Source organism: Streptomyces tamarix (genome assembly GCF_032423885.1).
Taxonomy (GTDB): Bacteria; Actinomycetota; Actinomycetes; order Streptomycetales; family Streptomycetaceae; genus Streptomyces; species Streptomyces tamarix.
The window spans coordinates 57672-112219 of sequence record NZ_JAWCTQ010000021.1 but is presented as its reverse complement, the minus strand read 5'-3'; the positions used below and the strand labels follow the sequence as shown (position 1 = coordinate 112219).

At 76.1% G+C, this 54548-nt stretch carries 58 protein-coding genes and 1 pseudogene (2 of these 59 cut by a window edge); 33 read left to right on the top strand and 26 right to left on the bottom strand.

Annotation, left to right across the window (positions count from 1 at the left end; all coding sequences use genetic code 11):
- On the top strand, positions 1-370 hold the final stretch of the coding sequence (locus tag RND61_RS18315) for an NAD(P)/FAD-dependent oxidoreductase (protein WP_315879057.1). It extends 1046 nt beyond the left edge of the window; the window shows 370 of its 1416 coding nt (coding positions 1047-1416); its start codon lies off the left edge, out of view; its stop codon occupies positions 368-370.
- A gap of 12 nt (positions 371-382) precedes the next feature.
- Here RND61_RS18315 and RND61_RS18310 read toward each other — a convergent pair whose 3' ends face one another.
- Positions 383-1573, bottom strand: a complete 1191-nt coding sequence (locus RND61_RS18310; RefSeq protein WP_315879056.1) for a zinc-dependent alcohol dehydrogenase — start codon at positions 1571-1573, stop codon at positions 383-385.
- Positions 1574-1772: 199 nt separating this feature from the next.
- On the opposite strand from RND61_RS18310, the gene RND61_RS18305 reads away from it, so the two are divergent.
- A complete protein-coding gene (locus RND61_RS18305; protein ID WP_315879055.1) occupies positions 1773-2510 on the top strand; it encodes a GntR family transcriptional regulator in 738 nt (245 codons plus the stop codon).
- Here RND61_RS18305 and RND61_RS18300 read toward each other — a convergent pair.
- Positions 2500-3387, bottom strand: coding sequence for a uracil-DNA glycosylase (locus tag RND61_RS18300; protein ID WP_315879054.1), 888 nt, complete (start codon positions 3385-3387; stop codon positions 2500-2502). The genes RND61_RS18305 and RND61_RS18300 overlap by 11 nt on opposite strands.
- 52 nt (positions 3388-3439) lie before the next feature.
- Here RND61_RS18300 and RND61_RS18295 point away from each other — a divergent pair, with 52 nt between their 5' ends.
- Together RND61_RS18295 and RND61_RS18290 are read left to right on the top strand one after the other, a co-directional pair.
- Positions 3440-3919, top strand: coding sequence for an NUDIX domain-containing protein (locus tag RND61_RS18295; protein WP_315879053.1), 480 nt, complete (start codon positions 3440-3442; stop codon positions 3917-3919).
- A 55-nt stretch (positions 3920-3974) separates the two neighbouring features.
- Positions 3975-4214 carry a hypothetical protein gene (locus tag RND61_RS18290; protein ID WP_315879052.1) on the top strand — a complete coding sequence of 80 codons (240 nt, stop codon included), beginning with the start codon at positions 3975-3977 and terminating at the stop codon, positions 4212-4214.
- 32 nt (positions 4215-4246) lie between these two features.
- Here RND61_RS18290 and RND61_RS18285 read toward each other — a convergent pair whose 3' ends face one another.
- The 3 genes from RND61_RS18285 to RND61_RS18275 all read right to left on the bottom strand — a co-directional run bounded on the left by RND61_RS18285 (position 4247) and on the right by RND61_RS18275 (position 8598).
- On the bottom strand, positions 4247-5920 hold the full coding sequence (locus tag RND61_RS18285; protein ID WP_315879051.1) for a carboxylesterase/lipase family protein: 1674 nt from the start codon (positions 5918-5920) through the stop codon (positions 4247-4249).
- 166 nt (positions 5921-6086) lie between these two features.
- Positions 6087-6518: a cold shock domain-containing protein gene (locus tag RND61_RS18280; protein WP_315879050.1), complete on the bottom strand. Its 432-nt coding sequence runs from the start codon at positions 6516-6518 to the stop codon at positions 6087-6089.
- Positions 6519-6615: 97 nt separating this feature from the next.
- Positions 6616-8598, bottom strand: a complete 1983-nt coding sequence (locus RND61_RS18275) for an NAD-binding protein (RefSeq protein WP_315879063.1) — start codon at positions 8596-8598, stop codon at positions 6616-6618.
- Positions 8599-8835: 237 nt separating this feature from the next.
- On the opposite strand from RND61_RS18275, the gene RND61_RS18270 reads away from it, so the two are divergent.
- The 7 genes from RND61_RS18270 to RND61_RS18240 all read left to right on the top strand — a co-directional run bounded on the left by RND61_RS18270 (position 8836) and on the right by RND61_RS18240 (position 14784).
- A complete protein-coding gene (locus RND61_RS18270; RefSeq protein WP_315879049.1) occupies positions 8836-9669 on the top strand; it encodes an ABC transporter substrate-binding protein in 834 nt (277 codons plus the stop codon).
- Positions 9636-10466, top strand: coding sequence for an amino acid ABC transporter permease (locus RND61_RS18265; protein ID WP_391653679.1), 831 nt, complete (start codon positions 9636-9638; stop codon positions 10464-10466). Before RND61_RS18270 ends, RND61_RS18265 begins: the two co-directional genes overlap by 34 nt.
- 2 nt (positions 10467-10468) lie before the next feature.
- Positions 10469-11275, top strand: a complete 807-nt coding sequence (locus tag RND61_RS18260) for an amino acid ABC transporter ATP-binding protein (RefSeq protein WP_315879062.1) — start codon at positions 10469-10471, stop codon at positions 11273-11275.
- Positions 11276-11379: 104 nt separating this feature from the next.
- Positions 11380-12027, top strand: a complete 648-nt coding sequence (locus RND61_RS18255; protein ID WP_315879047.1) for a nucleotidyltransferase family protein — start codon at positions 11380-11382, stop codon at positions 12025-12027.
- A complete protein-coding gene (locus tag RND61_RS18250) occupies positions 12024-12278 on the top strand; it encodes a hypothetical protein (RefSeq protein ID WP_315879046.1) in 255 nt (84 codons plus the stop codon). The genes RND61_RS18255 and RND61_RS18250 overlap by 4 nt, the downstream gene beginning before the upstream one ends.
- Complete coding sequence (locus tag RND61_RS18245) at positions 12275-13048, top strand: metallophosphoesterase family protein (RefSeq protein WP_315879045.1); 774 nt, start codon at positions 12275-12277, stop codon at positions 13046-13048. Before RND61_RS18250 ends, RND61_RS18245 begins: the two co-directional genes overlap by 4 nt.
- Before the next feature lie 104 nt (positions 13049-13152).
- Positions 13153-14784, top strand: coding sequence for a catalase (locus RND61_RS18240; protein WP_315879044.1), 1632 nt, complete (start codon positions 13153-13155; stop codon positions 14782-14784).
- Between the two features lie 97 nt (positions 14785-14881).
- On the opposite strand, the gene RND61_RS18235 is transcribed toward RND61_RS18240, so the two are convergent.
- The gene (locus RND61_RS18235; protein WP_315879043.1) at positions 14882-15679 is read right to left on the bottom strand and encodes an SDR family oxidoreductase; all 798 of its coding nucleotides are present in this window, start codon (positions 15677-15679) and stop codon (positions 14882-14884) included.
- An 86-nt stretch (positions 15680-15765) separates the two neighbouring features.
- Between RND61_RS18235 and RND61_RS18230 the strand changes: the two genes are divergently transcribed.
- Positions 15766-17010, top strand: a complete 1245-nt coding sequence (locus RND61_RS18230) for an aromatic acid exporter family protein (protein ID WP_315879042.1) — start codon at positions 15766-15768, stop codon at positions 17008-17010.
- Between the two features lie 21 nt (positions 17011-17031).
- On the opposite strand, the gene RND61_RS18225 is transcribed toward RND61_RS18230, so the two are convergent.
- Positions 17032-17445, bottom strand: a complete 414-nt coding sequence (locus RND61_RS18225) for an SRPBCC family protein (protein WP_315879041.1) — start codon at positions 17443-17445, stop codon at positions 17032-17034.
- A gap of 405 nt (positions 17446-17850) precedes the next feature.
- Here RND61_RS18225 and RND61_RS18220 point away from each other — a divergent pair, with 405 nt between their 5' ends.
- From RND61_RS18220 to rfaE2, 12 genes are all read left to right on the top strand, one after another.
- A complete protein-coding gene (locus RND61_RS18220; RefSeq protein WP_315879040.1) occupies positions 17851-18870 on the top strand; it encodes a glycosyltransferase family 2 protein in 1020 nt (339 codons plus the stop codon).
- Positions 18867-19565: a D-glycero-alpha-D-manno-heptose-1,7-bisphosphate 7-phosphatase gene (locus RND61_RS18215; RefSeq protein ID WP_315879039.1), complete on the top strand. Its 699-nt coding sequence runs from the start codon at positions 18867-18869 to the stop codon at positions 19563-19565. Before RND61_RS18220 ends, RND61_RS18215 begins: the two co-directional genes overlap by 4 nt.
- Positions 19562-20569, top strand: coding sequence for a glycosyltransferase family 9 protein (locus tag RND61_RS18210; RefSeq protein ID WP_315879038.1), 1008 nt, complete (start codon positions 19562-19564; stop codon positions 20567-20569). Before RND61_RS18215 ends, RND61_RS18210 begins: the two co-directional genes overlap by 4 nt.
- Positions 20566-21519 (top strand): glycosyltransferase family 9 protein, encoded by a 954-nt coding sequence (locus RND61_RS18205; RefSeq protein ID WP_315879037.1) that lies wholly within the window; start codon positions 20566-20568, stop codon positions 21517-21519. Before RND61_RS18210 ends, RND61_RS18205 begins: the two co-directional genes overlap by 4 nt.
- Positions 21516-22433, top strand: coding sequence for a glycosyltransferase family 2 protein (locus tag RND61_RS18200; protein WP_315879036.1), 918 nt, complete (start codon positions 21516-21518; stop codon positions 22431-22433). The genes RND61_RS18205 and RND61_RS18200 overlap by 4 nt, the downstream gene beginning before the upstream one ends.
- Before the next feature lie 132 nt (positions 22434-22565).
- A complete protein-coding gene (locus tag RND61_RS18195) occupies positions 22566-23660 on the top strand; it encodes a carboxylate-amine ligase (RefSeq protein WP_315879035.1) in 1095 nt (364 codons plus the stop codon).
- A 20-nt stretch (positions 23661-23680) separates the two neighbouring features.
- Entirely contained in the window at positions 23681-24691 is a 1011-nt protein-coding gene (locus RND61_RS18190; protein ID WP_315879034.1) for a UDP-glucuronic acid decarboxylase family protein, read from the top strand.
- 88 nt (positions 24692-24779) lie between these two features.
- On the top strand, positions 24780-26468 hold the full coding sequence (locus RND61_RS18185; protein WP_315879033.1) for a carbamoyltransferase family protein: 1689 nt from the start codon (positions 24780-24782) through the stop codon (positions 26466-26468).
- Complete coding sequence (locus RND61_RS18180) at positions 26465-27430, top strand: glycosyltransferase (protein WP_315879032.1); 966 nt, start codon at positions 26465-26467, stop codon at positions 27428-27430. The genes RND61_RS18185 and RND61_RS18180 overlap by 4 nt, the downstream gene beginning before the upstream one ends.
- Entirely contained in the window at positions 27427-28665 is a 1239-nt protein-coding gene (locus RND61_RS18175; RefSeq protein ID WP_315879031.1) for a glycosyltransferase, read from the top strand. The genes RND61_RS18180 and RND61_RS18175 overlap by 4 nt, the downstream gene beginning before the upstream one ends.
- 83 nt (positions 28666-28748) lie before the next feature.
- A complete protein-coding gene (locus RND61_RS18170) occupies positions 28749-29426 on the top strand; it encodes a D-sedoheptulose-7-phosphate isomerase (protein ID WP_315879030.1) in 678 nt (225 codons plus the stop codon).
- The gene (gene rfaE2 / locus RND61_RS18165; RefSeq protein WP_315879029.1) at positions 29423-30829 is read left to right on the top strand and encodes a D-glycero-beta-D-manno-heptose 1-phosphate adenylyltransferase; all 1407 of its coding nucleotides are present in this window, start codon (positions 29423-29425) and stop codon (positions 30827-30829) included. The genes RND61_RS18170 and rfaE2 overlap by 4 nt, the downstream gene beginning before the upstream one ends.
- Before the next feature lie 20 nt (positions 30830-30849).
- On the opposite strand, the gene RND61_RS18160 is transcribed toward rfaE2, so the two are convergent.
- Entirely contained in the window at positions 30850-32112 is a 1263-nt protein-coding gene (locus RND61_RS18160; protein WP_315879061.1) for an MFS transporter, read from the bottom strand.
- A 373-nt stretch (positions 32113-32485) separates the two neighbouring features.
- Here RND61_RS18160 and RND61_RS18155 point away from each other — a divergent pair, with 373 nt between their 5' ends.
- The gene (locus RND61_RS18155) at positions 32486-33235 is read left to right on the top strand and encodes an SDR family oxidoreductase (RefSeq protein ID WP_315879028.1); all 750 of its coding nucleotides are present in this window, start codon (positions 32486-32488) and stop codon (positions 33233-33235) included.
- A gap of 16 nt (positions 33236-33251) precedes the next feature.
- Here RND61_RS18155 and RND61_RS18150 read toward each other — a convergent pair whose 3' ends face one another.
- The 3 genes from RND61_RS18150 to RND61_RS18140 form a co-directional block, all read right to left on the bottom strand.
- Entirely contained in the window at positions 33252-34283 is a 1032-nt protein-coding gene (locus RND61_RS18150) for a DNA topoisomerase IB (RefSeq protein ID WP_315879027.1), read from the bottom strand.
- Between the two features lie 13 nt (positions 34284-34296).
- Entirely contained in the window at positions 34297-34635 is a 339-nt protein-coding gene (locus tag RND61_RS18145; RefSeq protein ID WP_315879026.1) for a DUF3140 domain-containing protein, read from the bottom strand.
- A 99-nt stretch (positions 34636-34734) separates the two neighbouring features.
- On the bottom strand, positions 34735-37194 hold the full coding sequence (locus RND61_RS18140) for a SpoIIE family protein phosphatase (RefSeq protein ID WP_315879025.1): 2460 nt from the start codon (positions 37192-37194) through the stop codon (positions 34735-34737).
- Positions 37195-37794: 600 nt separating this feature from the next.
- Here RND61_RS18140 and RND61_RS18135 point away from each other — a divergent pair.
- Positions 37795-38718 (top strand): MurR/RpiR family transcriptional regulator, encoded by a 924-nt coding sequence (locus tag RND61_RS18135; protein ID WP_315879024.1) that lies wholly within the window; start codon positions 37795-37797, stop codon positions 38716-38718.
- A 330-nt stretch (positions 38719-39048) separates the two neighbouring features.
- Here RND61_RS18135 and RND61_RS18130 read toward each other — a convergent pair whose 3' ends face one another.
- Positions 39049-39258, bottom strand: a complete 210-nt coding sequence (locus tag RND61_RS18130) for a DUF5133 domain-containing protein (RefSeq protein ID WP_315879023.1) — start codon at positions 39256-39258, stop codon at positions 39049-39051.
- Positions 39259-39497: 239 nt separating this feature from the next.
- Here RND61_RS18130 and RND61_RS18125 point away from each other — a divergent pair, with 239 nt between their 5' ends.
- Positions 39498-39689, top strand: coding sequence for a DUF2795 domain-containing protein (locus RND61_RS18125; protein ID WP_315879022.1), 192 nt, complete (start codon positions 39498-39500; stop codon positions 39687-39689).
- Positions 39690-39725: 36 nt separating this feature from the next.
- Here the strand turns inward: RND61_RS18125 and RND61_RS18120 are convergent, their stop codons facing one another.
- Positions 39726-40466: a class I SAM-dependent methyltransferase gene (locus RND61_RS18120; RefSeq protein ID WP_315879021.1), complete on the bottom strand. Its 741-nt coding sequence runs from the start codon at positions 40464-40466 to the stop codon at positions 39726-39728.
- A 378-nt stretch (positions 40467-40844) separates the two neighbouring features.
- Positions 40845-42008: a DUF5954 family protein gene (locus RND61_RS18115; protein ID WP_315879020.1), complete on the bottom strand. Its 1164-nt coding sequence runs from the start codon at positions 42006-42008 to the stop codon at positions 40845-40847.
- A gap of 259 nt (positions 42009-42267) precedes the next feature.
- Between RND61_RS18115 and RND61_RS18110 the strand changes: the two genes are divergently transcribed.
- Positions 42268-42522 (top strand): hypothetical protein, encoded by a 255-nt coding sequence (locus tag RND61_RS18110; RefSeq protein ID WP_315879019.1) that lies wholly within the window; start codon positions 42268-42270, stop codon positions 42520-42522.
- Between the two features lie 34 nt (positions 42523-42556).
- On the opposite strand, the gene RND61_RS18105 is transcribed toward RND61_RS18110, so the two are convergent.
- Both RND61_RS18105 and RND61_RS18100 read right to left on the bottom strand, forming a co-directional pair.
- Positions 42557-42796 carry a hypothetical protein gene (locus RND61_RS18105; RefSeq protein ID WP_315879018.1) on the bottom strand — a complete coding sequence of 80 codons (240 nt, stop codon included), beginning with the start codon at positions 42794-42796 and terminating at the stop codon, positions 42557-42559.
- Between the two features lie 50 nt (positions 42797-42846).
- Positions 42847-43053: a hypothetical protein gene (locus RND61_RS18100; protein ID WP_315879017.1), complete on the bottom strand. Its 207-nt coding sequence runs from the start codon at positions 43051-43053 to the stop codon at positions 42847-42849.
- A 336-nt stretch (positions 43054-43389) separates the two neighbouring features.
- Here RND61_RS18100 and RND61_RS18095 point away from each other — a divergent pair, with 336 nt between their 5' ends.
- Positions 43390-43683, top strand: a complete 294-nt coding sequence (locus RND61_RS18095) for a hypothetical protein (protein WP_315879016.1) — start codon at positions 43390-43392, stop codon at positions 43681-43683.
- 18 nt (positions 43684-43701) lie between these two features.
- Here the strand turns inward: RND61_RS18095 and RND61_RS18090 are convergent, their stop codons facing one another.
- From RND61_RS18090 to RND61_RS18080, 3 genes are all read right to left on the bottom strand, one after another.
- Positions 43702-44094: a DUF3040 domain-containing protein gene (locus RND61_RS18090; protein ID WP_315879015.1), complete on the bottom strand. Its 393-nt coding sequence runs from the start codon at positions 44092-44094 to the stop codon at positions 43702-43704.
- 68 nt (positions 44095-44162) lie between these two features.
- A complete protein-coding gene (locus RND61_RS18085; RefSeq protein ID WP_315879014.1) occupies positions 44163-45044 on the bottom strand; it encodes a universal stress protein in 882 nt (293 codons plus the stop codon).
- Positions 45045-45165: 121 nt separating this feature from the next.
- Positions 45166-45852: a helix-turn-helix domain-containing protein gene (locus tag RND61_RS18080; protein WP_315879013.1), complete on the bottom strand. Its 687-nt coding sequence runs from the start codon at positions 45850-45852 to the stop codon at positions 45166-45168.
- A 197-nt stretch (positions 45853-46049) separates the two neighbouring features.
- Here RND61_RS18080 and RND61_RS18075 point away from each other — a divergent pair, with 197 nt between their 5' ends.
- Together RND61_RS18075 and RND61_RS18070 are read left to right on the top strand one after the other, a co-directional pair.
- Positions 46050-46505 carry a Crp/Fnr family transcriptional regulator gene (locus RND61_RS18075; protein ID WP_315879012.1) on the top strand — a complete coding sequence of 152 codons (456 nt, stop codon included), beginning with the start codon at positions 46050-46052 and terminating at the stop codon, positions 46503-46505.
- Between the two features lie 163 nt (positions 46506-46668).
- Complete coding sequence (locus RND61_RS18070) at positions 46669-47283, top strand: CBS domain-containing protein (protein WP_315879011.1); 615 nt, start codon at positions 46669-46671, stop codon at positions 47281-47283.
- A gap of 253 nt (positions 47284-47536) precedes the next feature.
- On the opposite strand, the gene RND61_RS18065 is transcribed toward RND61_RS18070, so the two are convergent.
- Entirely contained in the window at positions 47537-47839 is a 303-nt protein-coding gene (locus tag RND61_RS18065) for a DUF1876 domain-containing protein (protein ID WP_315879010.1), read from the bottom strand.
- 253 nt (positions 47840-48092) lie between these two features.
- On the opposite strand from RND61_RS18065, the gene RND61_RS18060 reads away from it, so the two are divergent.
- On the top strand, positions 48093-48977 hold the full coding sequence (locus tag RND61_RS18060; protein ID WP_315879060.1) for a universal stress protein: 885 nt from the start codon (positions 48093-48095) through the stop codon (positions 48975-48977).
- 89 nt (positions 48978-49066) lie between these two features.
- Positions 49067-50089, top strand: a pseudogene (locus RND61_RS18055) (PEP/pyruvate-binding domain-containing protein); the annotation flags it as partial.
- 214 nt (positions 50090-50303) lie between these two features.
- Here RND61_RS18055 and RND61_RS18050 read toward each other — a convergent pair.
- From RND61_RS18050 to RND61_RS18025, 6 genes are all read right to left on the bottom strand, one after another.
- The gene (locus RND61_RS18050) at positions 50304-50945 is read right to left on the bottom strand and encodes a cytochrome P450 (RefSeq protein WP_315879009.1); all 642 of its coding nucleotides are present in this window, start codon (positions 50943-50945) and stop codon (positions 50304-50306) included.
- Between the two features lie 98 nt (positions 50946-51043).
- A complete protein-coding gene (locus RND61_RS18045) occupies positions 51044-52477 on the bottom strand; it encodes a cytochrome P450 (protein WP_315879008.1) in 1434 nt (477 codons plus the stop codon).
- Complete coding sequence (locus tag RND61_RS18040; RefSeq protein ID WP_315879007.1) at positions 52474-53124, bottom strand: GTP-binding protein; 651 nt, start codon at positions 53122-53124, stop codon at positions 52474-52476. The genes RND61_RS18045 and RND61_RS18040 overlap by 4 nt, the downstream gene beginning before the upstream one ends.
- Positions 53105-53467 (bottom strand): DUF742 domain-containing protein, encoded by a 363-nt coding sequence (locus tag RND61_RS18035; RefSeq protein ID WP_315879006.1) that lies wholly within the window; start codon positions 53465-53467, stop codon positions 53105-53107. The genes RND61_RS18040 and RND61_RS18035 overlap by 20 nt, the downstream gene beginning before the upstream one ends.
- Positions 53464-53874 (bottom strand): roadblock/LC7 domain-containing protein, encoded by a 411-nt coding sequence (locus RND61_RS18030; protein WP_315879005.1) that lies wholly within the window; start codon positions 53872-53874, stop codon positions 53464-53466. Before RND61_RS18030 ends, RND61_RS18035 begins: the two co-directional genes overlap by 4 nt.
- On the bottom strand, positions 53871-54548 hold the end of the coding sequence (locus tag RND61_RS18025; protein WP_315879004.1) for a sensor histidine kinase. 825 nt of this gene lie beyond the right edge of the window; 678 of the gene's 1503 nt are visible here — the last part of the coding sequence; its start codon lies off the right edge, out of view; its stop codon occupies positions 53871-53873. Before RND61_RS18025 ends, RND61_RS18030 begins: the two co-directional genes overlap by 4 nt.

The following is a 54548-nucleotide window of genomic DNA, read 5'->3' as shown; positions in this document are numbered from 1 at the left end:
GGTCGCCCTGCGCGACGCCCTCGCGGACCGGCGGCGCACACCGACGACGCTGCGGGTGCAGCGCGCGCTGTTCCGGGCGTCGCGGCAGGCGTGGGACATCTCGGCGGGCGCGGACAAGCAGATGCCGGGCGCGGTCGGCGACGCGGCCCGCCCCACCCTCCTGGACCGGCCCGTCGGGTGGTACGTGGCCCGTGTGCAGCGGCGGGCGGGCGGCGACCCCGAGGTCGACGCGGTGTTCCGCCCGGTGCTGTCCCTGACGAGGCCGCTGACCGCGCTGTTCGCGCCCCGGGTGGCGCGGGCCGTGCTGTTCCGGCCGGAGCCGGAGCCCTTGGAAGCGCCGCCCCTGTGGCGGGACCCCGCCGAGGGCTGACGGGGCGCCGGCTCAGGGCCGCATGACGACCTTGCTCACGCCGTCCTCCTTGCGCTGGAACATCTGGTAGGCGTGCGGCGCGTCGGAGAGCGGCAGGTGGTGGGTGGCGAAGGTGTCCACCCCGAGGGGGTCGTCGTCGGTGAGGAGCGGCAGGATCTCGTCGGTCCAGCGGCGGACGTTGGCCTGGCCCATGCGCAACTGGACCTGCTTGTCGAAGAGGGTGAGCATGGGCAGCGGGTCGGCGGCGCCGCCGTAGACGCCGCTGAGGGAGATGGTGCCGCCGCGCCGTACGAGGTCGATCGCCAGGTACAGCGCGGCGAGCCGGTCGGCGCCGGCCTTCTGGTGGAGCCGGGCCGCCCAGGGGCGCGGGAGGAGCCCGGCGACCTGCTGCTGCGCCTTGGCGACCGGGCTGCCGTGCGCCTCGGTGCCCACGGCGTCGACGACGGAGTCCGGGCCGCGTCCGCCGGTGGCCTCCCGGACGGCGGCGACCAGCTCGTCCTGCCCGTCGTGGGCGGTGAGGTCGAAGACCTCCACGCCGCGCAGGCGGGCGCGGTCGAGGCGCTCCGGCACGAGGTCGATGCCGATGACCCGTTCCACGCCCTGGTGGAGGGCGACGCGGCAGCACATCTCGCCGATCGGGCCGAGGCCGAGGACCACGAGGGAGCCCCCGGGCGGCACGTCGGCGTACCGGACGGCCTGCCAGGCGGTCGGCAGCACGTCGGAGAGGTAGAGGAACCGGTCGTCGGGCGGGCCCTCGGGGACCTTGATCGGCCCGTACTGCGCCTGCGGGACGCGCAGGTACTCGGCCTGGGCGCCGGGCACGGAGCCGTAGAGCCGGGAGTACCCGAACAGCGCGGCGCCCATGCCCTCCTCGGAGACCTGGGTGGTCTCGCACTGGGTGGGCAGGCCGCGGGCGCACATCCAGCAGTGGCCGCAGGCGATCTGGAAGGGGACCACGACGCGGTCGCCGGGGCGGAGGCCGGTCACCTCGGGGCCGACCTCCTCGACGATGCCGATGGGTTCGTGGCCCAGGACGTCGCCGGGCGTCATGAAGGGGCCGAAGACCTCGTAGAGGTGGAGGTCGGACCCGCACAGCCCGGTGGAGGTGACGCGCACGACCGCGTCCGTGGGCTGCTCGATGCGCGGGTCCGGGACCTCGTCCACGCGGACGTCGCGCTTTCCGTGCCAGGTGACGGCCTTCATGGCGGCCTTCTCCTTCCCTCGGTGCATGGCCGTGGCCGGGTACCCGAGGGGCACCGGGGCGAATCCGTTTCGGCCAGAGTTCGCCGGGAGTGGGCGGGAATGCCGGGGCCCGACTTCCCAAGAGGTTTAGACCAATGATAAGGATGTGCTCACCGACACGGCTCACACGGCTACGCTGAGCAAAATTTGAGGGTTGAACATGGCTGAGCCCCACGCCTCCACGGCACTCCCGCTCTACCTCCAGGTCGCGGCCGCGCTCCGCGACGACCTCGCCGGGGGACGGTTCGCGCCGGGCGCCCGGCTCCCGTCCGAGCGGTCCCTGGTGCACCGCTTCGGGGTGAACCGGCAGACCGTGCGCAACGCGCTGCGGCTGCTGCGCGACGAAGGGCTGGTGGTCACGGAGCGGCGCGGCACGTACGCCGCTCCGGCGGAACCGGCGGCGGCCGGACCGGGGCCCGTGCTGGCGTCCGGGCTGCTGGAGTTCCCCGTCGCGGGGAGCGGGCCGGACCGGGTGGTGGAGGCGGCACTCGGCTGGGAGCCGGCGCCCGGCGCGACGGCGGAGCTGCTGGGGCTGCTGCCCGGCGAGCCGACGCTCGTCCACCGGCACCGGGTGCTGGGCCCGGACGGCGCGCTGGAACACGGGGCGGTCTCCCGCTTCTCCCGGTACGCGCTGGCCGAGGTGCCCGAACTGGGGCGCTACCGGCGGGCGGAGGCCCGCCCGGGGCACCGCCCGGACCTGCGGCCGGCGTACCGGTGGATGCACCGGGCGGGGCTGCGGCTGACGCGCCGCGAGTCGATCGGGGTGGGCCTGCCCGGGGCCGCCGCGTACCTGACGGTGCACCGGGAGGTGCAGGACCAGCACGGCCACGTGCTGGAGGTGACGGACATCCGCTTCGCCCCGCGGTCGGCGCCGCTCACCTACGAGTTCACGGCGTAGCCGCCGGCAGTCCGGCGGCGCGGGCGGCGGCGCCCAGGACGTCCGTCAGCATGTCCGGGGTGAGCAGGCCGGTGAACGTGTTGCGCTGGCTGACGTGGTAGCAGCCGAACACCTCCAGGTCCGGCCCGCCGCCGGCGGCGGGGAGCCGCACGCGGGCGCCGTGCGCGAACCGGGGCCTCGGGCGCGGCACCGACCAGCCCGCCGCGGCGAGCGCCGGGAGGACCGCCTGCCAGCCGAACGCGCCCAGGACGACCAGGGCGCGGACGGTGGGCCGCAGCAGGTCCAGCTCCTCGGCCAGCCAGGGACGGCAGGTGTCGCGCTCCCCCGGGGTGGGCCGGTTGTCGGGCGGTGCGCAGTGCACGGGGGCGGTGACCCGCACCCCGTACAGGCGCAGCCCGTCGTCGCGGGAGGTCGCCTCGGCCCGGCTGGCGAGGCCGAGGCGGTGCAGCGCGGCGTACAGCACGTCGCCGGAGCGGTCGCCGGTGAACATGCGGCCCGTGCGGTTGCCGCCGTGCGCCGCGGGGGCCAGGCCGACGACGAGCAGCGCCGCGTCGTTCGGGCCGAAGCCGGGGACGGGGCGGGCCCAGTACTCCCAGCCGGTGTACGCGCGGCGCCCCTCGCGGCCGATCCGCTCGCGCCACTCGACCAGGCGCGGGCAGGCCCGGCAGCGGACCACGGCCGCGTCGAGGCGGTCGAGCGACGGGGCCTTTGGCGCCGTACGGGCGGGGAAGGCGGGGTCGTCCGGGCCGCCGGGTGCGCCGGGGCCGTCGGGGTCGTCCGGGCCGCCGGGTGCGCCGGGGCCGTCGGGGCGGCCAGGTGCGCCGGGGCTGTCGGGGCGGCCGGGCGGGGCGGGGCTGTCGGGGTGGTCCTGTCCCATACCGGCCGACGGTAGCGCGGCACGGCCGGGCGCGGCGGGCAGACTGGCGCGCATGGTGGTCAGGCGCAGCGCGGGGCTGCTGGTGTTCCGTACGTCCGGCGGCCGGCCGGAGGTGCTCCTCGCACACATGGGCGGCCCCTACTGGGCGGCGCGGGACGCGGGGGCGTGGACGGTCCCGAAGGGCGAGTACGCGAACGACGAGACGGCGCTGACGGCCGCCCGTCGCGAGTTCACCGAGGAGCTGGGCCTGCTCGTGCCGGACGGCGAGCCCGTGCCGCTCGGGGAGGCGCGGCAGGCGGGCGGCAAGGTGGTCACGGTGTGGGCCGTGGAGGGCGACCTGGATCCGGCGCTGGTGGTGCCGGGGACGTTCGCCATGGAGTGGCCGCGCGGGTCGGGCGTGACGCGGACGTTCCCGGAGGTGGACCGGGTCGCCTGGTGCACGCCGGAGGAGGCGGCCGGGCGGCTGGTGGCCGGCCAGCGCGTGTTCGTGGAGCGGCTGGTGGAGCACCTGCGCGGCCGGGGCGCGCCGTGAGTGTCAGTGCCGTGCGCGAGAGTGGGGGCACCGACCCGTCGACAGGGAGCGAGAGATGACCACCACCCCCACGGTGTCCGAACGCGCGGCGGCACAGGCCTACCTCCGCCTGGTGGAGACCGCCCGGGCCGTCCTGTCCGACCCGGGCCTCGCGCCCATGGCGGGGGCGTACCTGGCCTCGCCCATGGCAGAGGCCGACGAGGCGCTGCGCCGGGCGGGCCTGGCGGGGAACGAGGCGCGGCTGCTGCGGCTGGCGGCCGGGCTGCGCGACGACGCGGCGTCCGAGCCGCCGTAGGGCGCCGCCCCGGGCGGCCCGGAGCGGGCCGGTCAGGGCAGGCGGGACCAGAAGTCCAGGCGGTGCTCGCGGCGGTAGTCGACCGGGCCGATCCGGTCGGGCGCCAGCGACTGGGTGTACGCCGGACGGTCGCCCGGCCGGTACGCACGCCATCCGGGCAGGCCGGGCGCGTTGGGGTCGCCGTTCCGGGCGAACGCCGCCCAGTACGCGGTCATCGTCGCGGACAGCCGCCGCTGCGCCGGGGTGAACCGCGCTTCCACCTCGTCGTCCTCGAACAGGTAGGGCAGGTCCCCCGCGTGGTACGCGCCGAAGTCGAACCGCCCGGGCAGCGGCAGGAACATCGGGGCCTCCCGGTCGGCGAACTCGTAGGCGTACGTGGGCACGTGGCGGCCGAGCGCGCGGTGCTGCGCCTCGGTGCCGCGCGCCCACATGCGGTCGGTGACCACCGTCGCCCAGGCGAGGGCCGGCGAGGGGAAGCGGTCGGCCGGGTACGCGGCCAGGACGCGCCGCGCGTGCGAGCCGAACGCGGTGCGCAGCGACCGGTGGTAGTCCGCCTCGGTGAACGGCTTCCCCACCGCGTCGTAGAGCATCCCGACGAAGGTGCGGTGCTCGTCGCGCGTCGCGCCGGACAGCACGGGCACCCGGTGGAACCGGCCGGCGCGCAGCGCCTCGGGGGGCGGTTCCGGCAGGGTGGCGTTGCCGTACCCGAACGCCTGGAAGGCGTTCATGATGTGCGGCACCTGGAGGATCCGCCTCACCGGCAGGGCCCTCAGGCACCGCAGGGTGCGGTCGGGGTCCCGGCCGCCGCAGCCGAGCGGGGCGGTCATCGCGGCGGTGATGTCCTCCATCTCGCGGCCGGAGCGCCACACGTACCACGGGTATCCCGGCACGCCCGGACCCATGGTCCCGGCCGGCATGTCCATCATGCCCTCGCCGCTCGCCATCACGGCCCGGTCGAACAGGCCCCGGGAAGCGGGCGACACGAGGTGCCCGGCGATGGCGGCGGCACCGAACGAGACGCCCGCCACCGTCACGTTCGCCAGGTCGCCGCCGAACGCCGCGGCATTGCGCCGGACCCACGCCAGCGCCGCCCGCTGGTCCTGCAGGCCGAACGTCCCGGCGCCCTCCAGGCCCGGCAGCGCCAGTCCGCCGAAGACGCCCATCCGGTAGTTGACGGTCACCACGACCAGGCCCCGGTCGGCGAGGCGGCGCCCGTCGAAGAACGCGCCGCCGCCCACCGCCCCGTCGCCGTGGATCCACACGAGCAGGGGCGCCGGACGGCGGGCGGCCCGGGGCGGCGTGGTCACGTTGAGGACGAGGCAGTCCTCCTCCTCGCTGGAGATCGGCGCGTACGAGGACGGCACCTGCGGGCACAGCGGCCCCGGCCGCGTGGCGTCCCGCACCCCGGACCAGCGGACGGGCGGCCGGGGCGGGGCCCAGCGGTGCGCCCCCGTGGGCGGTCCCGCGTAGGGGATCCCGTAGAAGACCGTGTGGTCCCGCGAGCGGACGCCCCGCACCTGGCCCGACTCGGTGCGCGCCGTCCCGTCCCCGGGGGCGGCGCCGGTGCCGTCCCCGGGGCGGCCGGGCGCCGGCGGCACCACCACCGCCGTGACCGCCGTCGCCAGCGCGGCGCCCGCCACCGCCGCCCGCCACCGGACCCCGGTCCCGTCCTTCCGCCTGCCGCGCATCGCCTCGTCCTCCCGCATGCCGGCGCACCGGCGCCTCGCGCCTCCGGCGGCATGTGTTCCACGAAACCGGGCGACCGCAACACCCGCGGGCCAGGACGGTGGCCGGGGCGGTGGTCCGGGTCGCGGGCCGGACCCGGCGGTCCGGGTCGCGGGCCGGCGGCCTGCCGCCGCGCGGGGAGGCCGGCTACGCCTCGACCCAGCCGTGGTCGCGGGCGAGCTCCAGGACGCGGGTGCGGACCCGCTTGAGCTGGGCGGCGGTCAGGGTCCCGTCCGCCTCGATGAGGGCCTCGGTCAGCTCGGTCCGGAACTCGGCGGTGGTGAGGACGTCCAGGGTGTCGTCGTCGAGGTCGTCGAGGCCGTCCGGGACGGCGTCCCGGTCCGGGCGCACGGCGGGCGCGCGGCGGGCGGAGCGGTCCACGAGGCGGATCTCCGACGCCTTGGGGCCCTTGTCGCCCATCTCCAGGTAGAACTCCACCTCACGTCCCGCCTGGTAGAGGTACTTCTCGTCCACCAGGTCGTTCGCGTGCATGAAGACGTCCTCGCCGCCCTCGCGGGGCACGATGAAGCCGTAGCCCCGCACCTCGTCGAACCGCAGGATCTTCCCCATCATCAGCACAGCCGTTCCTCCACACCTCGCCGCTTCCCGCCGGCCACCGCCGTCGCGGCCGGGCCGGGGGCCGGGGCCACCCTAGTGACCCGCCGCGCGGCCGCCGTCAGGGGGTGGCCGCTCCGCCCCGGCCGAGCAGCTGGGCCAGGCCCCGACGGGTCGCGGCGAGCACGACGCGGTCCTCGGGGCGCAGCACGTAGCCGGGGTGGAGGTCCCACACCAGGCCGGTGCGCCCGTCCTCGGCGGCGTGGTGCACGGCGGCCAGGTCGACGCGCCGCTCGCCGGGCGCGCTCGGGTCCAGGGCGATCACCCGCCAGGCGCCGGGCCGGAACGCCTCGGCGACGGTACGGCCCTCCAGCTCGGGGTGGCCGGCGACGACGACCGCGGCGAACAGCAGGACGCGCCGCTCCACGGGGATGGCGCCCAGGACCTGGCGGCCCATCATGGCACCGGCGAAGGCGGGGGCGGCCAGGTGGGAGACGCTGCGGCTGCGGGTGAGCGCCCCGGGGTGCGCGGCACGCAGGGTCCGGTACACGGCGGTCGCGATGTCGTCGTCGTACAGCCGCAGCACCACGCGCAGGTCCGGGCGGACGGAGCGGGCGTACAGGACGGCCTCCAGGTTGGTGATGTCGAGGCTCGTCAGGGCGAGCAGGGAGCGCGCCTTGTGGACGCGCGCGGCCTCCAGGACGCCCTCCTCGGTGACGTCGCCGAGGACGACGGGCACGCGCAGGCGGCGCGCGGTGGCGACGCCCCGCGCGTCGGGGTCGGCCTCGACGCAGACGACGGGGATGCCCAGTTCCCGCAGCCGGGTCAGGACGCGGGTGCCGACCTTGCCGAGGCCGAGCAGGACGACGTGGCCGGACAGGCCGCGCGGCGGGCGGCGCAGGGAGGTGGCGGTGCGGAAGGTGCCGAGTGCCTCCAGGAGCGCGGCGACGAGCATCGGCAGCAGGAGCAGCCCGACGAACCCGGAGAGCATCTGGAGGACCTGCCGCTCGACGGGGGCGTCCAGGGCGGGGTCGCCGATCGCGAAGAGGTCCAGCAGCGTGAGGTACGCGGCGTGCAGCGGGTGATCGTCCGTGGTGAGCCAGGACGCCACGGCGAGGGCGGCGACGGCTCCGGCGAGGCCGGCGATCGACCAGCGCAGCCGCCGCGAGAACAGCGACGCGAACGGCACGGACGGGGTGGGCAGCCGGCTCGCGGGAAGCGTCGGGCCGGCGTAGGTGACGGCTTCCAGGGCGACGGTGCCGCGTCCGGTGGCGGCGGCGACGGCCCGGTCGTCGGGGAGCAGCCGGGGGCCCTGGTCGCCGCTGCCGTCGGTGCCGTCGCTGCCGGCCGGGTCGGTGGCGGTGGACGACAGCAGGGCGAGGGTGCACAGGCCCGGGTCGGCGATCTCCCCGGGGCCGGGAGGGGTGCGTTCGACGGCGCGCAGCAGCAGCCCGTCCGCGTGGACGATCTTGCTGGTACCGGCGACGGCGGTGGCGGCGAGGGCGGGAGCGGCCGTGTCGGCGTCGGACAGGACGGTGGTGGAGGCGTCCAGGACCTCCGGGTCGATGCCGGGCGTGGCGACGGCGGCGGCCTGGTCGAGGAGCTGCTCCAGGTGCTGGCCGAGCTTGCGGTTGTACATGCGGATGACCAGGCGCAGCCGGGGGTTGAGGCGGCGGGCCAGCAGCGCGGTGCGGATGTTGGTCTCGTCGTCCCCGTGGACCAGGGCGAGCGCCGTGGCGTGTTCGACGCCGGCCTCGACGAGCGCCGTCTCGTCCGCCTCCGCCGCCTCGACGACGTGGACGGTCCGCCGGGGGCCCCGGCCGCCGAGCGTGTCGTACGGGGAGGCGTCGTACGGGGTGACGCGGTCCCGCACGGTCCCCCCGCCGGGGCGCCCTCCCCGCGCCGTGCGCCCGTCCCCGGCGGCGGGGCGGGCCATGGCGGCGGAGACGCGGCCGAACAGGGCGAGGGCGCCGCCGGGGCGGCGGCCCGGGTCCCGCGGGGCGGCGGGACGGCCGGGGACGAGGAGGGTCACCCGCTCCCGGTACACGTCGTTCAGCTCGTGCGCGAGGCGGTCGGCCAGCGCGTCGTCGCCGCAGACGACCATGTGGCCCACCGCGGGCCCCTGCGAGGGCTGTTGGGGTATCGGAAGCACGTCCCCAGCATGCCGCCGCCCCACCGGGCCGCGTCCGCCGGGTCGGGGTCCGCGGAGGACCGCACCGGCCGCCGCGCGCGAACCGGGATAGAGATATGTACCGTTATCCGCCTTATGGTGAGCTTCGTGGCATACGATCGCGCCCGGCGGCTCCCCCGTCCCGCCGCCCCGCCCCCTGGGAGGTCCACCGTGTCGACGACTGCCGGCCGCAAGCGCGCCCGTGTCCGCCCCGCCGTCGCCGCCGTCTCGGCGGCGCTGTTGTCGGCGGCGGGGTGCTCGTCCGGCGGGGAGGGGCCGGGGGAGGCCAGGGGCGGGGTGCCCGTGGTCGAGAAGGGCAAGCTGACGACCTGCACCCACCTGCCGTACCCGCCGTTCCAGTTCGAGCGGGGCGGGAAGGTGGTCGGGTTCGACGTGGCGCTGATCGACCTGGTGGCGGAGGACCTGGGCGTCCAGCAGAAGATCCTCGACACGCCGTTCGAGAATTTCAAGACCGGCGCGTTCCTCAACTCCGGCGAGTGCGACCTGGCCGCCGCCGGGATGACGATCACCGAGGAGCGCAAGAAGAACGTCGACTTCTCCGTGCCGTACTTCGACGCCACGCAGGCGGTGCTCGCGTCGAAGAAGAGCGGGGTGAGGACCCTGGCGGAGGTGAAGGCCCGTGGGCTGCGGCTGGGGGCGCAGGCCGAGACGACCGGTGAGAGCCACGCCAAGGGCCGGGGCTTCGACCCGGTCGCGTTCGAGAGCTCGGACGCCGTGCTCAACGGGCTGCGGACCGGGCAGGTCGACGCGGTCGTCATCGACTACCCCGTCGTGCGGGGCTGGCTCAAGGACGGGGCGAACGCCGCCGCGTTCGTGCTCGGCGAGAGCATCGAGACCGGCGAGCAGTACGGCTTCTCGGTGAAGAAGGGCAACGACAGGCTCCGCGCCGCGATCGACAGGGCGATCCGGGACGCCCGGGCCGACGGCACGTACCGGAAGCTGTACGAGGAGTGGATCGGCCCGCTGCCCGGGGCCGGGTCGTGACCTCGCGGCTGACGAGGCGCCAGCGGCGCCGGGTCTCCCAGGGGATCCAGTACGCGGTGTTCGTCGCGGCGGTCGCCGCCGTCGTCGCCGTGGCCGACTGGGAGCGGCTGCGCAACCAGTTCGCGCAGCGGGGCCTCGCCGGCGAGCTGTTCCCGCAGATCATCACCACGGCGCTGCGCAACACGGTCGTCTACACCGCGTCGGGTTTCGTCTTCGGGCTGGTGCTGGGCCTGGTGATCGCACTGATGCGGCTGTCGTCGGTCGCGCCGTACCGGTGGGTCGCCGGGGTGTACATCGAGTTCTTCCGGGGCCTGCCCGCGCTGCTGATCTTCATCTTCGTGGGGGTCGCGGTGCCGCTGGCGTTCCCCGGGGCGGAGATCCCCGGCGGCACGTACGGGAAGGTCGCGCTGGGCCTGGGGCTGGTCGCCGCCGCGTACATGGCCGAGACGATCCGCGCGGGCATCCAGGCGGTGCCGAGGGGGCAGATGGAGGCGGCGCGGTCGCTGGGGTTCTCGCACGCGCGGGCGATGGCGTCGGTGGTCGTCCCGCAGGCGTTCCGGATCGTGATCCCGCCGTTGACGAACGAGCTGGTGCTGCTGTTCAAGGACTCGTCGCTGGTGCTGTTCCTCGGGGTCACCCTGGAGGAGCGGGAGCTGACCAAGTTCGGCCGGGACCTGGCCAGCCAGACGGCCAACTCGACGCCGATCCTCGTCGCCGGGTTGTGCTACCTGCTGGTGACGGTTCCGCTGGGCTTCGTGGTGCGCCGCCTCGAGGCCCGTACCGGGAAGGCCGGGTGAGCATGGACGCGGGTGGGAGCGCGGAGATCGAGGTCCGGGGGCTGCGCAAGGCGTTCGGGGACCACGAGGTGCTGCGCGGGATCGACCTGGAGGTGGCGCGGGGCGAGGTCGTGTGCGTCATCGGGCCGTCCGGGTCGGGCAAGTCGACGCTGCTGCGCTGCGTGAACCTGCTGGAGGAGCCGACGGCGGGGCGGGTCCTCGTCGGCGGCACGGAGGTCACGGACCCCGACGTCGACATCGACGCGGTGCGCCGCCGGATCGGCATGGTCTTCCAACAGTTCAACCTCTTCCCGCACCTGACCGTGGAGGAGAACCTGACGCTGCCGCAGCGCAGGGTGCTGGGCCGCGACGGGACGGCGGCGGCGCGGGTCGCCCGGGGGAACCTGGAGCGGGTCGGCCTCCTGGAGAAGGCCGCCGCGTACCCGGCGACGCTGTCGGGCGGCCAGCAGCAGCGGGTGGCGATCGCCCGGGCGCTGGCGATGGACCCACAGGTGATGCTGTTCGACGAGCCGACGTCGGCGCTCGACCCCGAGCTGGTGGGCGACGTGCTGGCGGTGATGCGGGGGCTGGCGCGGGACGGCATGACGATGATGGTGGTCACGCACGAGATGAGCTTCGCCCGCGAGGTCGCCGACCGGGTGGTGTTCATGGACGGCGGCCGGATCGTGGAGGAGGGCCCGGCGGCGCAGGTGGTGGGCGCGCCCCGGGAGGCCCGTACGCGGGACTTCCTCACCCGCGTCCTGGACCCGGCCGCCGCCGCCCCGCCCGGCCCCGAGTCGGCGGCGGACCGGGCGGACCGGGCGCCCTGACGGGGCGGTCGCCCGCGCCCGTACGTGATCGTCCGCGGGCGGGATAAAGCGCCGGGGCCCGGGGTACCCGGTTGCCTCCAGTCCGATGTAAGGGGGCCGAGACCGTGAACAACCAGGTTGACGAGGCCGCCCACCTCGCCGTGGCTCCGGAGCCCGGCGAGGTGGCGGGTGGGGCGCCGCTGCCGCCGGACCGCACGCAGGCGATCCTGGAGGCCACCAAGCAGGTGGCCGGCATCCTGAAGGCGGGCGGGCACCGGTTCGCGCTGGCCGGCAGCGTGGCCGCGTACGCCCACGGCGTGCCGGCCAGCCTCCAGCACGACACCGACTTCGCCATCCTGCGCGAGGACGAGGAAGCCGTCACGCGCGAACTGCAGAACGCGGGCATCCGGGTCCGCAAGCCCCCTGAGGACTGGCTGATCAAGGCCACGTGCCGGGGCGAGGAGATCGACCTGATCTTCGAGCTGGCCCGCCGCCCGGTCACGCAGGAGCTGCTGGCGCGGGCGCAGGTCCTGCCGGTCGACTCGGTGCACATGCCCGTCCTGGCGCCGACGGACCTCATGGGCAGCCAGCTCGCGGCGTTCTCGGAGCACCACTGCGACTTCGGTTCCGTGCTGCCGATCGCCCGGGTGCTGCGGGAGAGGATCGACTGGGACCTGCTGCGCCGGGAGAACGAGGGCTCCCCCATGCCCGAGGCGTTCCTGTTCCTCCTGGAGCGCCTGAACGTGATCGAGCCGAAGGAGGCGACCCCATGAGCGGCGCCGACACGTCCGAGTACCGGATCGCGCACCTGCGCGACCGGCTGGCGAGCGAGGACATCGCCGAGATGGGCGTACGGATCGAGGAGCGCGGCGGGAGCGTGATGCTGTACGGGACGGTGTCCAGCGACGCCTGCCGCAGCGAGGTCCTGCGCATCGCCCGTGAGGAGCTGGCCGGCCTCCCGCTCCACGAGGACCTGGTGGTGGCCTGCTCCGACGCCCCGACGCACCGGGAGGAACTGTCATGATCCGGGTAGCCGCCGTCGGCGACATCCACCTGTCCCCCGAGAGCGCCGGCGCGTTGCGGCCGGCGTTCGACACGCTGGGCGACTGCGCCGACCTGTTGCTGCTCGCCGGGGACCTGACCCGGCACGGCACGGTCGAGGAGGCCCGCGTGGTGGCCCGCGAGGTGGCCGGGCTGCCCGTCCCGGTGGTGGCCGTGCTCGGCAACCACGACTACCAGAGCGACCAGCAGGACGAGGTGACGGCCGTGCTGGAGGAGGTCGGGGTCACCGTCCTGGAGGGCCGGGGCACGGTGCTGCGGATCGGCGGGACGAAGGTGGGCGTCGCCGGGACGAAGGGGTTCGGCGGCGGGTTCGCCGGGCGCAGCGGGGGCGAGTTCGGCGAGCCGGAGATGAAGGCGTTCATCCGGTACACCCGGCGGTGCGCGGAGGAGCTGGCCGCGTCGCTGCGAACGCTCCGGGAGGAGGACTGCGCCGTGCGGATCGCGCTGACGCACTACTCGCCGGTACCGGACACGCTGGCCGGGGAGCCGCTGGAGATCTACCCGTTCCTCGGCAGCTACCTGCTGGCCGAGGCGGTGGACGGGGCGGGGGCCGACCTGGCCGTGCACGGTCACGCGCACATGGGCAGCGAGCACGGGATGACCGGCGGCGGGGTGCGGGTGCGCAACGTGGCGCAGCCGGTGCTGGGGCAGGCCTTCGCGGTGTACCACCTGCCGGTGCACACGCGGCCCACGTCGCTGGCCGGAGGCGCGGCGAGTGCGGGAGTCCGTTGAGTCCGTCCGGTTAGGGGCACCCCTCGGATGGGTAACGGGGGTATTGCGACATATCGGATAAATCTGACAGTCGCAGTCCCGCATCCTGAGAGGAGCCGGAGATCGTGACGGACGACAGCCGGAAGGTGCTCACCAACCGCCAGGGGCACCCGGTACACGACAACCAGAACCAGCGCACGGTCGGCGCCCGCGGTCCGGCGACGCTGGAGAACTACCAGTTCCTGGAGAAGATCAGCCACTTCGACCGGGAGCGCATCCCCGAGCGCGTCGTCCACGCCCGCGGCGTCACCGCCTACGGGTACTTCGAGGCGTACGGCTCCTGGGGCGACGAGCCGATCAGTCGGTTCACCCGGGCGAAGCTGTTCCAGGAGCGCGGCAAGCGCACCGACCTGGCCGTGCGGTTCTCGACGGTGATCGGCGGCCGGGACTCCTCGGAGTCGGCGCGCGACCCGCGCGGCTTCGCCGTGAAGTTCTACACGGAGGACGGCAACTGGGACCTGGTCGGCAACAACCTGGGCGTGTTCTTCATCCGGGACGCCATCAAGTTCCCGGACGTGATCCACGCGCTGAAGCCGGACCCGGTCACCTTCGAGCAGCAGCCGCGGCGGATCTTCGACTTCATGGCGCAGACCCCCGAGAGCATGCACATGCTCGTCAACCTGTTCAGCCCGCGCGGCATCCCGTCGGACTACCGCCACATGCAGGGCTTCGGCGTCAACACGTACAAGTGGGTGAACGCCGAGGGCGAGACGGTGCTGGTCAAGTACCACTGGATGCCGAAGCAGGGCGTGCGGAGCATGACCGAGGAGGACGCCGCGAACATGCAGGCGCAGGGCCTCGGACACGCCACCAAGGACCTGTACGAGGCGGTCGCGCGCGGTGACCACCCGGAGTGGGAGCTGCTCGTCCAGATGATGTCGGACGACGAGCACGCGGAGCTCGACTTCGACCCGCTGGACGACACGAAGACCTGGCCGGAGCAGGACTTCCCGCCGAAGCCGGTCGGGCGGATGGTGCTCGACCGGATGCCGGAGAACTTCTTCGCGGAGAACGAGCAGATCTCCTTCGGCACGGGCGTGCTCGTGGACGGCCTGGACTTCTCCGACGACAAGATGCTGGTGGGCCGGACGTTCTCGTACAGCGACACCCAGCGGTACCGGGTCGGCCCCAACTACCTCCAGCTCCCGGTCAACCAGGCCAAGAACGCGGACGTGCGCACCAACCAGCGCGACGGCCTGATGACGTACCACGTGGACGGCGCCGGGGAGGACCCGAGCACCAACTACGAGCCGTCCCTCATGGGCGGGCTGCGGGAGGCCCCGGACCCGGCCCACGACGAGCAGGGGCCGGAGATCCGCGGGCGCCTCACCCGCAAGCGCATCCCCCGCACCAACGACTACCTGCAGGCCGGTCAGCGCTACCAGCTGATGGAGCAGTGGGAGCGCGACGACCTCGTGCTGAACCTCAGCAACGCGCTCAAGCAGTGCGACCGGCCCGTGCAGGAGCGGATGGTCTGGCACTTCCTGCTGGTCGACAACGACCTGGGCCTGCGGGTCGGCGAGGGGGTCGGCATCGCCCCCAAGGACGTGGCGGGCCTGGAGCCGCTGCCGAACCAGACGCTCACCGACGACGACCGCAAGCGGCTGGCCAACCTGGGCGAGAACCCGCCGCGGGACGTGACCGGCCTGACGATGACGCACTGCGTGCCGAACGAGCGCTTCGTCGTCTCGCGCTGACGCCGCCGCCCCGCGCCGCCTCGCGTGAAGCGGGCCCGCGGCGGCCCCGGTCCTCCGTGCCGGGGCCGCCGCGGGCCGTTCGCGCGGTGCGGCCGGGTCAGGGGCGGCGCCAGTCGTCGCTCTCCAGGTGGGAGCCGGCCTGGGGACCCATCCGCAGCATCCCGCCGTCGACGGTCCAGGACGCCCCGGTGACGTACGAGGCGTCCTCGCCCGCCAGGAAGGCGATGACGGCCGCGACCTCGCGGGCGTCGCCCGGGCGGCCGAGCGGGATGCCCGGGCGACGCTCCTCGCGCACGTCCCGGTCCTCCTGCCCGGTCATGGGCGTGGCGATCTCGCCGGGCGCGACCGCGTTGACGGTGATGCCGTGCTCGGCGAGCTCCAGCGCCATCACCTGCGTCAGCAGCCCCAGCCCGCCCTTGGCGGCGCAGTAGGGGGCGGCGCCGACCCGGGGTTGGTGCTCGTGCACCGAGGTGACGTTGACGATGCGTCCTCCGCCGCCCTGCTCGATCATGCGGCGGGCGGCGAACTGGGAGCACAGGAACGGCCCGATCAGGTCCACGTCGACGACGCCGCGCACGGTCTCGTACGACAGGTCGAGGAAGGGCGTGGCGGTTCCGGTGCCGGCGTTGTTGACCAGGACGTCGATCCTGCCGAGCTCGCCGGCCAGGTCGTCGACGACGCGGGCGGCGCCCGGCAGGTCGGTCAGGTCCATCCGGGCGACGGCCGCGCGGCGTCCGTGGGACCGCACCTCCTCGGCGGTGCGCAGCGCGCCGTCGTGGTCGTCGTGCCAGGTGATGCCCACGTCCATGCCCTGTTGGGCGAGGCGGACGGCCACGGCGCGGCCGATGCCGGAGTCGGATCCGGTGACGACGGCTACAGGGGTTCCTTGATTCATGGATCCGCCGGTACCACGCCCGGCGGGCGGCAAACTCCGGCCACCTGGCTGGTTGTGAGCACGACACGAGAGGGCAGGGGAACGGGATGCCGGATGTAACGACAGCCCCCGTGTTCAAACTGGTGCGGCGGACGAGGGAACCCGTCGCCGCGCAGACGCTGCGGTCGACGGTGGCCGCCGTCATCGCGTACGTGGTCGCCCTGATGGTGCTGCCCGCGCAGCCCGCGCCCCTGACGGCGCCCCTGACGGCGCTGCTGGTGGTGCAGGTGACCCTGTACGCGACGCTCACGACCGGGATCCGCCGAGTCAACTCGGTGGTCGCCGGGGTGGTGGTGGCGATCGGGTTCAGCGCCCTGGTCGGCCTCACCTGGTGGAGCCTCGGACTGACGATCTTCGCGGCGCTGATCGTGGGCCACCTGGTGCGGGTCAGCGAGTTCGTCCCCGAGGTCGCGATCAGCGCGATGCTGGTGCTCGGCGTGACCCAGGTGGGCTCGGCCGCCTGGCACCGGATCCTGGAGACGCTGATCGGCGCCGGGGTCGGGCTGCTGTTCAACCTGCTGCTCGCACCGCCGGTGTGGGTGCAACCCGCCGGGGCGTCCATCGAGGGCCTGGCCTCCGGGATAGGGCGCATGCTGCGCGCCATGGGCGAGGACGTCGCGGACCTGGGCCACGTGCCGGTGTCGCACGCGGCGGCCCGGCTGCACGAGGCGCGGCGGCTCGACCACGCGATCGTGGAGGTCGACGCGTCGCTGCGGCAGGCGGAGGAGAGCCTGCGGCTCAACCCGCGCGTGCGGGACGGCCTGCTGGCGCGGATCGTGCTGCGGACCGGTCTGGACACCCTGGAGATCTGCGCCGTGGTGCTGCGCGTCCTGTCGCGGACGCTGACGGACCTGGCGAAGCACCGCACGGACGAGCGGCTGGTCCCGGCGGACGTGGCGGTGCTGCTGCGGGAGCTGTTCGGGCACATGGCGCGCGCCGTGGAGAGCTTCGCCCGGCTGATCACCACGCAGGTGTCGGCGAACGCCGAGGAGGCGGAGACGCGGCTCACCGAGGCCCTCGCGGACGGGCGCGCCGTCCGCGACCGGGTGGCCGACCTGCTGCTGGAGGACGTGCAGGAGCACCCCCGGCAGTGGCAGCTGCACGGGGCGCTGCTCAGCGAGGTCGACCGGATCCTCGACGAACTGGACGTGGACAAGCGCACCGAGCGGCTGACGCAGGAGTTGGACCGGCGCGCGGCGGAAGTCAACGAGCGCCACCCCCGGCTGGCGGCCCTCGCCGCCCGCCTGCGCGGGTCGGGTGCCGAGCCGCCGCGGCCGGGGGTGGAGACCTGAGCGGCGGGCGGGTGCGCCCGGTCAGCCGCCCGGGGCGTCGACGCGGAGGCGCACCTGCTCCTCCAGCCGGTGCAGGCTGCGGTCCAGGGCCTCGGCGACGCGCTGCTCGCCGGGGTCGTGGGTCTCGTCGAAGAAGGACAGGTGGACGGTGACCTCGCTGGCACCGCCGTCGATGCCGGCGACCTGGAGCCAGCCGGCGTAGGAGCCCTCCTCGCGGGTCCCCCACTCCAGGCGCATCTGCTCCTTGCGGCGGCTCAGCAGCGCCGGGGTGTCCTCGTCGGTGCGGTCCTCGTGGACGGTCACGGCGGGCAGTTCGCCCGCGTGGACGTGGAGGTCGCCCGGCAGCCACTCGTCCAGGCGGCCGACGTCGGCGGCCTGGTCGAAGACCTGCTCGGGCGGGGCGGGCATCGTCAGGGAGCGTTCGTATTCGGTCATCCCTCCACAGTTCCTCGGCAGCGCGAGGTCATGCCCGGCGCGGCGGAACCGGAGCGACACGGAACCGGAGGGCGGCGGAACCGGAGGGCCTTGGAAGCGGAAGGCCACGGAACCGGAGGGCCGCGGAACCGGGAAAAGGGAAAGCCCCGGCTGGACGGGGGAACCAGCCGGGGCAGCTCACGCGACCGGAGTCTCCTCACCGCCGCATAGATGAACGATAAACCACTCGTGGCCGTTCGAGCCAACCGGGCCGCGGGGCCCACCGCCGGGACCGGACGGCCCGCCCACCTGGTTCGCCCGTCGAGCGGATCGCCCTGCGGAACGGAACGATCCGTGCATAAGGTGATCAAGTATGGGCACTCCACATGCCCTTGTGACCGGTTCCGGATCGGGAGGCGCCGCCGCATGAGCCATCCGCCCGCCCCGTACGCCGTGGTCGTCCCCACCGTCGGACGGCCCTGCCTCGCCGACTGCCTCCGGGCCCTCGCCGCCGCCGAGGGCCCCGAACCGCGCCGGATCGTCGTCGTCGACGACCGACCGGGCGAGCCGCCGCCCGGCGGGGCCCCCGGCGACCTGCCGCTGGACGCGCTGGGCCCGCTCGCCGACCGGGCCGTCGTGGTCCGCAGCGGCGGTCGCGGACCGGCCGCCGCCCGCAACACCGGGCTGCGCGAGGTGGCGGAGCCGTGGACCGCCCTCCTCGACGACGACGTCCGCGTCGGCCCCTCCTGGCGGGCCGAACTCGCCCGCGACCTCGCCGCCGCCTCCCCCGACACCGGCGGCGTCCAGGGCGTGCTGCACGTCCCCCTCCCCCCCGACCGGCGCCCCACGGACTGGGAGCGGAACACGGCCGGGCTGGAGCGGGCCCTGTGGGCGACCGCCGACATGGCGTACCGCACGGAGGCGCTGCGCGCCGTGGGCGGCTTCGACGAGCGGTTCCGGCGGGCGTTCCGCGAGGACGCGGACCTGGCGCTGCGGGTGATCGACGCGGGCTGGCTGATCCGGCGCGGCACCCGGCGCACGGAGCACCCGGTGCGGCCGGCGGACCGGTGGGTGTCGCTGCGGGCGCAGCGGGGCAACGCCGACGACGCGCTGATGGTGCGGCTGCACGGCCCCGACTGGTGGGCGCGCGCCGCCGCGCCGCGCGGCCGGATCCGGCGGCACGCGGCCGTCACGGCGGCCGGCGCGCTGGCCCTGGCGCTCGCAGCGGCCGGGCGGCGCCGGGCGGCGGCGCTCGCGGCGGGCGGCTGGCTGCTGGGGACGGCGGAGTTCGCCCGGGCGCGGATCGCGCCGGGGCCCCACACCCGCGACGAGGTGGTCACCATGGCGGTGACCAGCGCGGCCATCCCGGCGCTCGCCACCTGGCACCGCGTCGCCGGGGAGCTCAGGCACCGCTCCGCCGGGGCCTGGAACGGCGGTGCCGCGTGAGCCGGGCGGGCGGCGCGGGCGGGCCAGCGCGGGAGCCGGGAGCGCCCCGGGAGTCGCCGGGGCACCGGGCCGGCGCCACGGCCGACGGGCCCGGCGGGCCCGGCGGGCTCGGCGGACTCGGCGGACTCGGCGGGCGGGCCGCGGCGGAGGGCGCGCCGCCCGCCGCGGTGCTGTTCGACCGCGACGACACTCTGATCGTCGACGTGCCGTACAACGGCGATCCCGAGCGGGTGCGGCTGATGCCGGGCGCGCGGGCGGCGGTGCGGCTGCTGCGGGCGCGCGGGATACCGGTGGGGGTCGTCTCCAACCAGTCGGGCATCGGGCGCGGCCTGCTCACCGAGGCGGAGGTGCGGGAGGTGAACGCCCGCGTCGACGCCCTGCTGGGCGGGCCCCTGGACGTGTGGGTGCACTGCCCGCACGTCCCCGAGGACGGCTGCGCCTGCCGCAAGCCCGCGCCGGGGCTCGTGCTGGAGGCCGCGCGGCGGCTCGGCGTGCCGGCCGACCGGTGCGTGGTCGTCGGCGACATCGGTGCGGACATGGGCGCGGCGCGCGCCGCGGGCGCCCGGGGGGTGCTGGTGCCGACGACGAGGACGCTGCCCGCCGAGGTGGCGTCCGCGCCGGCCGTGTGCCGGGACCTGCTCGGTGCCGTGCGGCACGTGCTGGGGCGCCCGTCGGCCGTGCGGAGGCCGGTGTGAGGGCCCTTGTCGTACGCCTCGACAGCTTCGGCGACGTGCTGCTCGCCGGCCCCGCCGTACGGGCGGTGGCGCACCGCGCGGACCGGGTGGCGATGCTGTGCGGGCCGCAGGGGGCGCTGGCGGCGCGGCTGCTCCCGGGCGTGGACGAGGTGCTCGTGTGGGAGGCGCCGTGGGTGGGGTTCTCCCCGCCGGCGGTGGACCGGACGGACGTCGGGCGGATCGTCGACCGGGTGGCCGCAGGCCGGTTCGACGCGGCCCTGGTCCTGACCTCGTTCCACCAGAGCCCGCTGCCGGCGGCGCTGCTGCTGCGCATGGCCGGTGTCGCGCGCATCGCGGCGGACAGCGTGGACGCCCCCGGCTCCCTGCTCGACGTACGCCACCAGCGGCCCCCGCGCGCCCACGAGGCGGAGGCGGCCCTCGCGCTGGCCGAGGCGGCCGGCTTCCCCCGCCCGCCGGGCGACGACGGGCGGCTGCGGGCGCGGCACGCGGTGGGCGCGCCGGAGCTGACCGGCCCCGGCCCGTACGTCGCCGTCCACCCCGGCGCGAGCGTACCGGCCCGCCGGTGGAGCCCCGACCGGTGCGCCCAGGCGGTGCGGCTGCTCGCCGGGGCGGGCCACCGCGTCGTCGTCACGGGAGGCCCCGGCGAGCGGGAGCTCACCGCGTACGTGGCGGGCGCGCACGGCGTGGACCTCGGCGGGCGGACCCGCCCGCCGGAGCTGGCGGCGGTGCTCGCGGCGGCGGGCGCGGTGGTGACCGGCAACACCGGCCCGGCCCACCTGGCGGCGGCGGTCGGCACCCCGGTCGTGTCGCTGTTCTCTCCGGTCGTGCCCGCCGAACGGTGGGGCCCCTACGGCGTCCCGCACGTCCTCCTCGGCGACCAGGGCGCCCCGTGCGCCGGATCGCGCGCCCGGCAGTGCCCGGTGCCGGGCCACCCGTGCCTGGACGGGGTGACGGCCGAGGACGTGGTGGCGGCCGTCGGCAAACTGCTGGAGGCCGGGGCGTGAGGCCGCGGGTCCTGGTGCTGAGGGCGCTCGGACTGGGCGACCTGCTGGCCGGGGTGCCCGCGCTGCGGGCGGTGCGGCGCGGCTTCCCCGGGTACGAGGTGGTGCTCGCGGCCCCGCGGTCGCTGGCGGACGCGGTGGCCGCCGTCGACGCGGTCGACGCGCTGCTGCCCGCCTCGGCGCCCGGCCGGGCCGTGCCGGTGCGCCTGGCGTGGCCGGGGCCGCCGCCGGAGGCCGCCGTCGACCTGCACGGGAAGGGCCCCTCCAGCCACCTGCTGCTGGAGCGGACGCGACCCGGCCGGCTCCTGGCGTTCGCCCACCCGGGGACCCCGCACATCGCGGGCCCGGCGTGGCGGGCGGACGAGCACGAGCGGGAGCGCTGGTGCCGGCTGCTGGAGTGGTACGGCGTCCCGGCCGACCCCGGCGACCTGCGGCTCCCCCCGCCCCGCGAGCCGTCCCCGGCGCCCGGCGCGGTGGTGGTCCACCCGGGCGCGAACGCCGCGGCCCGACGCTGGCCGCCCGAGCGGTACGCGGAGGTCGTACGGGAGCTGCGGCGGCGCGGCCACCGGGTGGTGCTGACCGGAGGGCCCGGCGAGGACAGGCTCCTCGCGCGCGTGGCCGGGCCGGCCGGGCTCGGCGCGCGGGACGTGCTGGCGGGCGGGCTGCCGTACGGGCGGCTGGCCGCCCTGTGCGCCGGGGCGGCGGCCGTGATCAGCGGGGACACCGGGATCGCGCACGTCGCCGTGGCGTACGGGGCGCCGTCGGTGACGCTGTTCGGGCCCGTACCGCCGCGCTTGTGGGGACCGCCGCCGGGTACCCGACACGTGGCGCTGTGGCACCCCGGCCCGCCGGGCGACCCGCACGGCGGGGAGCCGGACCCGCGGCTGCTGCGCATCGGGCCGGACGAGGTCCTAGCCGCCCTGCCGCCGCACCTGGAGGTGTCCCGAACGTGACCGCCCACGAGACCCGCACGACCGTCGTCGTCATCACCCGCGACCGGCGCGACCAACTGCTGCGCACCCTGGACCGGCTCGCCCGGCTCCCCGAGCGGCCGCCCGTCGTGGTCGTCGACAACGCCTCGTCGGACGGCACCGCCGAGGCGGTCGCCGCTCGCCACCCGGAGGTGACGCTGCTGTGCCCCGGCCGGAACCTCGGGGCGGTCGGCCGCACCCTGGGCGCCCGGCACGCCCACACGCCCTACGTGGCGTTCAGCGACGACGACTCGTGGTGGGAGCCGGGGGCGCTGGCGGCGGCCGAGCGGCTGCTGGACGCGCACCCCCGGCTGGGGCTGGTCGCGGCCGCCGTGCGGGTCGGGGACGGGGGGCGGGACGACCCGCTCAACGCGGAGCTGGCCGCGTCGCCGCTGGGCCGGGAGCACGGACTGCCGGGGACGCGGGTGCTGGGCTTTCTGGCCTGCGCGGCCGTCGCGCGGCGGCAGGCGTTCCTGGAGGCGGGCGGTTACCACCCGGTGGTGTTCTTCGCCGGGGAGGAGCAGTTGCTGGCGTACGACATGGAGGCGTGCGGCTGGGCGGTGTGCCACTGCCCGGAGGTGGTCGCCGTGCACAGCCCGTCCGGCGGCGTACGGGGCGGGCGGCGGGCGGTGATGCGGCGGAACGCCGCGCTGACGGCGTGGCTGCGGCGCCCGCTTTCCGTGGCGGCGCGGCGGACCGGGGCGCTGGCCGCCCAGGCCCGGCGTGACCCGGAGGCGCGGGAGGCGCTGCGCGGGGTGCTGGAGCGGCTGCCGGCGGCGCTGCGGGCCCGGCGGCGGCTGCCGCCGCGGGTGGAGGCCGCCGCGCGGCGCGTGGAGGGCGACCGGGTCCGCGGAAGCCTGCGGAGGGCGGCGCGCCGGGAGGCCGTGGCGCGGTGAGGTCGCGCCGGGCGTGGCGCGGTGAGGCCCCGCCAGGGGCGCTCCGCACGCCCTGTCGGCCGATCGAGTGACTGAAGCGCTTCGCCCCGTACATACCGATTTGCCCATTTTTTTACGGGTACTCGGCGCCACATGATCACTGTTGGGGTCGAGGAAGAGTTCTTCCTCGTCGACCCGGTCACCTGCCTGCCGGTGCCCCTCGCCGACGAGGTCCGCAGGGCGGCGGGGTTGGGGCCGATCGCGGAGCACGAGGAGGTCCAGTCCGAGCTCCTGCAGTCCCAGATCGAGGTGGCCACCCCCGTCTGCTCCGACCTCGACGAGGTCGGGGGCCACCTCCTGCGCCTGCGGCACGCGCTGGGGACGGCCGCGGAGAAGAACGGCTGCCGGATCGTGGCGACGGGCACCGCCCCGTACCGGGAACCGGGCCCCGTGCCGGTCACCGAGAGCGCCCGCTACCTGGCGATGCGCTCACAGGCGCCCCAGTTGGTCGACGAGCAACTGGTCAACGGCATGCACGTGCACGTCGCGGTGCCCGGCCGGGCCGCGGCGGTCGCCGTGCTCAACCGGATCAGGCCCTGGCTGCCGGCCCTGGTGGCGATGTCGTCGAACTCGCCGCTGTGGGACGGGCACGACACCGGCTTCGCCAGCTGGCGGACGGTGATCTTCGGCAGGTGGGCGGTGAGCGGTCCCCCGCCGTCCTTCGCCGACGCCGCCGACCACGACCGGCGGGTGCGGACCCTGCTGGAGTCCGGGGTGATCTCCGACACCGGCCAGATCTACTGGCAGGCACGGCTGTCGGAGCACTACCCGACCCTGGAGGTGCGCTGCACGGACGTGCAGCTGAGGGCCGACGCCGCGGTGATGTTCGCGGGGCTGATCCGGGCCATGGTGGCCACGGCCCTGCGGGCGGAGGAGGCCGGGGAGCCGCTCCCCTACTGCCCTCCGGAGCGGCTCCAGGCCGCGAACTGGTACGCGGCACGGCACGGGCTGAGCGATCTGCTGGTGGACCCGGACGGCAGGAGCCGCCGGGCCGGTGACGTGCTGTGCCGGCTGCTCGACTCCGTGGCGCCCTCGCTGGAGGAGGCCGGGGACGCCCGCGAGGTGACCTCGCTGGTGCACCGGCTGCTCCAGCAGGGCACCCCGGCGGACTTCCAGCGCCGGGCGCTCGCCGAGGGCGGGATGCCCGCGCTGGCGGACCTGCTGATCACGGAGACCGTGGCGCCATGAGCGACGACCGAGGAGACCGTATGAGCACTTTCGACCGGAATTGGCAGCACGCCGTCGTGACGGGCGGCGCGGGCTTCGTCGGATCCCACCTGTGCTCCGCGCTGCTGGCCGCCGGTACGGCCGTGACGTGCGTGGACGACTTCAGCACCGGACGGCGGGAGAACGTGTCCCCGCTGCTGGACCACCCGGGCTTCACCCTGGTGGAGGCGAACGTCTCGGAGCCGTTCGAGGTGGACCGCCCGCCGGACCTGGTGCTGCACTTCGCCTCGCCCGCGTCGCCCGCCGACTACCTGCGGCTGCCCCTGCACACGCTGGAGGCCGGCAGCCTCGGCACCCGGCACGCGCTGGCCCTGGCCCACCGGGCGGGGGCGCGGTTCCTGCTGGCCTCCACGTCGGAGGTGTACGGCGACCCGCAGCAGCACCCGCAGAACGAGCGGTACTGGGGCAACGTCAACCCGGTCGGCCCGCGCAGCGTGTACGACGAGGCGAAGCGGTTCGCCGAGGCGCTGGCGACCGCCCAGGCCGAGACGTACGGCACCGATGTGGGGATCGTCCGGCTGTTCAACACGTACGGGCCGCGGATGCGCGGTCACGACGGGCGCGCCGTGCCCACGTTCATCCGGCAGGCGCTGGCCGGCGAGCCGCTGACGGTCACCGGCGACGGGCGGCAGACGCGGTCGCTGTGCTACGTCGACGACACCGTGCGGGGCGTCCTCGCCGCCGCCGCGCACGGGCTGCGCGGTCCGGTGAACATCGGCAACCCGGCCGAGGTCAGCATGGGGGAACTGGCCCGGCTGATCATCGCGCTGACCGGCTCGCGCTCCGAGATCCGGTACGTCGAGCGGCCCACCGACGACCCGGCCGTGCGCTGCCCGGACATCACGCTCGCCCGGGACAAGCTCCAGTGGGAGCCGCGGGTCCCGGCGGAGGACGGGCTGCGGCGCACCATCGACTGGTTCCGCACCGGCGCCGCGGCGGACGCGGCCCCCGGCCCGACAACCGACGACCGACGAGCACCGGCTGACGGCTGACGGTCGTCCCCTCCGTCCACCCGATCCCCCCTTCCCCTCGCCCTCCCCGCCGTCGCTCTCCCCCGACGTGCCGAAAGACAGGGACCCCATGCGCATTCTCGGAATCAACGCCCTCTTCCACGATCCCGCCGCCGCGCTGGTCATCGACGGACGTGTGGTCGCCGCCGCCGAGGAGGAACGTTTCTCCAGACGCAAGCACGGCAAACGTCCGGTGCCGTTCTCCGCCTGGGAACTCCCGGAGAAGGCCGCCGCCTGGTGCCTCGAACGGGCCGGGCTGCGCCCGCAGGACCTGGACGCCGTCGCGTACTCGTTCGACCCGGCGCTCGCCCGGCCCGCCGACCAGATGGGGCTCGACGACCCCTGGGACCACCTCCGGCTGACCTACGCGCGCGAAGCTCCCGGTTTCCTGCGGACGGCGCTGCCGGGCCTCGACCCGGAGGCGGTCAGGTTCGTGCCGCACCACATGGCGCACGCCGCGTCCGGCGCGTTCGCGACCGACGACGCCGGCGCCGACACCTCGTCCGTCCTCGTCCTCGACGGACGCGGCGAGCGGGCCTCGCACCTCGCCGCCCGCCGCGTCCACCACCGGCTGGAGCCGCTGGCCGCGCAGGACCTGCCGCACTCCCTGGGCCTGGTGTACGAGGAGCTGACCGAGCACCTCGGCTTCCTGCGCTCCTCCGACGAGTTCAAGGTCATGGCGCTCGCCTCGTACGGCCGGCCGCGGATGCGGGAGGAGCTGCGCCGGTACGTCTACCCGACCGGCGACGGCGGCTTCCACGCGGCGGGCGTGCCGTGGCGCGAGCTGTGCCCGCCGCGCGGTCCGCAGGAGGCGTGGACGCAGGACCACGCGGACGTCGCGGCCAGCGCCCAGGCGGTGCTGGAGGAGACCCTGCTGGACCTGGTGCGCTGGCTGCACGGCCAGACCCACGACGCACTGCTGACGCTCGCCGGCGGAGTGGCCCTCAACTGCGTGGCCAACGCCCGCATCGCGCGCGAAGGCCCCTTCTCTCGCGTGTGGGTGCAGCCGGCCGCCGGGGACGCCGGTACGGCACTGGGCGGGGCCATGCTGCTCGCCGCGGGCGGCGGCGACGAGGTGGCGCCCATGGGCGGCGCCGACCTGGGCCGCGACTGGTCCGACGCGGAGCTGGGGGCCTGGCTGAAGACGGCGGCGGTGCCGTTCGAACGGCCGCCGGACATCGCGGCGGCCGTCGCGGAGGCGCTCGCCGGCAACGCGATCGTCGCCTGGTTCCAGGGGCGTTCGGAGTACGGCCCGAGGGCGCTCGGCCACCGGTCCCTGCTGGCCCACCCCGGCCACGCCGGGAACCTGGAACGGCTCAACGACGTGAAGGGCCGCGAGCAGTTCCGGCCGGTGGCGCCGATGGTGCTGGCCGACCGGGCGGCGGAGATCTTCACCGGGCGGCTCCCCAGCCCGTACATGCTGTTCGTGCACGAGGTGGCGCCCGAGTGGCGCGACCGCATCCCGGCCGTCGTCCACGTCGACGGCACGGCCCGCATCCAGACCGTCGACCGCGCCGCGGAGCCGCTGGTCGCGCGGATGCTGGAGGAGTTCGAGCGGCGCACGGGCCTGCCGGTGGTGGTCAACACCAGCCTCAACACGGCCGGCCGACCGATGGTGGACGACCCGCGCGACGCCCTGGAGTGCTTCGGCTCCACCCCCGTGGACCTGCTGGCGATCGGCCCCTACGCGGTGCGCCGCGGCGGCTTCTTCACGGCGGACTCGCAGGACTCCCAGTCCGTGAGGAGGTCGGCGCGGTGAACATCCTGCTCTGGCACGTCCACGGCTCCTGGACGACGGCGTTCGTCCAGGGCCCGCACACCTACCTGGTCCCCGTGCTGCCCGACCGCGGGCCCGACGGACGGGGCCGGGCCCGGACCTTCAACTGGCCCGACACCGTACGGGAGGTGACGCCCGAGCGGCTGCGGGACGAGCCGGTCGACGTGGTGCTGCTCCAGCGGCCCGAGGAGTTCGAGCTCGCCGAGCGCTGGCTGGGCGGGCGCCGCCCCGGCCGCGACGTGCCCGCCGTGTACCTGGAGCACAACGCCCCCGACGGCGACGTCCCCGGCACCCGGCACCCGTGCGCCGACCGCGACGGGCTGACGCTCGTCCACGTCACCCACTTCAACCGGCTGTTCTGGGACAGCGGCCGGGCCCGCGCCGAGGTGATCGAGCACGGCGTCGTCGACCCCGGACACCTGTACACGGGGCGGCTGCCGCGCGCCGCGGTCGTCGTCAACGAGCCGGTGCGGCGAGGCCGCCACACCGGTACGGACCTGCTGCCCGCGCTCGCCGAGGCCGCGCCCCTCGACGTGTTCGGGATGCGCACCGAGGGACTGGCCGCGCACCTGGGCCTCCCCGAGGAGCGGTGCCGGACCCGGGACCTGCCGCAGCGGGAGCTGCACGCGGCGATGGCGCGGCGGCGGCTGTACCTGCACCCGGTGCGGTGGACGTCGCTCGGCCTGTCCCTGCTGGAGGCGATGCACCTGGGCATGCCCGTGGTGGCGCTGGCCACCACGGAGGCGGTGGAGGCGGTCCCGGCGGGTGCCGGGACCCTGTCGACCCGGCCGGAGGTGCTGGCGGCGGCCGCCCGGCGCTATCTGGCGGAGCCCGAGGCGGCCGCCGAGGACGGCGCCCGGGCCCGGCAGGCCGCCCTCGAACGGTACGGGCTCAAGCGCTTCCTGGACGACTGGGAGCGCGTGTTGACGGAGGTGCGCTCATGACCGCCCACAGTCCCGTGGAACCCCTGTCGGTGGTGCTCGTCTCGGAGCACGCGAGCCCCCTCGCGGCGCTGGGGGGCGTCGACGCGGGCGGACAGAACGTCCACGTCGCGCGCCTCGCCGGGGCGCTCGCCGACCGCGGCCACGACGTGGTGGTGTTCACCCGCCGGGACGACCGCCGCCTGCCCGACGAGGTCGTGGTGCGCCCCGGCGTCGTCGTGCACCACGTGCCGGCGGGACCGCCCGAGCCCGTCCCGAAGGACGAGCTGCTCCCCTACATGGACGCGTTCGGCCGGTACGTGGCGCGGGTGCTGGAGGGCCGGCCGCCGGACGTGGTCCACTCGCACTTCTGGATGTCGGGGATCGCCGGGGTGCGGGCGGCGCGCGCGCTGCGGGTGCCGCTGCTCCACACGTACCACGCGCTGGGCACGGTGAAGCGGCGCCACCAGAAGGCGGCCGACACGAGCCCGCCGGAGCGGATCGGCGCCGAGCGCGAGGTGGGACTCGCCTGCGACCGGGTCATCGCCACCTGCCGGGACGAGGTGCGGGAGCTGCGGCGGATGGGGATCCCGCCGGAGCGGGTGAGCGTCGTGCCGTGCGGCGTCGACCCCGGGCAGTTCTCCCCCGCCGGCCCGGCCGCCCCGCGCGGCCCCGCCCGGCACCGGCTGCTCCAACTGGGCCGCCTCGTGCCCCGCAAGGGGGCGGCCGTGACCGTCGTGGCGCTGTCCCGGCTGCCCGACACCGAGCTGGTCGTCGTCGGCGGGCCGCCTCCGGCCGGGCTCGACGCGGACCCGGAGGTGCGGCGACTGCGCGAGGTGGCCCGGCTCGCCGGGGTCGCCGACCGGGTGCGGTTCACCGGCGCGGTCTCCCGCGACGCGGTGGCGCCGCTGCTGCGCAGCGCGGACGTGGTGGTGTGCCCGGCGGACTACGAGCCGTTCGGCATCGTGCCGCTGGAGGCCATGGCCTGCGGGCGGCCGGTGGTCGCCACCGCCGTGGGCGGGCAGCTCGACACGGTCGCGGACCCGGAGTGCGGCCGTCTGGTGCCGCCGCGCGACCCGGCCGCCCTGGCGCGGGCGGTGGCGGAGTTCCTGGCCGACCCGGGACTGCGCGCCGCGTGCGGCGCGGCGGGCCGGCGGCGGGTCCTCGGCCGGTACGACTGGAAGCGCGTCGGGGCGGCCACCGAGGCCGTGTACGCGCAGGTGCGCGCCGCCCGGCCCGCCGTGACCGACGCGGCCTGAGCCGCCGACCAGCAGCCGAACGGAACGAGAAGGAGGTGCGGGTCCGCCGCGGCCGTCCCGCCGGAACAGGCGCCCGAACACACATGAGCGATTTCTCCCCCTCTGATGGGTTCCCCCTCGCCGCGCGCGAGGCGGCGCGGCGGCACTGCGCGTCGCTCGAGGACGCCGTGGGCCGGCTTCGCCGGGACCACCTGGACCGGATCGCCCGGTGGGGCGCCCGGCTCGCGGTCGTCCTGCCGGGCGGGGGCCGGCTGCTGGCCGCCGGGAACGGCGGGAGCGCCGCGCAGGCGCAGCACCTGACGGCCGAACTGGTGGGCCGCTACCGGCGCGAGCGGCCCGCGTACTCGGCGATCTCCCTGCACGCCGAGACCTCCAGCCTGACCGCGATCGGCAACGACTACGGCTTCGACCAGGTGTACGCGCGGCAGGTCGCCGCGCACGGCCGCCCCGGTGACGTCCTGCTGCTGCTGTCCACGTCGGGGCGGAGCGGGAACCTGATCGCGGCGGCGGCGACGGCGCGCTCCACGGGGATGCGGGTGTGGGCGCTGACCGGCCCCGCGCCGAACCCGCTGGCCGAGGCGGCGCACGAGGCGCTGTGCGTGGACGCCGCGTCGACGGCCACGGTGCAGGAGGCGCACCTGGTGGCGGTGCACGTGCTGTGCGAGTGCTTCGACGCGGTGGTCGAGGCGGGCCCGCCGTGGCGGACCGGCGGGGCGGCCGGCGCGTTCGAGCCGGCGGCGGCGCGGCGGAGGATGTCGTGAGCGCCCGGCAGCCGCTGGTGGTCGTCGGGGACGTGCTGCTCGACGAGGACGTGGAGGGCGTGGCGACGCGGCTCGCGCCCGACGCGCCCGCGCCGGTCGTCGACGTGACGGGCGGCCACCGGCGGCCCGGCGGCGCCGGGCTGGCCGCCGCGCTGGCCACGCGGGGCGGGCGCGAGGTGGTGCTGGTGACGGCACTGGGCGACGACCCGGCGAGCGACGCGGTGCGCCGCTCCCTGGAGGGCCGGGTCCGGCTGGTCGAGCTGCCGCTGCGGGGCACCCTGCCGGTGAAGACCCGCGTCCTGGCGTCGGGCCGGCCGCTGGTGCGGATCGACCGGGGCGGCGGCGACCCCGGGAAGCCCGGCGGCGCGGTCCGCGACGCGCTGTCCGGCGCGCACGCGGTGCTCGTCGCGGACTACGGGCGGCGCACCGCGGACGCCGTACGGGACGTGCTGGCGGCCGTCGCGCCGCGCGTGCCGGTCGTGTGGGACCCGCACCCCCGGGGCGGCGCGCCGGTGCCCGGCGTCCGGATCGCCACGCCGAACGCCGCCGAGACCCGGGCGCTCGGCCCCGGCACGGGCGGCGAGTCGCTGCGGGCGTACGCGCAGCGGGGCTCGGACCTGGCGGAGCGGTGGCGGGCGGCCGCCGTGGCGGTGACCCTCGGCGAGCGCGGGGTGCTGCTGACCCGGCCGGGGCCCGGCGCCGGCACGCCGATGTTGGTGCCCGTCCCCTACCGGGCGGCCGGCGACCCGTGCGGCGCGGGCGACTGCTTCGCCGCGGCGACCGCCGCCGCGCTGGCGGACGGGGCGCTGCCGGAGGAGGCGGTGGAGCGGGGGGTCGCGGAGGCTGCGGCGTTCGTCGCGGCGGGCGGCGCGGGCAACCCGGCGCTGTGGCGGACGCCGCCGCCGGCGCCGGGGCGGCACGAGCCGCCGGTGACCGACCCCTTCGCGCTCGCCGAGCGGGTACGGGCGCGGGGCGGGACGGTGGTGGCGACGGGCGGCTGCTTCGACCTGCTGCACGCCGGGCACGTGGGCCTGCTGGAGAGCGCGCGGCGGATCGGCGACTGCCTGATCGTCTGCGTCAACTCCGACGCGTCGGTGACGCGGCTCAAGGGACCGGGCCGGCCCCTGAACCCGATCGCGGACCGGACGCGGGTGCTGGCCGGGCTGGGCAGCGTCGACGCGATCGCGGTGTTCGACGGCGACACGCCGGCGGAGCTGCTGACGCGGCTGCGGCCGGACGTGTGGGTGAAGGGCGGCGACTACTCGGCGGAGGAGCTGCCCGAGGCGGAGGTGCTGCGCGGCTGGGGCGGTCAGGCGGTGGTCCTGCCGTACCTGGACGGCCGCTCCACCACCCTGCTGGCGCGCCGCGCGGCCCGCGCGGCGGCCCGGCCGGCCGCGGAGTGACCTGACCGGGACCGCCGTGCTCAGGCCGCCGTGCCCAGGGCCGGGCGGGCGGCGAGCGCCGCCGGAGTGGTGGGGACCGGCACCGGGGCGGGGGTGCGGCGGCGGTGGGCGAAGTGGCCCGCCGCGACGACCGCCGCGATCAGCAGGCCGCCCAGCACGAGCGCGCCGCGCGCGCCGGCCACCTCCATGAGCAGGCCCAGCGCCGGCGGCCCGGCGAGGCTCCAGACCGTGCGGATGCTGCCCCACACGCCCAGCACCCGTCCCCGCAGGTGCGGCGGCGGGTCGGTCTGCAGGACGGTCGTCCCGGCCGTGTCGGAGACCGACTCGACCACGGCCATCGGCAGGACGAGCACCAGCAGCACCGCCAGCGACGGCGACAGCCCGGCCGCCACCTGGAGGAGGCCGCCGGCCGCCGCGAGGACGCCGACGAGCCGTACGGACGGCCTGCGCAGCCGGGCGCCCAGGACGGCGCCGACGATGCCGCCGACCGCGAGGACGGTGGACACGGTGCCGAACGCCCCGGCGCCGCCGGCGAGCGGCCCGGTGACGAGCACGGCGAGCGTGAGCCCGTAGTTGCGGCCGAACACGGCGCTGACGCCGGAGATGACGGCCAGGCCCACGAGGCGGGGGCGGCGGGCGAAGAACGCCAGCCCCTCCCGGACGGTCATCCGGGTGTCGCCGGCCCGGCCCGCGGGCTCGCCGGTGGGCTCGCCGGCGGGTTCCGGCCGGGTCTGCTCGCGCACGGGCCGCAGGAACGGGATCACCGCCGTCACGAACAGGAAGGACAGCCCGTTGGCCGCGTACGCGGAGGCCGTGCCCAGGAAGGCGACCGTGAGGCCCGCCAGTCCGGCACCCGCGAGGCGGCCCGCGTTGTGGACGAGGGAGCCGACCCCGATGGCCGACGGCACGTCCTCGGTGCGCACCAGGTCGTTGCCGAGCAGCGCGCAGGCGGGCCCGTCGACGGTGGCGATGAGACCGGTGACGGCGGCGAGCGCCATCAGCGCGCCGAGGTTCAGCCGGTCGGTCGCCACGAGGAACGCCGTGGTGAAGGCGACCAGGCCGAGCAGCGCCTGGCTCACGGCGGCGGTCAGCTTGCGGGGCCAGCGGTCGACGACGGCGCCGCCGGCCACGCCCATCAGCAGGCCGGGCGCGGCCTGCACGGACAGGGACAGGCCGGTCGCGGCGGCGGAGCCGGTGATCTGCAGGACCAGCAGGTTCTGCACGGTCAGCTGCATCCACGTACCGGCGTTGGAGACGAAGTTCGCGACGGACCACCAGCGCATGCTGCGGTACTTCAGCGAACGCCAGGGGGAGGCGGACGGGGCGGGCGCGGTGGCCGGGGAGGAAGGAGGCACGGTGAAGAGGGGGGCTCGAATGGCGGATCGCGGCGGGGAGTCGACGCGGGCTTCGCTGCGCGGTCGCTCCACCGGGGCATGTGCGCCGACCATCGTGGCAGCCCGCCGCCGCGTCCACCGTGACCTGCGCCTCCCTCCGCCGCGGCCGGGCCCCGCCGGGGACGGCGGGGCCCTTGCGGCGCCGGGGATCCGGCCCGCCCCGTGGGCTTGCTCACAGTGACCGCCCGGGGTGCCGGACGGTGTCGCGCGGGTCACAGTGAAGAGTCAGCGCACCACACCCGAGGAAGGCGGAGGCTACGGCATGGGCAGCGGTGGAGTGCGGGTCGACCTGCACGGCAGGCAGGCCCTGGTGACCGGCGGAGCGCGGGGCCTGGGCGCGTCGATCGTCCGGCGGCTGGCCGGGGCGGGCGCGTCGGTCCTGGTGGCGGACGTGCGCAAGGAGCTGGCGCGGGAGCTGTGCGACGAGCTGAACGGGGACGGCGGCGAAGCCCGCTTCGTGGAGCTGGACGTGCGCGACCCGGAGGCGGTGGCCGGGGTGTTCCGGGAGCTGGACGGCGCGGGCCGGGCGGTGGACGTCCTGGTCAACAACGCGGCCGTGGACGTGTCGAAGCCGATCGAGCACCTGACGGCCGACGAGGTCACGCGCGTGATCCAGACGAACCTGCTGGGCCCGGTGTACCTGTGCCTGGAGGGCTACCGCCGGATGGTGGCGCGCGGCGGCGGCCACATCGTGAACATCCTGTCGACGGCCGCCAACCGCACCTGGACGGAGGCCGGCCCGTACGCGGCGGGCAAGACGGGGCTGCGGGCGTTCACGCACACGCTGTTCAAGGAGGCGCAGCGGGACTGCCCGGGCATCGGCGTCACGGGCGTCGTGGCGGGCGGCATGGAGACGCCGTTCATCATGGACCGCTTCCCGGACACGGACGTGTCGATGCTGCAGAGCCCCGACGTCGTCGCCGACGCCGTGCTGTACGCCCTGTCGGTGCCGGAGGGCAGCGTGGCGGGCGAGATCGTGGTCGTACCGCGCCGGGAGCCGTCCTGGCCGTAGCCGGGGCCCCTCGGGGTCAGCCGCCGGACCCGTGCCCGCCGCGCAGCATGCGCAGCACGGCCCGCTCGACGGGGCCGTGGGTGGCGGGCACGCCGTACGGGGCGGCGGCGCCGAGCGCGGGCAGGGCGTCGGCGACGGTGACGCCCTCCTCGTACAGCTCGACGACGCGCGGGTTGATGTAGGAGGCGCGGCACACGGCGGGGGTGTTGCCGAGGTAGTCGGCGACCTCCCGCACGGCGCGGCCGACGGCGCGGCGGCGCGTGGTCCCGCTGTGGGCGACGGACCGGGAGACGGCGAGGGCGACGGCCGCCATGACGGTGGCGTGCCAGGTGCGGAAGTCCTTCGCGGTGACCTCGACACCGGCCAGGTCGCGCAGGTGGGCGTTGACCTCGGCGCCGGTCACGTCGCGCCAGGCGCGGCCCTCCCGGTAGGCGAGGAGCCGGTCGCCGCCGCCGCGGCGGCGGGCGAGCGCGGTGAGGGCGCGCAGGGTCGGGGGGTCGGCGACGGCGTGGACGCGCTGCCGGCCGTGCTTGCCGGGATAGCTGAGCACGACCTCGCGGCGGCCGCACGTGGAGTGGTCGCGCAGCAGCGTGGTCAGCCCGTACGTCTGGTGGCGGTCGGCGTAGCGCTCGCTGCCGACGCGGAAGAACCCCAGGTCGAGGAGGCGGACGGCGGTGGCGAGGACCCGTTCGCGGGTCAGGCCGCGGGTGTCGAGGGCCGCCAGGGCCGCCTCGCGGACCCGCGGCAGGGCCTCGGCGACGTCGAGGACGTGGTCGTGTTTGGCCCGCTCCTGCCGGGCGCGGAACACCGGGTGGTACAGGTACTGGCGCCGCCCGGCGGCGTCGGTGCCGACGGCCTGGAGGTGCCCGTTCGACCGGGCGCAGATCCAGACGTCCCGCCAGGCGGGCGGGATGGCGAGGCCCTTGATCCGGTCCCGTTCGTCCGGGTCGCGCAGCGGTCGGCCGCTGGTGTCCAGGTAGCGGAAGCCGCGCCCGTGGCGGACGCGGGTGTATCCGGGATCGGAGGGCCGGACGTGGGCGAGGCGCACGGGCGGCGCCCCTCTACACCGGCTTGAGCGGGTCGTGGCCGATGTTCATCAGGCCGTGCCGCCAGTCGGTGCCGCCCGCCTCCGGTTCCAGGTCCGGGTCGCGCTGGGAACGGACGATCTCGCAGACGCGGCGCATGACGGCGACGTCGTCCCCGGTGAGGTCGGTGCGCCGCTTGCCGAGGATCTCCAGGACTCGGCGGCCGGTGCGCGGCCCGGCGCGGTCGGGGAGCTCTTCGGTCTCCTCGTCGGCGGCCTGGGTGCTCAGCCACTCCTGGAGTTCGCGCGAGGTCATGTTGACGACGGTGTGGAACTCGTCCCACAGCTCGGCGCTGATCTGGTCGGACGCTGCCATGACGTACCTCCCGGCGGCTTCCTCGGGTGCCGTGCCCTCGGGCGGCGTGCCCTCGGGTCATCCCCCCGGGTTGCCGACGGCCGGGACGGCAAACCCGGGTCACGGCGGCGGCAGTGCCTGCTCGGCCCAGATCGTCTTGCCGGTGGCGGTGTAGCGGGTGCCCCAGTGCTGGGTCATCTGGGCGACGAGGAACAGCCCGCGGCCGCCCTCGTCGTCCGTGGTGGCGCGGCGCAGGTGGGGTGCGGTGTGGCCGGTGTCGGAGACCTCGCAGATCAGCGTGCGGTCGTGGATGAGCCGCAACTGGACGGGGCCGGAGGCGTAGCGCAGGGCGTTGGTGACGAGTTCGCTGACGACGATCTCGGTGGTGAAGGCCAGCTCGTCGAGGCCCCAGGCGGTGATCTGGCGGGCGGCGAGGGCGCGGGCCCGGCCGACCTCCTCGGGGCCGGTGGCGAGGTCCCAGGTGGCGACGCGGTCGCCGTCGAGCGTGCGGGTGCGGACGAGGAGGAGCGCGGCGTCGTCCTCGAAGGGGCCGGGGAGGAGGGCGGTGACGGCCCGGTCGCAGAGTTCGGGCAGGGGGTGGTCGCGGTGGTCGGCGAGGAGGGCGGTCAGCCGGTCCACCCCGGTCTCGGGGTCGCGGGCGCGGTCGCGGACGAGGCCGTCGGTGAACAGGGCGACGAGGCTGCCCTCCGGGAGGCGGAGTTCGGCGCTCTCGAAGGGCAGGCCGCCGAGGCCGAGGGGCGGCCCGGCGGGGACGTCGGGGACGGTGGCGGTGCCGCGCGCGGCGTCGAGGACGGCCGGGGCGGGGTGTCCGGCGCGGGCCATGCGGCAGACGCCGGTGACCGGGTCGTACACGGCGTACAGGCAGGTGGCGCCGACCGCCTGGTCGTCGGGGATGTCGTCGGGGCCGCGGGCGGGGCCGGGCGGGACGGTGCCGGTGACGGAGCCGGGTGCGGCGGCCTCCTCGTCGGCGGCCTGCGTGATGAGGTCGTCGAGGCGGGTGAGGAGCTCCTCGGGGGCGAGGTCCTGGCGGGCGAGGACGCGGACGCTGGTGCGCAGCCGTCCCATGGTGGCGGCGGCACCGAGGCCGTGGCCGACCACGTCGCCGACGACGAGGCCGACGCGGGCGCCGGAGAGGGTGATGACGTCGAACCAGTCGCCGCCGACGCCGGACTTGCCGTCGGCGGGCAGGTAGCGGTGGGCGAAGTCGACGGCCGTGATCCGGGGCAGGTTGCGGGGCAGCAGGCTGTGCTGGAGGGTCAGGGCGGCGGTGTGCTCGCGGGTGAAGCGGCGGGCGTTGTCGATGCAGACGGCGGTACGGGCGACGAGCTCGTCGGCGACGGGCAGGTCGTCGGCGTCGAACGGGGCGGGACGGCCCTCGCGGCGGAAGGTGACCACCCCCAGGGGCGCGCCGTCGGTGCGCAGCGGTACGACGAGGGAGGCGGTCTCGCCGCCGGTGAGGACCGGCCGCCCGGAGGCGAGGCAGCGCAACTGGGGCGCGTCGGGCGGGTACGGGACCGGCTCGGGCCCGGGGCGGGCGGCGTCGGGGCCGGTGTCCGGGCCGTCGGGAGGCGCGGCCCAGACGCGGACGAGGCGTCCGGCGCGCGTGGTGCCGGGGGTGGGCGGGTCGCCCCGCAGGACGGCGTCGACGAGGTCGACGGTGACGCCGTCGGCGAACCGGGGGACGGCGACGGAGGACAGCTCGCGGGCGGTGCGGCCCATGTCGAGGGTGGTGCCGACGAGCCCCCCGGCCCTGACGAGCAGGTCGAGGCGCTGCTGGGCGAGGTAGCGGTCGGTGATGTCGACGGTCTCCTCGCAGACGCCGAGACGGGTGCCGTCGGCGTCCTGGAGCCGGTAGTACGAGCAGGACCAGACGTGGTCGTGGTCGGGGTCGACGGGCGGCCGGCCACGGTAGTGGAGCTCGATGACGGCGTCGCCGGTGGTGAGGACCCGGCGCATCGTCTCCTCCAGGGTGGGCGGGTGGCCGGGGGACAGGACCTCGCCCGCGGCGACCATGTCGTCGGGGCCGAGCCCGACGTACTGGGAGGTGCCCATCTCCCGGTAGAGGGCGCTGTTGGTCCACACGACGCGCAGGTCGGTGTCGTAGATGGCGAGGCCGACCGGGGACTGGGTGGCGAGGCCGCGGAGCATCGCCTGCAGGGCCTCCCAGCGTTCGGTCTCGTCGGCGTCGGCGACGGCGAGGAGGCGGGACGGGCCGGTGCCGGCGTGGGAGAGCGGCAGGGTGGCGGTGACGACGCGGACGACGCGGCCGTCGCGGTGGCGCATGTGGAGGACCTGGCGGCGGGCGCGGTCGGCGCCGGGCGGGTCCCCGGCGGCCCGGTGGGCGCCGGCGCGGTCGGCGACGAGGCCGTCGACGGGCCGGCCCAGGACCTCGCCGGGCGGGTAGCCGAGGAGCCGCTGCGCCGCCGGCCCCCAGCCGATGACGGTGCCGTCGCCGTCGAGTACGGCGGTGGCGGCCCGGGTGGCGTCGAGGGGGCCGCGGAAGTCGGTGCCCCCGGCCGCGTCCACCGGGCCCGCGGGGTGCGTCTCGCCGGTCCTCACGGCCGGTCACCCCCTTCGGACGGGCCGGGTCCCGGCCGGCGGGCGGTGGGGGGCGGAGCGGTGCGACCGGGCCGGTCGCCGTCCCGGGCGGTCCCGCGGCGGGGCGGGCGCGGCCCGGCGGCGGGGCGCGCGGCGTCCGTGTCGGCCGTACCGGCCCCGCCGGGCGGGCCGGAGGGCCCGGTACGGCCGACCGGGTGACGCGGCAGCGGCGGCGGGTGCCCGGCGCGGGCGGCGGGGCACGGCGGTCCCCCGGCGCGGGAGCGCGGGGAGGCCCCGCCGGGGCGGGGGCGGGAGGGGGCGCCGCCGGGGCGGGGGCCGGCGGGCCGGACCGTGTCGGCGGCCACGCGGGCGGGGGCCGTCGCGGACGTGTCGGTGACCGCGGGCGCGTCGCTGACGCGGCCGTCGTCCGTCCTGCTCCCCTCCTCGTCCGTCCCCGACGGCCGGGGCGGGACGTGCCGGGGAGCGCCGTACCAGGTCACACAGTCAGGATGCGCCCGGTGGGGGGCGCCGCGCACTCCGGTGGGGGTGCCGTTCGCCCCGTCCGGCCCGGGTCCGGCGTGAGCTATGTTGTGCGGAATTGGGACGAGAAGGAGGCGGATCGTGCCATCCGGGCAGCAGGCACGCGCGCAGGCGGCCGCGATCACGCCGGGGCGGCAGGCCCGGGAGCCGAAGCCGACCCCCGCGGAGCGGGTGAGGGCCCTGTTCACCGGCCACCGGCTGTCCCCGGGGCAGCGGCGCATCGCGCAGTACCTGGTGGACCACCTGACGGAGGCCGCGTTCCTGTCGATCACGGAGCTCGCGGACCGCGCCGGGGTGAGCCAGCCGTCGGTGACGCGGTTCGCGACGTCGCTGGGGTACGCCGGCTTCCCGGCGCTGCGGGAGGCACTGCAGCCGATCGCGCTGAGCGCGGTGGCGGGGGCGGCGGACTCCCGGGAGGAGGACCGGCGCAACGAGCTCCAGGCGGCGGTCGACGCGGAGATCGAGAACCTGGAGGGCCTGCGGCGCGTTCTGGCCGATCCGGGACGGGTGCTGGAGGTGGGGCGGCGACTGGCTCGTTCCGTTCCCCTGACGGTGGTGGGGCTGCGGATCTCGGTGTCGCTGGCGGAGTACTTCGCGTACGCGGCGCGGCGCATCCACCCCGATGTCCGGGTGGTGACGCGCGGCGGGAGCGTCGCGTACGACACGCTGCTCCAGGCGCGGGAGGCGGGCGGCTCGTGGGTGCTGGCGTACGCGATGCCGCGGCACGCGAACGAGACGCTGGCGGCGGTGCGGGCGGCGCGGAGCACGGGGCTGCGCGTGGCCCTGATCACCGACCTGACCATGGGGCCGCTGGTGGAGGAGGCGGACGTGACGCTGACCGCCCCGGCCGGTTCGCGGCTCGTGTTCGACTCCTACGCGGCGCCGGGGGTGCTGTCGGCGGCGGTGCTCCAGGCGATGGCGGACGCCGAACCGGAGCGTACGCAGGCGCGGCTGGAAGGGTACGAGCAGGTCGCGGCGCAGCACGACTTCTTCATCGACGACTGAGGACGAGCCGGCGCGGACGGTGGCGTCCGGCGCTTCGGCGGGGGTTTCGGTGGGCCCGGTACGGTCGGGCGGCACCGATTTTTTTCGGCCACCGGCGAGCATGAAATTTTTCATGCCCTTGCCTACTCGACGGTATATATATGTACTGCTCGCACGACACCGCAGCACCGATAGGTGCGATGCGGTGCCCGCTGACCGAACACGGCCGGGCGGCGCTCCCTCCTCGCGCCGCCCCGCGTGTTCGCTGCCGGGTGTTCCGCTCTCCCCTGTGGGCACCCGCCGGCGGCCCCGGTCTACCCCTGGGCCGGGGCCGCCGAACCCTGCCTCCCCTCAGCCGGCCGCCACGGTCGCCAGCCTGGCCCGTGCGGCCGTGAGCGCGTGCTCCAGGGTCCGGGTGCCGGTCGTCACGCAGAGCGTGTACGTCACGTCGTCCAGGCGGCGTTGCAGATCCGGGGCGATCGCGTGTTCCTGCGCGGCGGCGCAGAGGGATTCGTACCGGGCAACGAGCTCTCGAAGCACAGCGGGATGCGCCAACAGCATGGACGTACCTGCCTTTCCGACGCCATGAGGTGAGAGGGGAGGGCGGCGAGGCGCTTCTCCCGTGGAGGTGGTGCGAAGAGGTCGGGTGACGCGACGGCGTCCCGGACCGGGACATCGCTCCCGCGCGGGATATGCCCGCACTGACCGACCTTCACACGACATTGTGATGCAACCGTGATGGGTTCGCCCTGCGGAGCGCCGAGTGGTGTGACGATCCGTGCGTGCGGTACTCGCCGGCCATGGCTGTGAACCCCATCGAGATGCAGAAGAACCTGGGCGGCGTCAGCTACCCCGCCTCCAAGGACGAGATCGTCAGGCAGGCGGAGGAGCACGGCGCCGGCAAGAAGGTCATGGACGCGCTGAAGTCCATGCCCGACAAGGAGTACGACTCCCCCGCGGCGATCAACAAGGAGGTCGGCAAGGGTTCGTGACCCGAGGGACCGTCCCCTCCACGACGCCGCCCCGCGTCAGCCGGGGCGGCGTGCCACGAGCAGGCGGCAGCGGGGCGACCCGTCCTCGCGCACGCCCAGCGCGGGCAGCGCCGCCCGCTCCACGGCGAAACCCGTCCGGCGCAGGTCGGTGACCACGTCGGGGAGCCGGAAGGTGCGGTAGTACATCACGAAGCGCGGCCGCCACAACGCGTTGCGGACCCGCATCGCCGCGTCGAAGCCCCACAGCGCCCAGTACGCCGGCGAGCCCACCCGTGGCGGCGCCGCCACGGGGAACGCGAACAGCCCGCCCGGCCGCAGGGCGGCGTGCACCCGCGCGAAGAGGCCCGGCCGCTCGGCGGGCAGGAAGTGCCCGAACGCCCCGAAGCTGACGGCGAGGTCGAACTCCGCGCGGAACGGCAGCGCCCGTACGTCGGCGCGCACCCACTCCGGCTCCGGCAGGCCCGGCTCCGGCGGGCGCGCCTCCTGGGCCTCCCGGGCCCGGGCGAGCATCCCGGCGCTCAGGTCCACCCCGGTCACCCGCTCCCGGCACAGCTCCCGCAGGAGGGCCGTGCCCGCCCCGGTGCCGCAGCACACGTCGAGCCCGGACCCGAACGGCCCCAAGGGCCGCAGCGCTTCGGCCACGGCGTCCAGGACGGCGTCGGGGGTGCGGAAGGGGGTGGCGTCGAACTTGGGGGCGAGCAGGTCGTAGCCGCGTTCGAGCGACGAGAGCGCCTGTACGGCCAGCTCCCCGAGGGTGGGTCCGCCGGAAGTGAACACGGCCGCCGAGCCTAGTGCGTCCCGGCGCCGCCCACGGGGATCCGCGCCGAGCCCGTCGAGGAACGGCCCGGCGCCGGGCCCGGTACCGTACGCGCCGGCTCCGGGGCGGCTGCTCGGCCCGGATGGCCTCGCCCTTCCCGATGTGGCGGGCGCCCCCACCGCCCGGCGAGCCGGGCGGCGAGGAACGGCACCCGGCCGCCCTCGTCGGCGGTCGTCGCGTACCGCAGGTGCGGCGAGGCGCTGCGGTCGGGCACCTCGCGGGTCGGGCCCCGGTCGTGAGGAGCCGGACGTGCGTCGGGGCGGAGCCGTACCGGATCGCGTCGGGACCGGCTCGCCGAGGGCCGGCCCGTCCGCGCCGGGCGCCGGCGCGCAGCGCGGTCACCGCTCCCGGGACGCCCGGATGCGGGCCTCCTCCTCGTGGAACAGGTCGGCGAGGCGCTGGGTGTCCTCGTCGAGCTCGATCGGCGCGTCCTCGTCCTCGTCGTCCGGGAGCAGCCCCTGGGCGCGCAGCCGCTGCTCCTGGACCATGACGGGCGGCTGCGGGTCGGGGTCGGAGGGGCGCGGGCCCTCCGGGCCGTCGGGGCCGAACCGCACGAGCCGTTCGACGCGCACGATCCGGAAGCGGCGGCCCTCGACCTCCAGTTCGTCGGCCGGGTGGGCCTCGAACCGCTCGGCGGCCGTCAGGTAGGGGGCACGGGCCTCGGGGGTGAGGCGCTCCTCCCAGGGGATCATGACGCGCAGCCTGAAGGCGAGGTGGTCGCGGGCCCGCTGCGGGGAGTCGCCGCCGACCGAACCGGGCCGCCAGAGGCCCCGCTCGTACTCGGCCGTCATGAACAGGGGCGGCAGCAGGACGCCGCCGGGGTGGGTCTCGGCGGCCCGCAGGGAGTCCGCGCGGACGTCCTCGGGGACGGTGCCCGCCTTGCGGACGAGGGCCAGCAGGTCGACCTTGAGGACGCCCTCGGACATGCCGGTGGGCCGGATGGGGTCGAGGACGTACCCCTCGGTGGGGCGGGGCCCCTCGTGCGACCGTCCGGGGAGCGCCGGGTCGGGGTCGGAGGGGCGGGGCGGCTCGGGCCCGTCGGGCCCGGAGCGGATGAAGCACTCGGCGCGGGCGATCCGGTGGCGGACGCCGACGACGGTCAGCTCGTCGAGGGCCTCCCACTCCATGCGCTCGGCAGCGCTCATGCAGGCGGCGTACGCGTCCTCGTCCCCCGCCTCCCGCGCCTCCTGGGCGCTCCGCCGGAACTCGGAGCCCATCGCGTCGCGGGCCTCCTGCGGCGCCTGGTCGAGGAAGGACCCGAGGACCTCCCAGCCGCCGCCGGCCCGTTCGCGCACGACGCCGAAGAGGGGCGCCCCCGCGGACATCAGCCGGGGGTAGGCGTCGCGGGCGAGCCACGCCTCGGTGTCGGCCAGCGCGGCCACCGGCTGCTCGGGGGTGGCCACGCGGATCTGCCGGTAGGCGGGTACGCGGTCGGCGGGGTCACCCGCTCCGTGGAGCCCGTCGGTGTCCTTCGCGCCGTCGGTGTCCTTCGTGCCGTCCATGCGGTCGCGCCCTCCCTGTCGCCGTGGCCGCCGTTCGCCGGCCGTGGCCCCAGCCTGCCGCCGACGCGGCGGGCGCATGCGGCGGACCGGCCAAACAGTTCGCTCTGTTGGATGCCCGCGCCGCGGGCGGGCGGGGTCCGCACGGACGGGTGCGCGGGGTGCATTTCTCGCCGTCCTGGCGCGGGTATGGTCCCCCAGAGGCCGGCGTGTGGGTGACTGGGGGCGCAGCGTGGCCAGACGGGATTTCGAGGAGCGGGGCGTGCCCATCCGGCGGGGGTGGCGCCAGTTGACGACGGCCGGCGGGGTCCGGGTGGCGGAGGGCCGGCTGACCCTGCTGAACAGCAGGGGCAGCGAGATCGACAGCGCGCCGCTGTCGGAGGTGCGGGTGGTGGAGCCCTGGTACGTGCCGCGGGGGGTCGTCCGCGCGGTGCTCGGCGGGACCGCGTACCTGCTGCGGCTCACCCCGTCGCGGGCCCGGGACGTCGCGGAGGCCGCGCACCGGGCCCGCGGCTAGCGGGCGCGGAACCGGGCGCGGGTGCGGGCGCGGATCAGTAGCACCACCAGGTGCCGTCCGGGGGCTGCGGGATCCAGCGGTACGGGCCGCCTTCGGCGGGGCCCCGGCGGTAGACGGCGGTGACCGTGTCGGCCCGGTAGGTGCGCACCCGCTCGGACCTGCCGTGCCGGTCGGTGCGCTCCAGCACGATCTCGCCCGTGGCGGTGCGCCCCGCGGCGTCCGCCTCGACGACGGTGTCCTCTCCGTGGGCCAGCCGCAGCATGAAGACGGCCATGTTCGTTGTCGCTCCGTACTCTCGGGGTTCCCGGGGCTCTCGGCCCGGTCTCAGATTCCGACGGGAAGGGTCGGCAGGTCCTCCCACACCTGCCGCAGTTCGGTGTAACGGCGGTCGGGCAGCCGTTCGAGGACCTCGCGGACCTCGGGGCGGGCTCCGGCGGCGGCGATCAGCAGGTCGCTCCGGCTGACCGCGCCGTTGGCGAAGACGGCGGCCAGGTGGTCGGCGATCTCGGTGCGGGTGACGTCGTCAGCCATGGCTCCCCCAGTGTGAGCGCGCGTGAAGGTTGGCGGCGTGGTGGTGCGTGATGGTCGGATGCGGCCGCCGGGGGCGGCTCCCGCGCCGCCCCTTGGCCGTGCGCGGCGGGGTCGGCGAGCGGCACCAATCTAACGCAGCCGTGGAGTCTGAAGGCAAGTCAGAACCGTGCCACCACACGGTGGTTGCCCGAATTCCGCGCCCCTTACCGGACCCGACGGGCACCGGCCGCCGGGCGTTAACCCGTCCATCGGACGAGAGTCCCGGCCGCCCGCTGCGCGTGAGGGTACGATCGCGGTGAGTGACGGAGCACGGTGGTGACGGGAGGGACGGCGGCCATGTCGACGGTGACGCGGCAGGAGATCACCGCTTGCACCCGGGGGGCGTTCGGGTCGGGCTGGGTCGGGAGGGACGACCTGTGCGCGGCCGCGCGCGCGGCGGACGCCCGGCCGGAGGTCGTCGCGCTGCTGGCGGGGTTGTCGCCGCACGTACGGGTGTGCGCGCTGCCGGACCTGCTCCTGCTGCTGCCCGAACTGCCGGACGGACCGGAGGCCGGAAAGGCCCCGGGGGCCGGCGGGGCCCGCGGCGGGCCGGGCGACGGTGCGCGCGGAGGGGAGCCGGCCGCCGGGTGACCGGCCGGGCCGGTGCCGTCAGGCCCTCGGAACCCTCGTGGCGGGCTGCCCGGCCGGGGAGACCGGGGCGGTGCCGCCGCCCGAGCCGGACGGCTGGGTGAGGAGCGCGGTGAGGACCAGCCCGACGACGGCGATCACGACGGCGACCAGGGCCAGGACCTTGCGCCGGTCCCGGCGGCCGTCCCGCCGCCCGCGGCGCTTCCCGCCGTCGCGTCCGGTGCCGCATCCGGTGCCGCGTTCACCGTCGCGGGCCGACCCCTCCCACCGCACGGCACCGGCGGCGGGGGCGGCCGGGTCTCCGGCGAGCCGTCGGGTGAGCGCGGACATGCGGGCGTCCAGACCGGGGTCTTCCCGCGCGAGGAGCCTTTCGATCTCGGCGAGGAGGCGGTCCTCGTCCCTCCCGGATGCCATGGAGACCACCTCCGGTGCGACGTGCCGTCCGGTACCCGGTGCCCTCCCCCGTGTACCCGCCCGGCGCGTCAGTGCTCCCGCCCGGCACGGGGTTCGCGCGGAACGATCTCGACGGGGCAGTGCGCGTGGTGCAGCAGCGCGTGGACGACGGGTCCGGTGCCCCCGCCGGTGCCGGCCGGGGGACGGTGCGCGCCGACGGCGACCAGGTCCGCCTCCCGCGACGCCCGGACGAGCAGACCGGCGGTGGAGTGGCCCCCCTCCGCCTCGACGGTGACGGTCAGCCCGGCGAACTCGCCGCGGATCGCGTCGGCGAGGCCCTGCGCCGCGCGCAGCCGCTGCCGGGCGATGCCGTCGACGTCGTCGAGCGTGGTCGGCGCGTACTCCGTGGGGAGGAGCGGGTTCCAGACGGTGACGAGGCGCAGGGCCGCGCGGCGCAGCTCGGCCTCGCGGGCGGCGTGCCGCGCCCACGCGTGGTCGCGTTCGTCGCGTACGCAGGCGACGACGACCCCGGTGGCGGCGTGGTCGCGTTCGCCGCGCACCACGACGACGGGCACCTCGGCGTGCGAGGCGACGCCGAGGCCGACGGAGCCCAGCAGCAGCTCGCCGAAGCCGCCGCGGCCCCGGTGGCCGACGACGACGGTGCCCTCCGCACCGGCTTCGTCGCGCAGCGCGCGGACGGCGTCGCCGGGGGCGAGGCGGCGCACGACGGTCACGTCCGGGAACCGTCCCGCGACCGTGCCCGCCGCCCGTGCGAGCAGTTCGTGGCCGACCGCGCGGGCCCGCTCGGCAATCTCGCCGGCCGCGCGGCCCTCCGTACCGGTGGCGTGCACGAGGTGCAGCGGCTGCCGGCGCCGGTACGCCTCGGCGGCCGCCCACAAGGCGGCGGCCCCGGCCCGGGGGGAACCGTCGACACCGGCGATGACCGGCGCCCTGGTCGTGTCGTGGTTCATGGCTCCTCCTGAGGGGCTCGCGCGGACCGCGCACCGGTCCCGCGGGAGCGGGTTCCTCGTCCGCGCGGGTCCGGAACCCTCCGGCCTCCGGTCGGGGCCGGCTCCGTCCGCGCGGGGGCGGTCAGGTGCCGGGCGCGCCGGGCGTCCGGCCGGCGCGGCGGACGCGGACGCGCCGGCCGCTGACGCGGGTCGGGGCGAGGGCGATCCACAGGTCCCGCCCGGCACCGGCCCACGGCGCGGTGGGCGCCCGCTCCTCCAGCGCCCGGACCGCGCCGGGTTCGGTGACGGCGCGGGCCGCGCCGACGAGGAGGACGCTCCAGCCCTGGCCGAACGCCTCGTCGACGCGGTCCGCCTCGAAGGCGACCTCGCCGCCCGCGGCCCGGCCCGGGAGCGGTTCGGAGGAGGTCCGGAACGCGACCTCGGCGCCGGTGACGACGTAGTCGACGGGCAGGATGGCCGGGCCCTCGTGCGTGGTGACGGCGACGCGGCCCACCCCGCGGGCGCCGAGCAGCTCCCAGCACTCGTCGGGGCCCAGCTCGACCAGCTCGGGGCGGTAGGCCGCGTGGCCGGCGCCGTGCGGCAGGCCGTCGGCGCCCCCGACGAGGGCGCCGACGGTGGTCTCCAGGGCGTCGGCGAGCCGCAGCAGGAAGCCCATGCCGGGGACGGCGGGCTGCTCCTCCAGGTACTGGACGTAGCCGGGTGCCGACCCCGTGCGCAGGGCGACCTCCTCGCGGGACAGCCCGAGCTGTTCGCGGCGGGCGGCGACGCGGAGGCCGATGCCGCCCCTGGGGCGCTCGGGTCCGGGCATGGCATCACGGTAGTCGCGGCGTCCGGCACCCGCACGGTGGAGCCCCGCGGGCCGGTGGTGAGTAGGCTCGAAAGACACCGCCGTACCGGGCGGAGGTTCGAACGGGGCCCGTCGGCCCTCCGCCGGCGCCCGGTCGGCCCCGCCGTCCGGCGGCTCGGCGGACGACGCTTGGTGCGCGGGTTCACCAGGAGGTTCACATGACCAGAGCGCCGAGGATCAACACCTTGCCGGCTCCGCACCGCGAGCGGCTGATGGCCCTCTCCAGGGAGGTGGCGTTCGAGCCGGGGCACCGGCTCTTCGACGAGCACCGGCCGGCGAACCGGTTCTGGATCGTCCGGACGGGCGCCGTCAACCTGGACTCGCGGGTGCCGGGCAGTCCGCGCCCGGCCGTGATCGAGATGCTCGGCCACGGTGAGCTGGTCGGCCTGTCGTGGATGTTCCCGCCGTACGAGTGGGAGCTGGGCGCGGAGGCGATGAGCCTGGTGCGCGCCCACGAGTTCGACGCGGCGGTGGTGCGGGACCTGTGCGAGGCGGAGACCGCGTTCGGGTACGCCCTGACGCAGTGGGTGGGGCAGGTGCTCTCCCACCGGTTGCAGGCGACGCGGGTGCGGCTGCTCGACATGTACGCGCCGCATGGCAGCGGCGTGCTCTGACGGCGGCCCCTCCGGGCGCCGCGCGGGCCGTGCCCCCAGGGGCGGGGAGGGTGCGCGCCGGTCCGCGGCCCTCCCCCTTCCCGGGGCGCGCCGTGGCGTGCCGGGCGCCGGGCCCGGTGTCCCGCATGCTCGGATGGGGGCCTACGGAAGGGGAAGGCGAACGATGAGGCACCGCAGCGTGGCCGATCTGATGACACCGGAGGCCGTGGCCGTGCAGCCCGGCACCTCCTTCAAGGAGATCGCGCGGCTGCTCGACGAATACGGCATCACGGCCGTGCCCGTGGTCGACGAGGACGAGCGGCCGGTCGGTGTCGTGTCGGAGGCGGACCTGCTGCGCCGGCACACCTCCGGGGGGCAGGGGCCGAGCACCGCCGAGGGGCTGATGACCAGCCCGGCCGTGGTGGCGCGGCCGGAGTGGAGCGCGGTCGAGGCGGCCCGGGTGATGGAGCGGCACCACATCAAGCGGCTGCCCGTGGTGGACGCCCCGGGGCGGCTCATCGGGGTGCTCAGCCGCAGCGACCTGATCCAGCTGTTCCTGCGGCGCGACCGGGCGATCCAGGAGGAGATCCTGGAGGACGTGGTCACCCGCACGCTGGGGCTGCCGCCGTCCGCCGTCACGGTCGACGTCAACGACGGGACGGTGACGCTCAGCGGCACTCTCGAACGCAAGAGCCTCGTCCCGATCCTGGTGCGGCTGTGCGAGACGGTCGACGGGGTCGTGGCGGTGGACGACCGGCTCGCCTACGAGACCGACGACACGGAGGCCGTGGCGACCTGACGGGACGCGGCCGCCCGTCCGTCCGGGCGCCCGTCCCCTAGGGGCCGCCCCTCCGCGCGGGCGCCCATCCCTCGGGGCCACCCCTCCACGCGGACGTCTACGCGCGTGGTGGGGCCGCCGCAGCCGGTCCCGGCGATGTCTCCATCACCGGCGGGCGTCTACGCGCGTGAGGGGCCGCCCGGCGGCGCGTGGAGCGGCCGGGCGGCCCCTCGCGCGCCGCGTCCGGACCGGTGGGTCAGCGCGGCGCGGCGACTCAGCGGGCCGGCGTCGTCCAGCCGTACGGGGCGTCCCGGTCCTCCTCGGCGGACATCCCGGCGCCCGCCTCGCCGATGTCCCTGTACGCCAGGCGCATCAACTGCCGGGCGAGGTCGCTCATCGCGCGGCTGGCGGCCAGCTCGTCGCCGATCAGCGGGACGTCCTCGTCCTCCGGGCTGCGCCGGGCGGAGCCGCGGCCGGTGATCGTCGACTCGCCGGTGTCGAGGACGGCACGCGCCTCGGTGGTGCCCTCGTCCTCCAGCAGATCCATGTTGATCTTCCACTCCAGCGTCCGGGTCATGATGTGCCTCCTCGACGCGTCGGACGGCCGTGGACCGGTGGGGCGCCGGTCCTGCCTCCAGGATCCACCCGACCCGGCCGCCGGGACGACCCGGGAGGCGGGGCCGGCCGGGCGGGGGCCGGTTTGGGGCCGGTCCGGCGGGGAAGTCGGGCCTCCCGGTCACGCCCGCGGCCCGGGAGCCGTTCGCGCCGGGCGGGAGCAGGACCGGCGCCGCGGCGCGACGTACGGAGGAGGACCCATGGCGCAGGCCCCGATGACCCGAGCGATCACGGCGGGGGTGGACGGCTCGCCCGAGAGCCTCGCCGCTGCCGCCTGGGCGGCGCGGGAGGCCGCGCTGCGCGGGCTGCCCCTGCGGCTCGTGCACGCCTGGCTGTGGCAGCCCCTCGACGTACCGCCGGATCAGGACCGGGAGGCGGAGGCGCGGCGTGCGCAGGGGGTCCTTGACGAGGCGGAGGCGGAGGTGCGCCGCCTCCACCCGGACGTGCCGGTGACCTCCCACCTGGTGGCGGACGCCCCGGTGCCCGCGCTGCTGGAGGCCGGCGGGACCGCGGAGATGCTGGTGGTCGGCTCGCGCGGGCGCGGGGCGCTCCTCGGGTTCCTGCTCGGTTCGTACGGGCAACAGGTGATCGCCGCGTCGGTCTGCCCCGTGGTGGCGGTGCGCGCCCCGCGCGGCGACGGGGCCGGGCCGTCGGCGGGCCCGGGGAGGGGTGAGGTCGTCGTCGGGCAGCAGGGCGGGCCCGAGGAGAGCGCGGCGGTGCTCGGGTTCGCGTTCGCGGCGGCGGCGGCTCGGGGCGTGGGCGTGCGCGCGGTGCGGGCGTGGAGCCTGCCGTCGCTGTACGCGTACAGCCCCGGTTCGATGGCGCTGGCCGACGAGGCGGGCGGCCTGGAGCCGTTCGAGCGCAAGGCGCTGGCCGACGCGCTGGCGCCGTGGCGGGAACGGTATCCGGACGTGCCGGTGACCGAGCACGTCGAACTGGGCAGCGGCGGACAGGTGCTGCTGTCGGCCGTGTCGCGGGCGGGGTTGACGGTGGTCGGCCGCCGGGTGCGACAGGCGCCGGTGGGGCCGCGGATCGGGTCGGTGGCGCACGCGGTCCTGCACCACGCGCCGTCCCCGGTGGCGGTGGTCCCGCACGGGTGAGCCGCTCCGCCCGGGCCGGTCCGGGGCGGGGGTGGCACGCTGGTCGTGGTGGCACGACCGGTCCGGCCGATCCTGGAGGGCGCACTGCCATGGTCCGCTACGTGTACGACTTCACCGAGGGCGGCCGGGACCGGGCCGGCCTGCTGGGCGCCAAGGGCGCCGCCCTGGCCGAGCTGGCGCGGATGGGCCTGCCCGTGCCGGCGGGGTTCACGGTCTCGGCCGAGGCGTGCCGCGTGCACGCCGCGACGGGCGCCCCTCCGCCGGAGCTGGAGGGGGAGGTGTCGGAGCACCTGGCACGGCTGGAGCGCGCGGCGGGACGGCGGCTGGGGCAGGTGGACGACCCGCTGCTGCTGTCGGTCCGCCCCGGGGCGCGACCGCCGGTGCCGGGGGCGCCGGAGACCGTCCTGGACGTGGGGCTGAACGACTACGCGGTCCTGGGGCTGGCCGGAACTCCGACGCGGGAGCGGTTCGCGTGGGACTCCTACCGCCGCCTCGTCGAGCGGTTCGGCACGGCCGTGATGGGCGTGGAGCCGGAGCTGTTCGAAGGGGTCCGGCAGCGGGTGGGGGTCCAGCACCACGTGGCGGACGGGCGGTTGGACGCCTGCGACCTGATCCGGGTCGTCGAGACGTACAAGGACCTCGTCAAGGAGCGGACCGGTGAGGACTTCCCGCAGGACCCCGCGGAGCAGTTGCACCGGGCGGTGCGGGCCGCGTTCGCCTCGTGGAACTCCGGGCCGGCGCGGGCCCGGCGGCACCGCGCGGGCGTCCCCGACGACCTCGGCACGGCCGTGACCGTCCAGACGATGGTGTTCGGCAACCGGGGCGCCGGCTCCGGCAGCGGCGTCGCCTTCACCCGCGACCCGGCGACCGGCGGGCCGGGCGCGTACGGCGCCTACCTGCCGGACGCGCAGGGCGAGGACGTCACCGCGGGGATGCGGGAGCCGCTGCCGCTGGAGGAGTTGGGCCGGCTCGCCCCGGCCGCGTACGCGGAGCTGCGCGCGCACCTGCGGCGGCTGGGCGACCGCTGCGGCGACGTGGGCGCCGTCGAGTTCACCGTCGAACGCGGCCGGCTGTGGATCCTGGGCACCCGGCCCGCCGAACGGCCCGCGGACGGGCGTTCCTGACGACCGGTCACCCCCGGCCGGTGGTGGTGCCCGCCCCGCACGCCCGCGGGAACGCCGCCGGGGCCACCGGCCCGCGGGGCGGAGACGGCGGGGGACCGGGCCGTCCGGTCCGGCGGGGCGGGCGCGATCGGCGCCGCGCGGGGCCCGGCCGGTCCCCGTGGGGACGCGGCCGGGCCTCCGGGCGCGGGGCGCGTGCGGCGCTTCAGCCGCGGCGCGGCTCGACGACCATCGGGACGCGGTCGGGGTGGGCCACCGCGGAGGGCACCTCGCGGGGGGCGTGCCCGGGCACGGGCCGCAGCCGCCACGAGGCGAGGATGGTCGCCAGGGCGATCGTCGCCTCCGTCCAGACGAACGCGTCACCGATGCACTTGCGGTTGCCGGCGCCGAACGGGACGTACGCGTGCCGCTCGACGGAGGCGCGGCGCTCCGGCAGCCAGCGGTCCGGGTCGAACCGGTCCGGGTCGGGGTACAGGTCGGGGTCCCGGTGCATGGCGTACAGGCTGAAGGCGACCTCCGCGCCCTGCGGGATGCGGCGGCCGCCCAGTTCGACGGGGGCGGTGGCACGGCGCATCAGCAGGGTGACGCCGTGGAGGCGGATCACCTCGTCGAGCACGCGGCGGACGGCGGTCAGCTTCGGCACGTCCCCGATCTCCACGGGCCGGTCGCCGACGACCTCCTCGATCTCGGCCACCAGCTCGGCCTCCACGTCCGGGCGCCGGGCCAGCTCGTGGAAGGCCCATGCCAGCGAGGAGGCGGTGGTCTCGGCGCCGGCGAAGAGGACGGTGCTCAGCTCGTCGCGTCGCGACGCGTGTGCATGATGCGAAGAGGCGGCAGCAGACGCCACGTGCGCCATGGAAGTGATCAACTACGGCGCATAGTAGCCACCCGATAACCTTGATCCAATGGGCAGAACGCCCCCCGGAAGGGGCAGTTCCGTGAATTTCAGCCGGCGGAACGGAAGAAGAGGCTCCACCAGCTCTTCCGGGCGGGCGCCGGGGAACCCGCCTCGGGCTCCGGGCGCGGGGCGGGGGGCGGGACCTGCTCGGGCAGCGGCCCCGGGACGGTCGACGCGAAGTCCTTCGGCGCGCCCGGACCCCTCGGCGCCGCCGAGGCGGGCGGCGTGAACTCCACGGGCAGGGCCTCCAGGCGCTTCGACAGCCACGCGGCGTTCCAGCGCAGTTCGCCCTCGGGAACGGCGAGCCGCAAGTCGGGGAGGCGGGCCAGCAGCGTGTCGACGCCGGTGTCCGCGATGGCGCGGCCGATGTCCTGGCCGGGGCACTCGTGCGGACCGCTGCTGAACGCCAGGTGCGCCCGGTTGCCCAGGAGCGGCTTGTCCAGGTCGGGGCGGATCTCCGGGTCGACGTTGCCGGCGGCGACCCCCAGCAGCAGCATGTCGCCGGCCCTGATCTGCTGGCCGCCCAGGACGGTGTCGCCGGTCGCCCAGCGGCCGGTGATCGCCGACAGCGGCGGGTCGTCCCACAGCACCTGCTCCAGCGCGTCCGGCAGCGTCATGTGGCCGCCGGCCAGGTTGGCGCGGAAGCGGCGGTCGGTGAGGACCAGGCGCAGCGTGTTGGCGATCAGGTTGACCGTGGTCTCGTTGGCGGAGACGAGCACCAGCCGCAGGTGCTCCAGCACCTCGTCGTCGCTGAGGTTCGCCTCGTGCCCGAGGAGCCGGCTCGCCAGGTCGTGGCCCGGCTCGGCCTTCTTGCGCTCGGTGAGCGTACGGAGGGTGCGGACGACGAACTCGTTGCTGGAGACGGTCGTCTCGGTGCCCTTCATGAGGTCCAGGGCGGCGTCGACGAGGTGCGGGCCGTACTCCTCCGGCATCCCGAGGAGCTGGGTCATCACCAGCATCGGCAGCTTCTCGGCGAAGTCCTCGATGAGGTCGGCGCGGCCCTCGGCGGCGAAGGCGTCCACGAGCTGGTCGGTGTAGCGGATGACGTACCGGCGCACGCCGCGCCGGTCGAACTGGTCCAGAGCGTCGCGCACCGCCGCGCGGAGCCGCTCGTGCTCGGCGCCGTCGGTGAAGATGCACATGGGCTGCCACTCGACCATCGGGCGCAGCGGCGAGTCGGCGGGGACGCGCCCCTCCTTGAACATCCGCCACAGGCGGGAGTCGTTGGAGAACCGCGACGGCGACCGCATCACCTCCAGGTTCTCCCGGTGGCCCAGGACGATCCACGCCGGCAGGTCGCCGTGGAGGAGGACGGGCGCCACCGGGCCGTGCTGCCGGCGCAGCTCCTCGTAGAGGGCCTTCGGGTCGCGTTCGGCCTCGGGGCCGTAGATGCGGCGCAGGGCGGTGGCGCCGATGCCGTGGGCGGGGCAGCCCGGAGGCGGGGTGAGGCCGGGGGCGGACTCGGTGTGGGGGGCGGTCATGACGCCTCCTGGGTCGTGGCGAGGGTCTGCAGGTAGCGCATCAGCGTCATCAGGACGTCCCGGCTGGAGCCGCGGTCCCGGGCGTCGCAGGGGACGATCGGGACGGACAGCGGCAGGTCGAGGGCGGCACGGAGCTCCTCGACCGGGTAGGCGGGCGCGTCCGGGAAGGTGTTGACCGCGACGACGAACGGCACGCCGCGCTCCTCCAGCCGGCCGAGCACGTCGAAGCTCACCTCCAGGCGGCGGGTGTCGACGAGGACGACCGCGCCGAGGGCGCCCTCGAACAGGCCGCGCCACAGGAACCAGAAGCGCTCCTGGCCGGGCGTGCCGAAGAGGTACAGGACCAGCTCCTGGTTGATGCTGATCCGGCCGAAGTCCATGGCGACGGTGGTCGACGTCTTGCCGTCCACGCCGGAGGTGTCGTCGACGCCGACCCCGGCCTGGGTCATCGTCTCCTCGGTGGTGAGCGGGCGGATCTCACTGACGGAGCCGACGAAGGTGGTCTTGCCGACGCCGAACCCGCCCACGATCACCACCTTGACGGCCGTCGTGGCCGTCTCCGGCAGCACGTCCTCGCTGCGCGGCCCCCGAACCGCGCCGCCGCCGTGCTGCTCGGAGCCGTTGTGCTCAGAGCTTCTGAAGTCCATCGATCACTGCCTCAATCAACGCGCGGTCGGGGAGTCGTGCGGGTGGGACGGGTGCGCGGGCGACGATGCGGTTGTCGGCGAGGAGGTCGCCGAGCAGCACCGTGACGACGCTGACCGGGAAGCGCAGGTACGCGGAGATCTCGGCCACGGACAGCGGTGACTGGCACAGCTGCACGATCGCCGCGTGTTCCGGCTGCATCCCGGGCTTCGCACCGGACCTCGCCACGATCAGCGTGACGAGGTCGAGTTCGGCGGGCGCCGACCCGCCGCTGCGTCCCCCCGTGATCACGTAGAGCCGCTCGGGACTGGTGTCCTCCCAGTCACCGCCGCCCGCTTCGCTCACCTGACGCCCTGCCCGTCCTGTCGCGGCGGGCTGCTCAGGTGTTCTCCGATGCGCAGGACGAGGTCCCGCATGCGCTGGCCCATCAGCCCGGCGTCGACGCCTTCGTCGGCGAGCACGGCCAGGTACGCGCCGGTGCCCGCGGCCATCAGGTAGAAGAAGCCGCCGTCCATCTCGATCACGACGAGCCGCATCCGGCCGTTGCCGTGCGGGAGTTCGGAGGCGACGGCGCCGGCGAGCGACTGGAGTCCGGCGCAGGCCGCGGCGAGCCGGTCGGCGGTGTCGTGGTCGGTGCCGTACTGGGCCATGCGCAGGCCGTCGGCGGAGAGCACGACCACGTGTCGGGTTTGCGGCACGCCTTCCGCGAGGTCCTTGAGCATCCAGTCCATGTTGGCCTGCTGCTTGATCATTGCTGAGAGTTCCCCTTGCTTGCGTCGTTGGGCTCCCCGGACAGGCCGCTCTGGAAGGCGGCCAGCCACATTCCGGGCTGCACCTGAGGTGACGGCTCCTGGCCGGGAGCCGGGGCCGCGGGCGCCGGCGACGCCTGGCCCGAGGATGCGGCCGGTGCGGCGGCTGCGGCCTGCGGCGGCTCGGCGAGCGGCTTCCTGCGGCGTCGTTGCGGCAGGCCGTTCGCGGTCCGCTCGACCACCGTCGGGGCCCCGCCGTCCGCCACCGGGCCCCTGGCGGGACGCTCCGCGGGGGCCGGGACCGAGGCCGGGGCGGGGGCCGGGGCGGCCGGGACGGCGGTGCGGGGCACGGAGGAGGCGCCGATGCCGTGGGCGAGGCCGGAGGCGGTGGCGACGGTGGTGATCAGCTCCTGCGGGACGACGACGACGGCGCGGACGCCGCCGTACGCGGAGGAGCGCAGCGAGACCTGGAAGCCGTACGCCTGCGCGAGTCGGCCGACGACGGCGAGGCCCAGGCGCGGGGTCTCCCCCAGGTCGTTGAGGTCAATGCCCTGCTGGGCCTGGCGGAGCACCCGCTCGGCCCGCTTGCGGGCCTCCTCGCTCATGGACACGCCGCCGTCCTCGATCTCGACGGCGATGCCGGACTGCACGTCGACGGCGGTCAGGTGGACCTTCGT

Excerpts from the sequence above, each read along its gene's own strand:
- RND61_RS18175 (WP_315879031.1), top strand. The coding sequence starts at position 27,427 with ATGACCGCCCACAGTCCCGTGGAACCCCTGTCGGTGGTGCTCGTCTCG.
- RND61_RS18105 (WP_315879018.1), bottom strand. The coding sequence starts at position 42,796 with ATGGCCGTCTTCATGCTGCGGCTGGCCCACGGAGAGGACACCGTCGTC.
- RND61_RS18030 (WP_315879005.1), bottom strand. The coding sequence starts at position 53,874 with ATGATCAAGCAGCAGGCCAACATGGACTGGATGCTCAAGGACCTCGCG.
- RND61_RS18290 (WP_315879052.1), top strand. The coding sequence starts at position 3,975 with ATGACCACCACCCCCACGGTGTCCGAACGCGCGGCGGCACAGGCCTAC.
- RND61_RS18065 (WP_315879010.1), bottom strand. The coding sequence starts at position 47,839 with ATGACCCGGACGCTGGAGTGGAAGATCAACATGGATCTGCTGGAGGAC.
- RND61_RS18080 (WP_315879013.1), bottom strand. The coding sequence starts at position 45,852 with ATGCCCGGACCCGAGCGCCCCAGGGGCGGCATCGGCCTCCGCGTCGCC.
- RND61_RS18190 (WP_315879034.1), top strand. The coding sequence starts at position 23,681 with ATGAGCACTTTCGACCGGAATTGGCAGCACGCCGTCGTGACGGGCGGC.
- RND61_RS18160 (WP_315879061.1), bottom strand. The coding sequence starts at position 32,112 with ATGCGCTGGTGGTCCGTCGCGAACTTCGTCTCCAACGCCGGTACGTGG.
- RND61_RS18085 (WP_315879014.1), bottom strand. The coding sequence starts at position 45,044 with ATGAACCACGACACGACCAGGGCGCCGGTCATCGCCGGTGTCGACGGT.
- RND61_RS18125 (WP_315879022.1), top strand. The coding sequence starts at position 39,498 with ATGGCTGTGAACCCCATCGAGATGCAGAAGAACCTGGGCGGCGTCAGC.
- RND61_RS18230 (WP_315879042.1), top strand. The coding sequence starts at position 15,766 with ATGCCGGATGTAACGACAGCCCCCGTGTTCAAACTGGTGCGGCGGACG.
- RND61_RS18075 (WP_315879012.1), top strand. The coding sequence starts at position 46,050 with ATGACCAGAGCGCCGAGGATCAACACCTTGCCGGCTCCGCACCGCGAG.
- RND61_RS18060 (WP_315879060.1), top strand. The coding sequence starts at position 48,093 with ATGACCCGAGCGATCACGGCGGGGGTGGACGGCTCGCCCGAGAGCCTC.
- RND61_RS18305 (WP_315879055.1), top strand. The coding sequence starts at position 1,773 with ATGGCTGAGCCCCACGCCTCCACGGCACTCCCGCTCTACCTCCAGGTC.
- RND61_RS18115 (WP_315879020.1), bottom strand. The coding sequence starts at position 42,008 with ATGGACGGCACGAAGGACACCGACGGCGCGAAGGACACCGACGGGCTC.
- RND61_RS18155 (WP_315879028.1), top strand. The coding sequence starts at position 32,486 with ATGGGCAGCGGTGGAGTGCGGGTCGACCTGCACGGCAGGCAGGCCCTG.
- RND61_RS18300 (WP_315879054.1), bottom strand. The coding sequence starts at position 3,387 with ATGGGACAGGACCACCCCGACAGCCCCGCCCCGCCCGGCCGCCCCGAC.
- RND61_RS18095 (WP_315879016.1), top strand. The coding sequence starts at position 43,390 with ATGTCGACGGTGACGCGGCAGGAGATCACCGCTTGCACCCGGGGGGCG.
- RND61_RS18245 (WP_315879045.1), top strand. The coding sequence starts at position 12,275 with ATGATCCGGGTAGCCGCCGTCGGCGACATCCACCTGTCCCCCGAGAGC.
- RND61_RS18275 (WP_315879063.1), bottom strand. The coding sequence starts at position 8,598 with ATGGTCGTCTGCGGCGACGACGCGCTGGCCGACCGCCTCGCGCACGAG.
- RND61_RS18235 (WP_315879043.1), bottom strand. The coding sequence starts at position 15,679 with ATGAATCAAGGAACCCCTGTAGCCGTCGTCACCGGATCCGACTCCGGC.
- RND61_RS18070 (WP_315879011.1), top strand. The coding sequence starts at position 46,669 with ATGAGGCACCGCAGCGTGGCCGATCTGATGACACCGGAGGCCGTGGCC.
- RND61_RS18260 (WP_315879062.1), top strand. The coding sequence starts at position 10,469 with ATGGACGCGGGTGGGAGCGCGGAGATCGAGGTCCGGGGGCTGCGCAAG.
- RND61_RS18185 (WP_315879033.1), top strand. The coding sequence starts at position 24,780 with ATGCGCATTCTCGGAATCAACGCCCTCTTCCACGATCCCGCCGCCGCG.
- RND61_RS18130 (WP_315879023.1), bottom strand. The coding sequence starts at position 39,258 with ATGCTGTTGGCGCATCCCGCTGTGCTTCGAGAGCTCGTTGCCCGGTAC.
- RND61_RS18250 (WP_315879046.1), top strand. The coding sequence starts at position 12,024 with ATGAGCGGCGCCGACACGTCCGAGTACCGGATCGCGCACCTGCGCGAC.
- RND61_RS18285 (WP_315879051.1), bottom strand. The coding sequence starts at position 5,920 with ATGCGGGAGGACGAGGCGATGCGCGGCAGGCGGAAGGACGGGACCGGG.
- RND61_RS18225 (WP_315879041.1), bottom strand. The coding sequence starts at position 17,445 with ATGACCGAATACGAACGCTCCCTGACGATGCCCGCCCCGCCCGAGCAG.
- RND61_RS18220 (WP_315879040.1), top strand. The coding sequence starts at position 17,851 with ATGAGCCATCCGCCCGCCCCGTACGCCGTGGTCGTCCCCACCGTCGGA.
- RND61_RS18100 (WP_315879017.1), bottom strand. The coding sequence starts at position 43,053 with ATGGCTGACGACGTCACCCGCACCGAGATCGCCGACCACCTGGCCGCC.
- RND61_RS18310 (WP_315879056.1), bottom strand. The coding sequence starts at position 1,573 with ATGAAGGCCGTCACCTGGCACGGAAAGCGCGACGTCCGCGTGGACGAG.
- RND61_RS18040 (WP_315879007.1), bottom strand. The coding sequence starts at position 53,124 with ATGGACTTCAGAAGCTCTGAGCACAACGGCTCCGAGCAGCACGGCGGC.
- RND61_RS18295 (WP_315879053.1), top strand. The coding sequence starts at position 3,440 with ATGGTGGTCAGGCGCAGCGCGGGGCTGCTGGTGTTCCGTACGTCCGGC.
- RND61_RS18145 (WP_315879026.1), bottom strand. The coding sequence starts at position 34,635 with ATGGCAGCGTCCGACCAGATCAGCGCCGAGCTGTGGGACGAGTTCCAC.
- RND61_RS18195 (WP_315879035.1), top strand. The coding sequence starts at position 22,566 with ATGATCACTGTTGGGGTCGAGGAAGAGTTCTTCCTCGTCGACCCGGTC.
- RND61_RS18045 (WP_315879008.1), bottom strand. The coding sequence starts at position 52,477 with ATGACCGCCCCCCACACCGAGTCCGCCCCCGGCCTCACCCCGCCTCCG.
- RND61_RS18090 (WP_315879015.1), bottom strand. The coding sequence starts at position 44,094 with ATGGCATCCGGGAGGGACGAGGACCGCCTCCTCGCCGAGATCGAAAGG.
- RND61_RS18170 (WP_315879030.1), top strand. The coding sequence starts at position 28,749 with ATGAGCGATTTCTCCCCCTCTGATGGGTTCCCCCTCGCCGCGCGCGAG.